A 43,877-nucleotide genomic window follows, 5' to 3' on the forward strand; every position below is an offset into this window, starting at 1 on the left:
TTATGAGTTTTTATTGTGCACTTATATTGTTTATCCAAGATCTTAATTACAAAAATAAACCAATAGGCAATGATATGGGGTCAGAAAAATTTTTCCTTTTCTGATGTTCAGTATTAACTCTTACAACATACTTAGACAATGGGGAAAATCAAAACACTCAGATTGTTATTTATTTGTAAAAATTTCACTTTAACCATTTGCTATATTTCTTTCATTGACATTTAGCCCATAAATTTGAAAATCATGATAGGATCCATTATAGAACTCGAATTGGGAAATTTCTCTTTCCTTTTTAAAACCTAAACTTATTGGTATAAACTTACTTTTAACATTATCAACATCTATATAAATCAATAGCTTATCAATTTTAAATTTGGATGGAATGATTTTTATTAATTCTTTTAATCCCTGCTTTACAAAACCTTGATTTTCATATTTTTCTGATATCCAATATCCAATTTCGGCTTGATATTTTTGTAAATCAATATTATGTATATCTATCATCCCTACTGGTTTTTGATTGATGCAAATTGTTAACATAAATAACTCATTGCGCTCCATTTTTTCTCGTGCATACTTTATAAACGCTTTTTCATTTTTAACACTTTTCATTTCATCCACCCAAGGAAGCCACATAGCAAGACGTTCTCGTTCAGTAGAAACAATCTCATATAACCCTTCACTATGGCTATCGGATATATATAAAAGTTGGCATCGTTTCCCACGTGATTTAAACTCTATGAATAGTTTCGAGTCCAAGTCGGTAGAATCCATTTCATACTCCTTGTTATAAATGATAATATTCTTTAACTCTTTATTTACGAAATCATTATATAACTTTTTTACTACTTTTCAAATGAATAAAATTTTGTCTATCTTTTTGAGGACAGTACATATTACAACAACAAACGAATTAAGGTAAAACTAAAAGGACCTAGTCCTATATAGTAGAGAACTAAATCCTTCACTTAAATTATTTGTCTAACTTTCTAGTATCAGTTCAAGTTTACACCACTCGACTCTTCACATAGTCAAAATAGCATAGATAGATGTTTGCTTACTTAGTGAAATCCAATACTTTACGTCCTTGAATTTCACCTTTTTCCATTTGATCAAAGACTTCTACTGCTGTATCAACAGGAACAGTTGCAACAACCGGTACTACCAATCCTTGTGCACCGAAGTCGAAGGCTTCTTCTAAGTCTTTACGTGTACCTACAAGAGATCCAACAACACGGATACCATCTAGAACTGTTTTGACAATTGAGAGCTCCATATATTCAGATGGGAGACCAACCGCAACGACTGTTCCACCAGCACGTACACTATCGATAGCCTGGTTGAAAGCAACCTTAGAAACCGCTGTTACAACAGCACTGTGTGTACTACCAGTTTTTCTTGGATATAGCCTGCTACATCTTCAACTTCTTTACCGTTCACCACTAAATCAGCACCAGATTCCTTAGCCAAAGCAAGTTTATCTTGGTTGATATCAACAGCCACTACTCAAGCATTGAAAACTTTCTTAGCATATTGAATAGCCAAGTTACCTAGTCCTCCAGCACCATAAATAGCTACCCATTGACCTGGTTCAACTTTAGCTTTTTTAATAGTCTTATATGTTGTCACTCCCGCACAAGTAATAGATGAAGCTTGAGCTGGATTAAGTCCTTATGGAACTTTCACAGCATAGTCAGCAGTAACCAAAGCATAGTCACTCATACCACCATCAACACTATAACCAGCATTTTCACAGAACGACAGAGTGTTTCAACGACCAGTTGTACAATATTCACAATGACCACATCCTTCGAGAACCAAGCGATTGATAGGCGGTCACCTTTTTTAAGTGTCTCAACACCTTCACCAACTTCTTCGACAATACCAATACCTTCTCGTGGCCTAGTATACGACCTGGTTACTTGACTAAAGTCTCCATGAGCTACGTGAAGGTCAGTATGGCAAACGCCACAGTATTCAACTTTAACCAAAGCTTGACTATGACCAACTACTGCTGGTTTTTCATGATCAACAACTTCAACACCTGTACTTGCTTGATTAACAACAACTGCTCTCATCTTAATTACCTCCATATGATAACTTTTAACACCTTCATTATAGCACTTACAAAGACAATGTTAACGCTTACATAAAGCTTTTCTTAGCTTGCGAAAACTTTCTTGAAAACTCTCTATACAAGTGGAATTGTTACTATTTCTGCTGCTGATATTGCTTTGTTTCAATCATTTCCAAGATACCTATACTGTCTCACAAGCGTCCTGGAATCAACTAGGCTGACTTCAAAATGGAAATAATGATTGCGTCCATCTCTGGCATTCTCTTTATTTAATAAAAAATAATTCTTTTGACTGATAGCTAGCTCCCTCATAATATCATCCGTCAAAAAGGTTAAGGGAATATCCATGGCAGAATAGCGATAAAAGTCTTCTTCAAATTTTAAATAGCTATCAGAAAAATAATCAATTTGAAATTTATCATCATAAATTTTTCTCTTCCTCATCTATGTTTTCAACCCCCAAACTAATTTCTAATATATCCTTTGTTCGAATACATTTATGTCGCTTGCAAGATTTTATGGTAACTTGATTAAAATCCAAGTCGACCACATAGCCACTACATCTACAGCGCCTACCTTGATCCTTTATCTGGAAATTTCCCAATAATTGACCTGAATAAAGCTGGTTTAATAAAGTAAACTTCTCTAAATCATCCAAATGACTCCTAAAATTTTCTTTAGTCTTATCTTCATGTAGGGAACTTGTATGTTCTGATAAGAAAAAGCCCATCCACTTCATCATTCCCCTATCTTGATGTTCCCTAGCTGATTGAAAGGGAAGGTAACTACGGTCTATCATTTTAAGCCATCTAATCCTCCAGCAGAGTGTCCACCAATAAGCTTACTTCGAGCAAGACTTCTAGATGCCTCCTGTAAAGCAGTTGCTTTTTGAATTGTCGTAAAGCCAAATTCCTGTCGAATACTATCTATAGCTGCCTGAAGTCTTTCTTCTTTATCAATGTCATCTGGATTATCAAATAAAGAAATAATTTGAAGCCTTTCATCTACAAAATTTGCATAAGAGACACTGACACTTCGAACAGCCCCTCCTTGATATTTCTTCCTAAAGAGTTCAATGACATGGCTTATTAGTACTCTTGTATTATTAGCAGGTTCAATCTTCATCTGTGCTTGTAGCGAACGCTTGCCCTCTAACTTTGAAAACCCAATACTAATGGAAACTTGACAAGCTTTCTTATGGGCTCGTCTTAACCTAATAGCTACCTGTTCTGCCATCTCTCTTAGAATCAATTCAATATCAGCTTGACGCTCATAGTCTCGTGGCAAGATTTGGGAATTTCCTAAGCCATGTGACTTTGGTTTATAAGGTTTATGAATATTACTCTCATCAATACCGTTGGCATGAAAAAAGAGGTCTAAGCCCACAATACCTAACTCCTTTTTAAGAGTATCAGGATTGCTATTAGCAAGTTCTCGAATAGAGAAAATCCCCAACTTGTTTAAACGCTTCTCCATCCGCTTTCCAATCCCCCAGAAATCGGTCATATGGGGAATATTCCAAACCTTAGTCTCAACATCTTCATAGGACCAGTTGGCTCTCATAGTAGCCGTATGTTTGGCCTCATTATCAAGAGCTAACTTGGCCAATAAGGGATTGCTGTTAGACATCCCAACTGTCGAGTAAATACCTGTCTCCCTCCAAATATCTCTTTGAATACGCCCTGAAATCATATCTAACTTATCTTTTCTTGTAACTGTTCTATCGGGAATAAAGTAATTCAGTGACGACGTGAGATCAATGAAACCCTCATCAATGGAATAAGGAAGAATATCTTCAACACTGGCATAATTCTGGAAAATGTGTTGAATCTGGATATTCTTTTTTATATAGAGATCCATTCTAGGAGGAACGATAAAGGTAACCTTAGCCCAAGATTCGATGTAATCTACAAAATCTCTATCCGTTGGAAGTCCCTGCTTTTTGGCATTATAATAGTGAAACTTACGAGAATGAATGTCAAAAGGTAAGTCATAAGAACGACTAACATTTGACTTGCCAAAAACCTTCTTAAATATGGGCGAGGAGGCTAGTATCAAGCCATTAGCATTTTCAGCCCTACTCATCACACATAGAGAAGTCTTAAGAGGGTGTAACCCACGTTCAACACACTCTACACTCGCATAGAAAGATTTCATATCTACAAAAGCAATATCACTTTGCGGTTCTCTTGAATAATCAAAATATCCCATGCTCACCCTTTCGTTAGTTTATAAACTAACATTAGTATAAAATATAACTTGTTTTATTTCAAGTATTTTCCACAAAAAAATAACAACATCCCTTCTAGAATGTTGTTATCCTTCTATTTTTTCCCTTTAACTTGGTCGGTGGCAACATCTTCACCAAACCATTTGTCAGAAATCTTTTGGAATTCTCCATTTTTATAAAGGGTTCTAAATCCTTGATTGATTTTTTTAATCAGTGTCTTATCTGCCTTACGAGCACCTACAGCAAAGCTTTCACCCTCATAACCAGCAGGCATGACATTATACTGATCCAGAACTCCTGATTTTTCTAAGTAGTAATTAGCATATACACGGTCAATCAATAGGCCGTCAATACGTCCACTATCAAGGTCAATCAAGGCCTGAGTAAAGGTCGAATATTGGACTGCTTTTTGGTTAGCGACGATATCCTTCAAAATCTTCGGAGAAGCATTGAAAGCATCATAACCGGAAGACCCTGCTTGGGCACCTAAGGTCTTACCTGCCATTCCTGCAACAGAATCAATTCCCGAAGACTTTTTGGTTACCAGTACTTGTTCATTGACCATATAAGGCTCTGTAAAGCCTGCAGACTGCTTACGCTCATCCGTGACCGAGTAACCATTCCAAATGAGATCAATTGTCCCATTCTTCAGTTCTGTTTCTTTCATATCCCAGTCAATAGCCTGCCATTCGACATCAATACCATACAATTTAAAAACTGCAGTGGCAAGATCAATATCAAAACCAACATAGCTACCATCCTTTTCCTCATACCCCATAGGAACAAAGGTCGCATCAAAACCAATTTTGATTTTCTTTTCTTTGGTATAGGTTTGCCACTGGTCTTTCTGAGTTGCAAAATGTGAACGCGAGCTACAAGCTGATAGCACAAACAAAGGCAAAATGACAAGACAGCCTAACAAAATCGTTTTTACTATTTTTTTCATGGAAAATCCTCACTATTTTGGATTGATAGTGACAATCTCATCGGCGATGTGCTGTGCAAACTGCATATCGTGAGTGATAACGATTTGTGTAATCCCAGTCTCACGATTCTGCAAAATCAATTTCTCTACTTCTTGACGTAACTCAGGGTCAAGAGCTGATGTTGGTTCATCATAACCGACAATTTTCGGATCAATCATCATAGCACGCGCAAATGCAACACGTTGTTTTTGTCCCCCAGAAAGAGAGTAAGGATAAGCATTTCCGTGAGCTCCCAGACCTAAACGGTCAAGTAGGGCTTGAGCTTTTTTCTGGGCATCTTCCTTAGACATTCCCATCGTCTTAATTGGCGAAAGCGTTAGGTTGTCTAAGACTGTCAAGTGTGGAAACAGTTGGAAATCTTGGAAGACAAAACCTAACAAGTTACGACTTTCCATCTGATCCAAAGGAATCTCTTCATTTTCATAAATAATTTGTCCTGAATCAATGCTTTCAAGTCCTGCTAGCATACGCAAGAGAGTCGTTTTACCACCACCGGATGGTCCGACAATAGCCAAGATTTTCCCTTCTTCGACAGTTAGGTTATAGTTATCAAAGATTTTGTGTTGACCAAATTGCTTGGAAATATTTTTTAATTCTAACATAAGGTCTCCTATTTATAATAGTTAAATTTCTTTTCGATGTGTTTCGAAGCCACAGTCACCACACCCACAAGGATAAGATAGATAGCTCCAGCCACAAACATCGGTGCTAGGGTCGCATCACGGTTCGCAGCGGTACGACTTTCCAAAAGAAGGTCTCCAACCCCAAGCACATAAACCAATGATGAATCCTTAACCAAGTTAATAATCTCGTTAAAAATACTTGGCAAGACAATCTTAACCACCTGAGGAAGGATAATGTAGCGGATAGTTTGGAAAGGACTAAGTTTAAGCATTTTTGCTGCTTCGTATTGCCCTTTCGGAATAGCCAAGATTCCACCACGGAAAATCTCTGCGAAATAAGCTGCATAATTAAGCGTAAAAGCAAGAATAGCAGCTGGCAGACGATCAAAGACAATCCCAACACTCGGAAGAACGTAATAAACGAAGATCAATTGTAAAAGGAGGGGTGTTCCACGCATAATCCAAACGTAAAGGGTGAGTAACCAATTTAAAGGTTTGAATTTAATCTGCATTAAGAAAGCAAGTACAATCCCTAATGGAATCGACAGTACGATAACAATGAAGAATACTTGAAGTGTGACTACCGCACCGTTCAAAAGGGCTGGTAATACTTCCAAAACGTATGACATATAAACTCCTATAATTATTTAGTATTGTTGAATATTATACCAAATTTTTAAAAAAAATGATATAAGATTTTGAAAATAGTAAAAAGGAGTGCGACTAGACCCATTTTTCAAAATGAGTTCATAGTCACACTCCTGAGAGACATAAATAGTCTGTCCTGAGAAACAAACAATACTTAAGTCTTGCATCTCTAAAGCTTATTTAGATTTTCTTAACAAATTCAGATTTAAGTTTCATAGCACCGAAACCATCAATCTTACAATCAATGTTGTGGTCACCTTCAACCAAACGAATATTTTTAACACGTGTGCCTTGTTTAATATCTTTTGGCGCACCTTTAACTTTCAAATCTTTGATAACTGTAACAGTGTCACCGTCAGCAAGACGTGTGCCATTGCTATCAAGAACCACAAGTCCTTCTTCTTCTGCAACTTCGTTTGGATCCCACTCATAGGCACATTCAGGACATACAAGCAAGATTCCATCTTCATAAACATACTCTGAGTTACATTTTGGACAATTTGGTAATGACATAATTCTCTCCTAAGATTGTGATATAAATACTATTCTACTTTAGATTTCCTAATTAAGCAAGGGTGAAAACGATAAAAACAAACAACATCCCTTACACTGTAAGAGATGTTGGTATTTTTATTCAACAGTAACTGATTTAGCCAAGTTACGTGGTTTATCGACGTCGAGTCCACGATGGAGTGTTGCAAAATAAGCAATCAATTGTGTTGGTACGACCATAGAAATTGGTGACAAGTAAGGGTGAACGTTATTAAGAACGATGTCATCACCTTCTTTAGCAACATTTTCCTCAGCAATAGTCAACACTTTAGCACCACGTGCTGCCACCTCTTGGATGTTACCACGAGTATGGCTAGCAAGAACAGCGTCAGACAAGAGCGCAATAACAGGTGTACCATCTTCGATCAAAGCAATCGTTCCGTGTTTCAACTCACCTGCTGCAAAACCTTCACATTGGATATATGAGATTTCTTTCAATTTAAGACTAGCTTCCATCGCAACGTAGTAATCTTGACCACGACCAATGTAGAAAGCATTACGTGTTTCTGCAAGAAGAGCTGCCACTTTCTCGTCAATGACTTCTTTTTCAGAGAGTGTTGATTCGATAGATTGTGCTACAAGTGACAATTCATGTACCAAGTCGAAAGCTTTAGCTTTTTCATTACCATTAGCCTCACCGACTGCTTTAGCCAAGAAGGCAAGAGCCGCAATCTGAGCAGTGTAAGCTTTAGTAGAAGCTACGGCAATTTCTGGGCCAGCATGAAGAAGCATTGTATGGTCAGCTTCACGAGAAAGAGTAGATCCCGGAACGTTTGTCACTGTCAAACTTGGAATCCCCAACTCGTTAGCTTTAACAAGAACCTGACGGCTATCTGCTGTTTCACCTGATTGGCTAATAAAGACAAAGAGAGGTTTCTTGCTAAGGAGTGGCATACCATAACCCCACTCAGAAGAAATACCAAGCTCAACTGGTGTATCTGTCAACTCTTCAAGCATCTTCTTAGAAGCAAAACCAGCATGATATGATGTTCCTGCCGCAAGAATATAGATACGATCAGCCTCTTGAACAGCCTTGATAATATCAGCATCGACAGTCACTTGCCCCTTATCATCTGTGTAGGCTTGGATAAGCTTACGCATCACTGTTGGTTGCTCATCGATTTCTTTGAGCATGTAGTAAGGGTATGTGCCTTTACCAATATCAGATAGGTCAAGTTCAGCTGTATAGCTATCACGTTCTTTTACATTGCCATCATAATCTTGAACTTCAACACTATCAGCTTTCACGATAACTAACTCTTGATCGTGAATTTCCATGTATTGATTAGTTTCGCGAATCATAGCCATGGCATCTGAGCAGACCATGTTATAGCCATCACCAAGACCAATCAAAAGTGGAGATTTGTTTTTTGCCACGTAAATTGTTGAGGCATCTTCAGAATCCATGAGGGCAAAGGCATATGATCCACGGATAATGTGAAGAGCTTTCTTGAATGCTTCAAGAGTTGACAAACCATCTTCTTCAACAAATTTTCCAATCAAGTGAACTGCAATTTCAGTATCGGTTTGACCTTTGAAATGGTGACCAGAAAGGTATTCTTCTTTAATTTCAAGATAGTTTTCAATAACACCATTGTGAACCAAAACGAAACGTTCTGTTTCTGAGCGGTGTGGGTGAGCATTGTCCTCTGTTGGTTTACCATGAGTTGCCCAACGAGTATGTCCAATACCGGCTGTACCTTCTACTCCTTCAGTTTTAGCAGCAAGTTCCGCAATACGGCCAACAGCCTTAACTAATTGACTAGATGCATCGCCAGCTACAAAGATACCAGCTGAATCATAACCACGGTATTCTAGCTTTTCAAGTCCTTGAGTCAAGATATCAGTTGCATTTGTGTTACCTACAACACCAACAATTCCACACATATTTTTAATAATAACCTCAAATCAAAGAGGTCATGTCTCCTTTATTTAAAATTGGTATAGTCAATAAGCTCTTTAAAAAGCTTGACGAGGACAGTATATTCCATATATTTGACATTGTCAAGTATAAAAATTGGTATAGTCCTAAAAAGACCTTTTACTCGCCTCTTATCCTAAGGAATAATCCTTAAAATATGCTATAATAAGGCTATGCGAATTCAACAATTACATTATATTATCAAAATCGTCGAAACCGGCTCAATGAATGAAGCCGCAAAACAACTTTTCATCACACAACCAAGTCTTTCAAATGCTGTTCGTGACTTGGAAAGAGAAATGGGAATTGATATCTTTATCCGTAACCCTAAAGGAATCACTTTAACCAAGGATGGCGTTGAATTTCTCTCTTATGCCCGTCAGGTAGTGGAACAAACGAATCTCTTGGAAGAACGTTACAAGAGTCACACAGAAACACGTGAATTGTTTAGTGTTTCCTCTCAACACTACGCTTTTGTTGTCAATGCTTTCGTCTCACTTCTCAAAAGAGCTGATATGACACGTTACGAACTCTTCTTACGTGAAACACGTACTTACGAAATTATTGAGGACGTTAAGAACTTCCGTTCAGAAATTGGTGTTCTCTTCCTTAACAGCTATAACCGAGATGTCTTGACTAAGATGTTTGACGACAACCGTCTCACATATACCAGTCTCTTCAAAGCTAGACCACATATCTTTGTCAGCAAGTCAAATCCCTTGGCTAAGCATGAAGTTGTTTCTTTAGAAGATTTAGAAGACTTCCCATACCTTAGTTACGACCAAGGGATTCATAATTCCTTCTACTATTCTGAAGAAATCCTCTCTCAGATTCCCCATAAAAAATCCATCGTGGTTTCAGACCGCGCGACACTCTTCAACCTATTAATTGGTTTGGATGGTTACACCATTGCTACAGGTATTTTAAATAGTAATTTGAATGGAGATAACATTGTCTCTATCCCGCTTGATATTGATGATGAAATTGATATTGTTTACTTGAAGCATGAAAAGGCAACCCTCTCTAAAATGGGAGAAAAATTCCTAGATAACCTCGTTAAAGAAGTCACTTTTGACAACTAATAGATGTTAGTCCCCAGCACAGAATGTTGGGGACTTTTTATCACCCAAACTGTCCAATTTAGTGCACAAAAAAAGAGCCTTTCGACTCTCATTGTTATTTATAATTTTTATAGCTTGCCCAAGCCTCATCTATAGATAAGGTCTCAGCATCTGTATATGAGCCCCTATAGCTGTTCCAAACAAGACCACTTGTTGAACCAGTTGCTTGGGTAACTGGAGCTTGATCATAGGCAGTCAAACCATAGTATGCAATAATGCTATTTAATTTAGAAGCGTAAAGACTGTCAGTTGCATAAGTTCCTGTCAATGCTTGAGTGGCATCTGCATAACTACTTGTATTTGATTTCCATGTGCCAGCATAAGTTGATGACGTCATCAAAGCAGCATAATCGGCTAAAGAATCGCTTAGACTTCCATAAGAACGGAAAGGTTCATCAATCTCATAAGTCTTCCCTGTACCATCGTCTTCCCATGTACGCATGGTCACAGAATTCCCATTATAAGTGCCTTTAATCCCGAAGAAGTTGTAATAAGGAGCTTGACTCAGACCTGACTGACCTGAATTTGATTCCAGAATGGCTTGAGCAATTAGAACAGAAGCATAGATATTGTAATCTTGACCAATCTGTCTAGCAGTCTCTCCGATATTATCAATAAAAGCCGTCGTAGTTTGATTGTAAGCAGCTTCAGCTTTAGCATTAACACTGTTATCATTTTTTCTATCTGTTGTAAAAGCTAGAACCAAAAAAAGTGAACACATAAAAGCTCCCACGGTAAAAATCATATACTTCTTTAAATGACGATACATACAACCCTTCCTTCATAAGATTTTTGATTATAATATTTTAATACTATTCTATCAGAAAAACTGACAAGTCGCAACTTTCAGACCTATTTTCCTTGATAAATAAAGCAAACATCACCTTTACATCATATTTATAATAAGCTATAATATAGTCAAATTTTAAGGAGATAGATGAATGAAAATAAAAGAATTCTTACCCGGATTAAGTATTGCAATACTTATATCTCTCCTAGCATGGTTCCTTGGAAACTTATTCCCTATTATTGGTGGGCCTGTCCTTGGTTTATTTATAGGTCTTCTGCTAGGAATTATTCTAAGAGATTCTCAGAAACTTAAAACAGGAATGCAATTCACTTCTAAAAAAGTATTACAATACGCTGTTGTTCTTCTTGGATTTGGACTAAATCTTTCCCAAGTCTTTAAGGTTGGCGTAACATCACTTCCCATTATTCTAGTGACTATTACTACGGCACTGCTTACTGCTTATGTCGTCCATCGCGTGTTCAAGCTAGATAGTGAAATTGCTACTTTAGTAGGTGTTGGTTCCTCTATTTGTGGGGGATCTGCTATCGCTGCAACCGCTCCTGTAATCAAGGCTAAAGATGAATCTATTGCAACAGCAATCTCTGTAATTTTCTTTTTTAACATCTTAGCGGCTTTACTCTTCCCTCACTTGGGATCCTGGTTGGGACTTAGTAATCAAGGCTTTGCCATATTTGCTGGAACAGCAGTCAACGATACTTCTTCTGTAACTGCTACAGCTAGTTCCTGGGATAGCTTACATGGAACATCCATTCTGGAGCAGGCGACAATTGTTAAGTTGACTCGAACACTTGCTATCATCCCTATAACTCTTGGGCTTTCTGTATGGCAGTCGCGAAAGAACAATACAAAGGAAGCATTCTCGCTAACCAAAGCAGTGCCTAACTTTATCCTTTGGTTCCTTTTGGCCTCACTGATTACAACTGTTTCAATGTCACTCGGTGTAACACCTGCCGTCTTTTCACCTTTAAAAGACCTTTCGAAATTTATGATTATTATGGCAATGACAGCTATTGGTTTCCAAACAAATCTCAAAAAACTAATCACTAAAGGAGGCTCAGCACTTCTAGTGGGAGGAGTCTGTTGGTTATTAATCAGTCTTGCTTCTCTTCTCATGCAAAAGGTATTAGGACTTTGGTAAAAGACATCTAAAAAACTCACAATCTTGCTAAGTTTGTGAGTTTTTATTATAGAATCATTTTTTATACTCAAAGACATAGGTTTGAATAACCTTGTCCCCATCGTTTGTTACTTTCAAATCAACTTGATAACTTTTAGTTTCACCGCTAATATCCTGAACCCTATAAACACCGTCTTTTTTTACTGATGTAGGTGCCTGTCCAGAATAATGTTTCACATCAATATGTGAAGAACCATCTAAAGACAAAGGCATAAGCCCGTTTAGAGAATAGAGTCCATAAAAAATAAGGCACAAAACACTAAGTGAACTAAGGCTCACCAAATAATATTTCAAAAAATCCCCTGATTTCAACCCCTGATTACTCACTTCTTCATTATTTTCCTTTAATTTAAGAATCTTTTTATTAGAGCGTTATCAAATTTATTCTACATATATTTGGAGATTTTGTCAAATTATTTGATGTTTATAATCTAAATTGTAAATCCATTACAAACTAAAAACCGTTAAGGACTAACGGCAATTTTTTATTTCTGAAATAACGTATTCAAGACGGCTATAGAGACCAAGTAATAAGTCGTAACTTCGATTTTCATTTTCTTTCAAAACAGTAAAAACTGTTGTACTATAGGTAAATTCAAAGAAGTCATCTAATTCCTTGAGCCAGTCATCAATAACCCCTAAATTTTGATCAATGATTGCAAACAAACTTGGTTGATACCAGATTGTACCTTCGATATAAAGGTTTTTGTCAGATAATTTAGATAGGGATACTTTCAAGTCAGCAAGCTCTCGTTTAGCAAGATTCGGTTCAATCTTTAAATCAAAAAGCAAGCGTGCATCATGATTTAGAATATCGAGTTCTGCTTGAAGCAGTTGAATATAATGTATCGCTACTAAATACTGGTTCATGGGTCTCTCCTGGTCATCTGAAAATCGTACTATTATTGTACCACTAAAGAATGAAAAAATGTAGTAATTATTTAATTTTTTACAGGATTTTTTTAGAAAAAATACCATGCTTTAAATTTCTGTTTAAAAATAATGACACTAGCAATTTTCTAAGAGTTTAAGAAATGAAAGATTTTTTAAAAAAAGAAAAACACTCACGAATGAGTGCAATTCTAGTATTAATGACTAACCATTTCTTGGGCAATTTCCAAACCACTAAGTTTTCCAGGATAGTAAGTTGGCCAATTATCCATCTCTTTTAGAATCTCATCTTGGCTACTATTACCAAAGAAAATATGGAAATGTGCTGAAGTTGTTGGATCTATTTGATGATCTGAAAATTGGACATATTGGTAAGGATTGTCAGCAGCTTGACTGTCAGTTGCTGTGAAGAGATAACGGACACCTTTTTTACCAGAAGCATAAGTCAAAATCTTATAACCATCATAACGATAAGTGTGTGTCACGCTACTTCCATCATTCTTTGTGAAAGTCATGGTCATCTTTTTACCATCAATAGCAATTTTAGAAACATCTGTTTGATAGCCCTTAGTGTAGTATTCTTTGTACTCTTGTGCGGTTTTATCCTTATTCAATAGAGATTTGTATTCAAATACTTGATCTAAAGTACCATCTTGGAGGTAAGGATAGACCGATTGCCACTCACCAGACCAATCAGAAAGTTCTCTATCTTTAACATCTTTATCATCAAAGTAACCATTTTGGACTGTTTTCTTATCATCACTTCCTGTTTCAGGTTGGATAGCTTTCCCTTCAACATCTGTTGTTAAACGAAGATTCTTTAGGTTCTCAGTCATAACACTGACATAATCTTCACCTTTTTTCAACTGTTCCTTAGTTAGTGATTCAATTGGATTTAAAACTGCTGTCTTAACTCCTACTTCATTAGCTAAGGTTTTGGCAACGCTACTTGAAGCATTTTCCTCAAAGTAGATATAGTTAATGTCATATTCTTTGACATACTTAGAAAGGCTAGCGATACGTTTTGCAGATGGATCAGATTCAGCTGAAACACCTGAAATTGGTACTTGTGTCAAACCGTAATCTAAAGCAAGGTAGGCAAAAGCTGAGTGCTGGGTAACAAAACTTTTCTGTTTCGCTTGACTTAAGGCTTCAGTATACTCCTTATCCAAAGTCTTTAATTTTTTAAGGTATTTCTCAGCATTGGTTGTAAAGACTGCTTTTTTATCTGGGTGTTGAGCAATCAAACCGTCCCTAATAGTTTCAACTAATTTTTGAGAACGTTTAGGTGAGAGCCAAACATGAGGATCATATTCGTGGTGATGCTCTTCTCCACCGTGATCATGATCTTCTTCCTCTATTCCAGGTAAGAGAACCATGCCTTGACTTGCCTTAATGATTTTTGTATTTTTAGTGTTGATAGACTTTTCAACTTTTGGAACCCAGGTTTCCATATTTTCATTTAGGTAGACGAAAGTATCTGCTTTTTCAATGTCAGCGACATTCTTAGTAGATGGTTGAAAATCGTGGGCTTCACTACCAGCGGGAATAAGATAAGACACCTCTCCCTCATCGCCAACAACCTGCTTTGTAAATTCATAAACAGGGTAAAAGCTGGTCACAACCTTCAAGTCGCTATTTCCTTTTGAACCGTGGTGACTAGTCGTATAATAAATACCTGCACCAGCAGCTAAAACAACTGCTGCTATTCCTGCTAGGCCAAAAATGCGTTTCTTTTTCATGATATTCCTTTCAAAATACTTAACCAGTTAATAGTTTACTGGTTAAGTATATCACACTTCATTTATTTTGCAAGTACTAAAATAAAAAAATTGAAATATTTCGATGAAAAAGAATTATTTGATATACTGGAAATATCATTTGGAAAGTAGGTTATACATGTTTCGTAAATTAACCCTATATCTTTTTTTATTGCTTGCATCCATTGGCCTGACTTATGATACACAATCATACACCTCAGGTGCCTTGTCTGGTTCAGCATACGGTATTATTGGACTATCAACACTAATTGCCTTATGTTATATCCTACCAGGAATATTTCTGGTTCGATACTTAGGTAAGAGATGGCAGGTGAAACCACTTGTTCTCATATTTGCTCTAATTGGTGGAGTCTTTATTACAGGATGGATAGCTGGTTATGCCAATACCATTTCTCACGACTGGGTGACTGCTCATCTTTCTTCAAAGAGTTTCTTCTACCGCTTTGAGGATGCCCTTATGGCCCCCCTAGTTGAAGAACCCCTCAAACTAGCTGCTTTTCTCTTTGCTATCTATATGGTGCCAACAAAAAGTTACAAGGGGCTCTTGCTTGTCGCTATTACGGCAGGTCTTGGCTTCCAGATTAGTGAAGATTTCTCCTATATCCTTTCAGATTTGCCTGATGGTTTTTCTTATACGATTTCAGGGATTCTTGGTCGAACTATTGGTGCTGTATCGTCTCACTGGCTTTACACGTCCTTCCTTGCTATGGGGCTAGTCCTTATATGGCGTTCACGTCAAAAACTCATTAATTCCAAGTACAGTCTTATTGGTATTCTTTATGCTTGCGGTGCTTTTGCGGCACACTTTGCCTGGAATTCACCTCTTCGAAATTTAGAAAGCGATTTGCCATGGGCATCAGGCCTTCTCATTTCAGTCAATCTTTTCTTTTTCATTACACTTTATCAGATTCTCTCGAAACTAGATGAAGAAAACAAGTAATGTTTAGAATACTAAAAAACCTTTCCAATTTTATGGAAAGGCTTTTTTGATGACTTTAATCACTCATAGAAAAACGATTGGTCATCAAATTACTTGCATCATCTAAGACTTTTGCCAATAGTTTATCTGTTTCTGACTGAATCTTATCACTAATTTTTTGATTTTCTGCTTCAAAATCAATACTTTCATCATTAGCCAAAGCGGTATCAACATGATTAATCATGGCATGGCCAAGAGCCATAGTTGTTTCTACATAGGCATCTAAATCAGCTTCATGCTGTTGGAAATGAGGATCACAGATAGCAGCAATCAAGCGATTACTCCAGTAGAAATTACCTGTATCTACTTTATCAGTTGTTTGACGGAAATAAGCAGGTGTTGTTCCGACCTGAGTCCAGAATGGCACCATTGTACCAAATGGCATTGATCCATAGGCTAACCACTGAATACCAGTTGTTTCTGATGGTTTGTTAGGACGCATTTGCAAGAGAGCTGTTTGACTAGTACGGTTAATACCGATTGGACGGAATTGGCGTTGACTTACCGCATCTCCTTGAGGTCCATAAGGGTCATAAGGTGTATCTTGGTAATGAAGACTCAAAACGTATTTAACATCTTCAACTGTAATTTTACGGTATGGTTTTTGGCACCATGGAATAAAGAATGATTTTGGATCATAGTCTTTTTCTGGGTTCAAAAATTTCTGCATAGCCCAGGCACGTGGTGTATTATAATGACGATCCTTATCTCGTTGGCTACCAAAAGCATAACGTGGATTAAAGTGTTCATTAGAATAAGTCAAATCTAGGTGATGTTTATTAATGAAGTTTCGAATGTCTGGTGAGGCAAGATAGTCGTCTGGATTTTCAAACTCATAGTGATCGATACCAAGTTGGTTTGGGTTAGTTACATAGGCATCGTCTGGAACACGTCTTGCAATCCAATGGTGACCACCAATTGTTTCCAACCACCAAATTTCTTCAGTGTCTGAAAAAGCAATCCCATTAGACTCGTAAGTTCCGTAAGTTTCAAGGAGTTGTCCCAAACGAAGGACACCTTCACGCGCCGTCTTGATATATGGCAAGACCAAAGTCAACATATCCTCTTCTCCAAAACCACCTTTAACAAGAGGATCAGCGCCGAGAACACGCGCATTGGTCGTGATTGTTTCTGTTGCACTCATAGCAACATTAGCTGAGTTAATACCAGCTTCACCCCAAATACCGTCTTTCCCAAGCGCATCTGGGACAGAGGTATAACGTAGAGGATTATCTGGCAAATCAATTGAAAAATTGCTAAGCACAGACTGGTAATGACGCGGTTGGTCTTCAGGGGTCACGACGAGAAATTCTTTGGGCGTAAAAACGCCTGATTGAGAATCCTCAGTACGTGCAATCATGGTAGAGCCGTCATATGAGGCTTTCTTACCTACTAAAATCGTTGTACAAGCCATAAAAGCTTCCTTTCTACTTACAAATCGTCCGCAATCTTATTGATTTTTCTGAGACGATGGTTAACACCACTCTTGGTCAGAGGAGGTTCTATACTATCTGCGATCTGCTGGATAGAGTAATCTGGGTTGGCAATACGGAGTTGGGCAATTTGGCGCAGCTCCACCGGTAAAATCTCCAAGCCAACCGTATCCATAATCTTGATAATATTATTAATTGTTTTCATGCTAGCACTAATCGTTCTAGCAATATTGGCTGTCTCCGCATTATTGGCACGATTCAGATCATTTCTGGTTTCTCGCATAATTTTGACCTCTTCGAAGACATCCTTAGAGTTCATTGCGCCAATAACAAGGAGGAAATCCATAATATCCTCAGCTTTTTGAAGATAGGTCACAAAACCATTTTTATGACTCAAAACCTTAGCATCGAGCATAAATTTTTTCATGAGAGAAGCTAAATCCTCTGCGTGGTCTTGGTAAACGGAAAAAATTTCTAATTGATAACGTCCCTTTTCAGGATCACGTACCGTTCCGGTTGCCAAAAAAGCGCCTCGTAAATAGGATCTTCCAGCTTCGTCATCTTCCATTACTGATGTTTCAATGCCTGTTTCAAAGCCAAAGAAAGAATCCGCCAATTGTAAATCGGACAAAATATCATTGACATGGTCAGCGACAAAAACCGTGTAAACACGATTTTTCTTGAGATTGGTCTTGTTGTGATGTCTCAATTCAGGATTACTCTGATAACGACTTTCCATTAATTGGTAGATATGTCGTGCAATCTTTGCATTTTCTGTTGAGATGGAAAGAGTCAAACCTTGATTGGTCAATCCAACTGAACCAGACATCTTAATCAATGCTGACAATTCAGCCTTGTCTTTGCTTGAAGCAGCAATTATCTCTTCCTTAACCTTAATCGTGAAACTCATGACTTGTTCCTCACTAGATGCATGAGCTCATCCACTACCAAGTCACCATGGTGGAAGGCACCACCATTTTCAAGTCGCAGAAAATTAGAAGACACAACTGTTTTTGCTTCACGACGTAAGCCCTCAAAATCATGCTCAACCTGAACAAGGTATTCATCAAATTTATTACTAGCCATGTATTCCTTAGGCACTTTCTTGATGTTAACTAAGACATTGTCAATCACATCAGAGCCAAGATGACGATTAAGAACAGCCACATGGTCGGCATCTGAGAATTGTTCAGTTTCTCCGTACTGAGTCATAATATTACAAATGTAAGTGACATCAGCCTTGGTCTCGATAAGAGCCTGACGAATCTCTGGTATAACTAGGTTGGGCAAAATCGATGTATAAAGAGATCCAGGACCTAAAACAATCATATCACTATTCATAATAGCATCAACAACCTTACGACTGGCCTTAGGCTCTTCATCATTATAGGTATTGGTCACATAAACGCGTTCAATCATGCCATCGTACTGGGCAATACTACTCTCACCTGCTACTTCATGGCCATCTTGAAAAACGGCATGAAGCGTCAAGGCTGTCTCACTAGCAGGATAAATTTTGCCTGTAACGTGGAAAAACTTCGTCAGAAGCTGCATGGCATTATAGGTAGAGCCCTGCATCTCTGAAATTCCAGCGATGATTAGGTTTCCGAGTGGATGACCAGCCAAAGCACCATCGGTTTTATCAAAACGATATTGAAAAACTCTTTCATAAAGTTTAGGCATATCACTCATAGCTACCAAAACATTACGCAAATCGCCTGGAGGTGTCAGTTGCATGATATCACGCAAATCTCCTGAAGAACCTCCATCATCAGCTACAGTTACCACAGCAGTGATATCAACATCCTTATAACGCAAACTACGAAGAATGACTGGGATACCAGTTCCCCCACCTATTACTGTAATTCTTGGTTTTCTCATGAACGATTCACTGTCTCCTTACGTCGATCCTTATCACGATGTGTTTCATTGACTGTCCAATCATTTTTTAAATCTTGGGCCAGACGATGTGCAAAAGCTACACTACGGTGCTGACCACCTGTACACCCAACAGCAATAGTGAGAACAGACTTACCTTCTTTTTTGTAGCCAGGCAAGATTGGTTTAATAAGCTGTGTCAAATGATTGTAAAACTCTTCTGATTCCTTATGGTTCATGACATAATCAAAAACCTCTTTATCCAAACCTGTGAGGTTACGAAGTGCAGGATCATAATAAGGATTTGGCAAGAAACGAACATCAAAAACCAAATCTGCATCCAATGGCAATCCATATTTAAAACCAAAACTCACAACTTCAATACGGAAAGAAGATTGGTCTTGTTCAGATGAGAACTGTTCAGAAATAGCCTTACGCAGCTGGCGTGGAGTTAATTCTGTCGTATCAACCACGTTCTGACTCAAACTCTTAAGCGGTGACAAAAGCTCACGCTCTAGCTTGATGCCATCCAAAACACGGCCATCTGCCGCCAGTGGGTGACTACGACGTGTCTCTTTATAACGAGAAACCAATTCACCATCCGTGGCATCCAAGAATAGAATCTTGAAATTAAGTTCCTCATTGCTTTCCAATTTATCCAGAATATCGTTGATCTCATCGAAGAACAAGCGACTGCGCATATCAATGACAAGAGCAATCTTATCTGTCTCTTCACTATGTTTTACCAATTCGATAACCTTAGGTACCAAAGAAGGTGGCATATTATCAATGGTGAAGTATCCAATATCCTCAAAGGATTGAATGGCCACAGTCTTACCTGCACCACTCATCCCTGTTACAACAACTAAATTAATTTTTTTCGTTCCCATGAGACTCCCTTTCTAGTCTTTCTTCTTTCAAGGCACGAATATCGTCTGACATCTTCTCAACTTGTTGGCTAACCCCCATAATCATTTCTGTCTGCAATTTTTGAATTGTCAGAAGATCTGATTGGTCTTGTTGAACCAAGTGGTCAATTTTTTCATGAAGAAGTCGAATTTCTTCCTTAGACTGGGTATTGACGTGATAGTCGTTACGCGCTTGTAAACGGTCGTAATCCGATGCTCGATTCTGACTCATCATAATCAATGGTGCCTGAACGGCCGCTAAAGTGGACAAGGCCAGATTCAACAGAATAAATGGATACTTATCAAAGGCAATCCCAAAAGGTTGAACAACATTAAGCCCCATCCAAATAGCCATAAAAGCAACGAATGACAAGATAAAAGTCCAAGATCCACCAAATCGGGCCACTTCATCCGCTACTTTTTGACCAAAAGTGATCCTACTATCCAATTGTTCTTGGATGTCTTGATCCTCGTACAATAAACTCTTGGTCACATCGTGAACGGTTTCCCGAACATGTTCGTTTTTCTCATTAGCATTAGCAATAACTTCATCAAGAAAAACTAACCTATAATCCAAAAGACTGATATTACTAATAAAATCATGTCCTCTTAAATCAGGGTAATCTTTTTTCAAAAGCACCTGCAAACGACTATTTAGACGTTCGAAATAGGAACCATCGGTTTCATCGAACCACTCTTTAGAGATATAATCCTGAACTCTCTTAACCTGCATATTTTCGCCTTCTTTCTAGGCTCTATTATACCATATTGAAAGCTTAAACGTTCAATAGATAAAGGAAAAGAGTCCAAGACTAACCTCAGACTCCTCCATTATTGGGACAATTAATTTAAACTCTTCTTATTGGTAATTTAAAGTCCAGTAGTAAGTACCGTCACCAGCGACAACACAAGCTACTGCTGCTTGAGTAGCATCTGGACTCATGAGAAGTTCACGAATACCACTACTCAACCATTTATTGGCTACAACTGAACCATCAGATTCACGACGGTAAACAATACCATCACTGTTGTAAGTGTGTGAAATATCTTTGGCATGTGGAAGAGTTGTGCTATTGTATAAATCATCAGACCATGTAAGTGCTGGTAAACCAGCAGCTGTACGTTGAGCATTGATTTCATTAAAAGCAGCCTTAGCTGAGTCCACTTCAACATAATCAGAGTTTTCAGTTGGTTCTACATGATAAACAAATTTAACATAACCAAATTCAACGTCTTTATAATCTTTGTCATCAACACCACTCTTAAGGTTGGCTGTAATCACATAATCACGTGCCCAAGCACTGCCTTTAGAAGCATTGAAGTTATCAACATCTTCAATTTCCCAAGTGACATTACAATCCCAACCAGAATTATCTAAGAATTTTGGAGCAAGATTCTTGATAACATAATCTTTGAATTCATCCACATTTTGGAATGGCAAAGCTTCACCTGCTTTACCAGTACCAACGACATTTTCAGAATACAATTTAACACTTGAAGCGTTATCATCGTACATGTATTCGTCGTTTCCTGCTGGTTTATGGAATTCTGGATCAAGCTCAGGGTCATCATTGGCAGTAGCATTGTAGAGTTTCCACTTTCCATCAACCCATTTGTAGTAACCATCGATACCACGCGCATTTTCTTCATCAGTCATAGCCACACGGTAATAATATGTACCGTTGTCATCTACAAATCGTGGATCTGAGTACATACGATAATCTGTTGGTGGCAATGTTGGTTTTGGCAACTTATCATAGTCAATGTTTGTTTCAGGCGCATATGGTGGTTTTTCAAGTTCAGGAGCTTCAGAACTTGTTTCTGATGTTGAACCTGTCTCTGAAGTTGCTGCTGAAGAAGATTCAGACGTTACAGCAGAGCTTGAGTTACCAGTCGATACTGCTTCTGAAGTTGAATCTACTGTTGAAGCCCCTTCTGAGCTGCCCGCTGAAGTTGAATCTACTGTTGAAGCTCCTTCTGAGCTACCCACTGAAGTTGAATCTACTGTTGAGGCTCCTTCTGAGCTACCCACTGAGGTTGAATCTACTGTTGAGGCTCCTTCTGAGCTACCCGCTGAAGTTGAATCTACTGTTGAGGCTCCTTCTGAGCTACCCACTGAGGTTGAATCTACTGTTGAGGCCCCTTCTGAACTTGCAGATGAAGTTGAGGCAACGGTTGAGGCCGCTTCTGAACTTGCAGATGAAGTTGAACCTACGGTTGATGGTGCTTCTGAGCTTGCTAATGACGTTGAATCTACTGTTGAAGTTGTTGGAGCTTCAGAATCTGTGCTTGAAGCCTTAACAAGTACCCACTTACCATTTGAATAATAGTAATAATCGCCATTATCTTTCAAATAATAGTGAGTACCATTTTCATAACGGTAGTGAGGGTCATTTCTCAAAACCTCATAACCTGTCGTTGGTGTATTGTTAGAACCACTATTGTTGTTATTATAGTCACCACCACGAACCCAACGACCGTTATAGTTAACATAGTAGCTACCATCACTCAAGATGTAGTACAAATAGCCATTGCTATAGCGGTAAGTACCTGATTCGTTGTAGTTGTTGTAACCAGGATTATAGTTGTTATAGCCATAATTATAGTTATAATTATAGCCATAGTTATAGTTTGGATAGTAATTATTGTAACCGTAGTTATAGCCATAATTGTAATTATAGCCTGGATAATAGCCATTGTAGCCGTAGTTATAACCATAGTTTGGATAATAGTTGTTATAGTAACCTCGGCCATAATAACTATCGGCCTGTGCATGATTGTTGCCAACTACCGTTGGTGCTAAAATAGCTGCCCCTAGGACAGCACATGAAAATAATCGTAAACTCTTTCTCATTGTCTTTTCCCCTTTTAAAAAAATATACCTTTTATAAGCAATCGCTTACATTTCCATTTACACTTTAATTGTAAGAAATAAAACTTCTATTGTCAAATTATTTTAATAATAGAAGTTTCTCAGACTAAACCAATAGAAGACTAACAAAGACCTAACTTTCTTTGTGAAACACGGTTAGGCGGACCTCTTTTAGGGCTTAAAGGCAAGTGTTTAAACAAAAAAAGCCCTCTATTTGTATAAGGACTTTTAGCGTAACATTAACGATTATCAATATTTTCTGGGTAAAGATCGTGATTAAAGAGACGTTGCTCGGCCATCTTTTCATACTTAGTTTCTGGACGACCGTAATTATAATAAGGGTCAATCGAAATACCACCACGAGGTGTAAATTTACCCCAAACTTCCAAGTAACGAGGGTTCAAAAGCTCCACCAAATCTTTACCAATGGTATTAATACAGTTTTCATGGAAGTCTCCGTGATTACGGTAACTAAATAGGTAAAGCTTTAGAGATTTCGACTCAACGCAGAGCTGGTCTGGAATATAAGAAATATAGATGCTAGCAAAATCAGGTTGCCCAGTAATAGGACAAAGTGATGTAAATTCTGGACAGTTGAATTTGATAAAGTAATCATTATCAGTATGACGATTATCAAAAGACTCCAAGACTTGTGGAGAGTATTCAAAAATATAAGGTGTCTCCTTATTACCAAGGAGAGTGAGGTTTTTCATTTCTTCTTGTTGTGACATTTTTCTTCCTTTGTTGTTAATTTTTCTAGACCTTTATATGGTCAATTTTTAATCTAAATTTCTAATGTTAATCATTAAAAAAGTAAAAATACTATCAATTCTAAGCTTATAGAATGTGAAGATTAGACTCCGCGCTCATTATCATAGAGTAGGGTATGCAGCTGAGGGAGAACACGCACATTGCCCCACGAGTCGTCAGCAGCTACTGTCTCCCAGAGCTCTTTGAGGCGATCTAACTGATGTTGGACGATATTACCTTCTGCTTTCGGTTCAGGATTACCAGCCGAAAGAAACATAACATCTGGTTGATAACGTTCCTGAATCATTTTAGCAAAGGCTAAATCATCATCGTCAAAAACAGGAACCTTGAAGGTAACTTTATCAGGATCAAGTTGTGAAACAATAAAGTCAAGGGTTTCCATATTGACTTCCATCTTGGATGATGGTGGTTTAGGACTTAAGGTTACTTGATCTATATCCTTGAGCCACTCCTGCCAGCGAGAACCCTGAGTTTCAACGGCCAAAGTCACTCCTCTAGCCTTGAGTTTTGAAACGAGTTCAGCCATATTTGCCGCTAAAAGAGCTGGGTTCCCTCCAGAAAGAGTAACATAGTCGTAAGTTCCTAGCGCATCCAAAGCTTCAATAACTTCATCAGATGTCATACGTGTTGGCTTCTCTGACCCATCCCAAGTGAAGGCAGAATCACACCAATCACAATGGTAATCACATCCTGCTGTCCTTACAAACATTGTCTTTTGACCGATAGCTCGACCTTCTCCTTGAAAAGTCGGTCCAAAAATTTCAAGCACTGGTAGTTTGAGTACACGTTCTCTAGTCATCCAACCACTCCCGTCTAAACTCTGCAAAGGCTGTTGGCGTCTCATAAAGACGCACATATTCCAAACGAAGTCCTCTCTCCTCAGGCAGATGTTGACTCGTCATCTGGAAAATCCAGAAAACCATATTTTCCGCAGTTGTATTCATATAAGGCAATGTCTCATTGAGATAACGGTGATCTAAGTGAGGTTCCAAATGGTCCTTATAAATGCTCTTTAGATCACCAAAATCGAAGGTCATGCCACGCTCATCCAAGTAGCCACTTACTGCAATCTGAAGATGGTAGGTATGACCATGAAGCGATTTGCATTTGCCTTCATAATTAAAGAGATGGTGGGCAGCATCAAAAGTAAATTCTTTAGAAACCATTGTACGATGAGGATTGTAAACCAAGGACTCACCTGTTTCTTTTTTGATTTCTTTCGGTGCAAAGAACATTAAGCTTCTCCTCTTTCTGCTAGATATTTTTCAAGCCCTTTTTGACGCAAGTGGCAGGCAGGGCATTCCCCACAACCAGTTCCAATAATACCGTTATAGCAAGTCAGCGTTTTCTCACGAACATAGTCAAAAGCTCCAAGTTGGTCAGCCAAAGCCCAAGTCTCAGACTTATCTAACCACATGAGTGGGGTTTGGATAACAAAATCATAGGCCATGGCTAGATTAAGTGTGACATTAAGCGATTTGACAAAAACATCACGACAGTCTGGATAACCAGAAAAGTCTGTCTCACAAACACCCGTAACAATATCAGTAATACCACGTTGCTTGGCTAGAACAGCTGCAAAAGAAAGGAAAAGATGATTACGCCCGTCCACAAAGGTATTAGGAACTTCACCTTCTTCTGCCTCAATCTCAATATCAGATGTTAAGGCATTTTCAGTGATTTGACCAAGCAAAGACATGTCCAAAACATGGTGGTTAAGCCCTTGTTCTTGCGCAATCTCTTTAGCTACTTCAATTTCTAAGCTATGACGTTGACCATAAGCAAAAGTAACTAATTCAACTGTTTCATAATGTTTTAGAGCCCAAAATAGGCAAGTAGTAGAATCTTGACCGCCACTAAAGACGACCAAAGCTGATTGACGTTTCATAATATTCCTCTTTATTCGTGATGTCTGAGACACATAAAAAGGCCCCTTGGGGGAGCCAAAAAAACGCCAGTAATGGTTTTTTTTAGCGATGGTGTCTCCCAAACATCGAAAATGATTTATCTTTAATAGTCTATCATAGTTGAGAAAAAAAGAAAAGAGCCAAGGCTCTCTTCATTAATCAATCTCAGCAATAACTTCGATTTCGATTTTAACATCTTTTGGCAAGCGTGCCACTTCTACCGCAGAACGTGCTGGGAAATCAGATGTAAAGGCAGTTGCATACACTTCGTTAAATGGAACGAAATCGTTAATGTCACTTAGGAAGCAAGTTGTTTTAACAACGTGATCAAAGTCAGTTCCTGCTTCTGCCAAAATAGCACCAACATTTTTAAGAACTTGTTCTGTCTGTTCTTGAATTGTTTCACCAATGATTTCACCTGTTTCTGGTGACAATGGTACTTGACCAGAAGCAAACAAAAGGTTGCCTACGATTTTACCTTGAACATAAGGTCCGATTGCTGCTGGTGCTTTATCAGTATGAATAGTTTTTGCCATGATAGTTCTCCTTTGACTAATATGTTGCTATTATAACAAAATATTCTGAAAATTGAAACATATAATTCCAAAAAGAAAAGAATCAGCGCTAGGCTAATCCTTCTCCTACTATTTCAGATACTTTTTAACATAGCTATAGTAGTCTGGTTTTTCTTTTTTATTAAGTGCAAAGAGCATTTGGCCTAAAGATTTCACACGACTCGATTCTTATTGTAAAGGATGTGCCTACTTTACCACAATTTATCAGATAAAAAAACTCTCCCTGCACAGCAGAGAGAGTTCGTTCGGATTTTGTTAAGCAAGATGCTATTATCCAATTTAAACTTATGTAGACTAATAAAAGTCTGGAATATTAATCCATCTTTGTCCCTTTATTTATTATCTTGCCCATTTTCCACAATCCAATCAGTAAGAGAGGGAAAGAGAATAGCGTTACAAGGCCCAGGATGATAAAGACTACTACAAATCCATAACTATCGATGAACCAACCCGTCAGTGGGAAGATGACAATCATGGATAGACTAAACATCATCGAATTGATGCTCAGCATGGTTGCCCGTACACTGGATGGTAAATAGCCTTGTAAATCATTGTAGTAAATGGGTTGATAAACCGCATAAAGTGCATTGGTCAAGAGATAAACACTTAGATAGGCGAATGGAGTTCTCAACCATACCAACAGCAAGGCCAACCCTGTCAGCGCAACCAGAATTGGAAAGACTTGATTGCTATTCCATTTTTTCCCGATTTGACTAGCTAGATAAACAGCTAGAAGATTTAAGAGACTACCAACAAGCATGATGAGCGATACTTGCCAACTGGCTAGGTCACTGATTTTCTGTTGGTAGTAAAAATAAAACATACACATGATGGTTCCTAGCAGTTGATAGGTGAGCATCCAGTAAAATAAGACCGGTTTCTCCTGCCATTCTTGTTTCACCACCACCAATATCCGTTTTAAGGTTAAGCGATCTCTTTCATCACTCTTAGTTTCTGGCTCCTTCATCAGAAAAATCAAGAGAATGGAAACTAATGAAAGGCCAATCGCAATATGATAGGTCCAGGCCAAGGCTCCGTGAACAAAGAAACCAGCAACAACTGTACCTAGAGTTCGGGTGACTTCTGCCACACCAGACAAAAAGCTAGAAATCTGAAGATAGCGGTCCTTTTGACCTGCTTCAACTGCTGAATCATATAAGAAAGCCGTACTGCTCCCCGAGTCAAAATTGTAAGACCAAGCATTGACCATCATGGCAATCGCATAGATCCAAAAATTTCCCTGACCAAGTAAGATCAAGACAGAGGATCCAGTACTGGCCAAGCGAGCCAAATAGAGATTGGTCTTGTAGCTAAACCGATCGGCCAACATACCTGATGGAATCTCACACAAGAGACTTGTCCCATGAAAGATACTTTCTAGTAAACCGATTTGAAGTAAGGAAAGACCATTCTGAATGAAAAATAAAATCCAAAAACTGGTGATTCCAAAATAAGATGTGAATTCCAGTCCTGCTAGAAGTGGAATATTGCCTTTGTAAGTTCTTTTAAACATCGTTTTCTCACTTTCAATATGTAATTTGATTGTTTCTAAAAGACTTACTTAGAGTTGCCTACATTTTCCTCACCTCCTTAATTTAAAGTAAAAACGCCAGTTGGCGTTTTTATTTCATATACTTTTTAACATAGCTATAGTAGTCTGGTTTCTCTTTTTTATTAAGTGCAAAGAGCATTTGACCCTTAAGGGGCTCTTTCTCATCATTTGGTTCTAAAAAGAGAGCAACCTCTTTGGATTTAGTTGGGAAAAATACTGTATAAGACGTTTCTTTTCCCTGATCTTTTACTTTAAGCGAATAATAGGTAAAGTCATCTTTAGACTTGGGACCATCCACTGTATAGTTATAATCCTGCTCACCAATCTTGACCTTATCTTTCTTGAAAACAATCGCATAATCCTTCTTTAAGGCATCTTGTGCATGCCATTCACCCTCTAGTGAGGGAGCAGACTTGATGCAAGCTACCATTGAAACCATACAAAGTAAGGCCAAAAGACCAAGTAACCATCTTTTCATACTTTTGCACTCCTAAAGAATTTTACTTATGGTTTGATACGGTGCAACATACGTGGGAATGGAATAGCTTCACGGATGTGTTTTGTTCCAGCTACGAAAGTAACCATACGTTCAATACCGATACCAAAACCACCGTGTGGTACTGAACCATATTTACGTAGGTCAAGGTAGAATTCGTATTCTGAACGGTCCATTCCGAGTTCATCCATTTTAGCTACAAGAGCATCGTAGTCATCTTCACGCATTGAACCACCGATGATTTCACCATAACCTTCTGGAGCCAAAAGGTCTGCACAAAGAACGCGCTCAGGATTACCAGGAACTGGTTTCATGTAGAAGGCCTTGAAGCTTGCTGGATAATTAACAACGAATGTTGGAACACCAAAATAGTTAGAAATCCAAGTTTCGTGTGGTGAACCAAAGTCATCTCCATGTTCAAGGTGCTCGTAATCAGTATCTTCATCATTTTCATGTGCTTGAAGAAGATCGATAGCTTCATCATATGACACGCGCTTGAATGGCTCAGCAATGTATTTCTTAAGAAGATCTACATCACGTTCAAGGATTTCAAGAGCTTGTGGCGCACGATCAATAACACCTTGAATAAGAGCTTTAACATAAGCTTCTTGCAAATCAAGTGACTCATCATGTGACAAGAATGAATACTCAGCATCCATCATCCAGAACTCAGTCAAGTGACGGCGTGTTTTAGATTTTTCGGCACGGAAAACAGGACCGAAGTCAAAGACACGACCAAGAGCCATGGCACCAGCTTCAAGGTAAAGCTGACCAGATTGGCTTAGGTAAGCAGGTGTACCAAAGTAATCCGTTTCAAACAATTCTGTTGAATCTTCAGCTGCATTTCCTGACAAAATTGGACTATCAAATTTGATGAAACCATTTTTATCAAAGAATTCGTAAGTTGCGTAAATAATCGCATTACGAATTTGTTGGACAGCCATTTGTTTACGTGAACGCAACCAAAGGTGACGATTATCCATCAAGAAGTCAGTTCCGTGTTCTTTTGGTGTGATTGGGTAATCATGTGACTCACCGATGACTTCTACTGCTGTCACATCCAACTCGTAACCAAATTTTGAACGTTCATCTTCTTTGACCACACCAGTCACATAAACTGATGTTTCTTGGCTAAGACGTTTAACAGTATCAAATTTTTCAGTACCTTCTTCTTCACCGTATTTTTCGATGAAGTTAGGTTTGAAAGCTACCGCTTGGAAGAAGGCAGTTCCATCACGCAATTGAAGAAAGGCCAATTTCCCTTTACCTGATTTGTTAGCTACCCATGCACCGATAGTGATTTCTTCGCCCACGTGTTTAGGCACATCAATAATTGAAACTAATTGTTTAGACATGTAATTACTTCTCTTTTCTTTCGATCTATATTAATTCTATTTTTCCATAAAGGCTTTGATTCGGCGGACTGCTTCTTTCAAAGTATCCAAGTCTGTTGCATAGCTAAGACGAATATTTTCAGGTGCGCCGAATCCTGCACCTGTTACCAAAGCGACTTCAGCCTCTTCAAGGATAGCATTTGTAAAATCATTAACATTTGTGTAGCCTTTGATTTCCATCGCTTTTTTAACATTAGGGAAGAGGTAAAAGGCACCTTGAGGTTTGATAACTTCAAAGCCAGGCACTTCAGCTAGGAGTGGATAAATCGTATTCAAACGTTCCTCAAAGGCCTGACGCATTTCTTCAATAGAAGACTGATCACCTGTTAAGGCTTCAATCGCAGCATATTGAGAAACTGCTGTAAGATTTGATGTCGTTTGACTGATAATCTTAGCCATACCTGAAATAATTTCTGGATCTCCGACAGCAAAACCAACACGCCAACCTGTCATAGCATAAGTCTTTGAAACACCATTAATCACAATTGTTTGCTTACGAATGGCATCTGAAAGACTAGAAATTGGAGTAAAGGTGTTGCCATTATAGACCAAACGGCCATAGATATCATCTGCTAAAATCAAGATATCGTGCTCAACCGCCCAGTCACCAATTGCTTGCAATTCTTCCTTACTATAAATCATTCCTGTTGGATTTGATGGAGAATTAAGCAAGACAACTTTAGTTTTTTCAGTACGAGCCGCTTCAAGTTGTTCAACCGTTGCTTTAAATTGATTAGCTTCAGTCGTTTGGAAAGTGACCGGAACACCTTCAACCATTTTAACTTGGTCTACGTAAGAAACCCAGCAAGGTGTTGGAATAATGACTTCATCACCAGGATTGATGACCGTAGCAAAGAAAGCATATAAGATAAACTTCGCACCAGTGCCGACAACAACCTCATTTGGTTTTACAGCATAACCATAGAAATTTTCCATGTAAGTGCTAATCGCATCCTTAAGTTCTGGAAGTCCAGAAGCCACGGTATAAAAACTTGCTTTACCATTTGCAATAGAGGCAATGGCAGCATCTTGAATGTTCTTAGGTGTCACAAAATCTGGTTCACCAAGTGTCAAACTCAAGATATCACGCCCTTGAGCTTTAAGAGCTTTAGCACGCGCACTGGCAGCTAAAGTAACACTTTCTTCCATTTGTAATACACGATTTGATAATTTTGTCATTTCATTATAGTCCTTCCACTTTAATAACCTGACCTGAGATAAAATCAACCAGATAATACTGGGTTCCTGACTTCACTTCCCAAATAGGAGTTTTGCCATATTTTCCTAGGTGGACATAGGATATCTCCTTAGCACCATAGGCTTTAGCAGCTTTCTTAGCCACTGACTTACTTATACCATCAGATTGCTTGTAGATATCAACCTCACCTGAATCATGACTCACGATAACAGCCAGTTTCTCACCTTGACCAGACTTTCCAAGAAGCCCGTAATAGGTAGCCTCACCATGGTAGATATCAAATTCAGTAACAGTCTTAATATCTGCTTTGCTCTCTGCTATGGCAATAACCTTCTTTTCGGCGTCTACATAAGGCTTAGTCGCTACAATAAGAATAGCAGTCAAAGAGGCAATTAAGGTCACAACGATTACAATTATTCCAAAAATGAACTGTTGCTTTTTGGTCCAGGGTGAACGTTGTTTACGCATAATGCCTCCTAAAAAAGTTTCTGAATTTATTATATCAGAAAATGATAAATCTTTACATAGCAATATAGCTAGTATTGAGCAATTAAGTCTATCTTTTTTATAAGTCAGTAAAATTCATAAAGCCTGAGTAATCATAGAAAAGGTTAGTTTGAAAAAGTTAACTTTCTTTTTCTAAGAAATCCTGAATATCCTCTTTGACTTCCTCGAACTTAGCGTGCTTAAGCGCCACTTCTTGTGTGACTTCTTTTAGAAATAGTTTTCCATAACTCTTAACGAGCGGGCGATTATCCATAAGAAGAATAGCCGAGCGCTGTTCTGGACGTCTTTGAGCACGTCCAATAGCTTGTTTAAAACGTAAAACCGTCATGGGAAGACTGTAACTATCAAAGGTGCTCTTTCCTTGCTTAGAAAACCAAGATTCAATCTTTTGATAGAAAGGATCCTTAGGATTGTCAAACGGCAGACGTGCAATAACCTCAATTACCCTATCTTGTTGGGCAAAGTCAACACCTTCCCAGAACGACCCCATACCCAGAAGGAGATTGGTCTCACCTCTGTCAAAACGTTTTTTGACATTAAAAGCAGTCCCATTTTTCTCTTGAGTTAGGTGACGAACTTCCCTATGATCCAATAAATCTGAAACAGCCATCATACTCTTTCGAGATGTAAATAGTACTAAAATTGGATAGTCCATTTCAGATAGCTTCTGGAGACGCTTTGCAAGAGCAACTTCATACTCTTCCTCAGAAGTAATACCAATAATAGGCATGCTTTGATCAATCCAAATAGCTTGATTGGGTAAAGTATCCATTGGGAGGCTAACCTTGCGTACTTGATCTAAGCCCAACAAATCAGCCACATCTACATCAGGTCCCACATCAATAGTTGCTGAAACAATTATCACTTTTTGGGCACTTGGTAGATAAGCAGAAAGCTCTAAGAGCTCTTGGCGTGACGCCTTTAAATAAGTCACACGATGTTCCTGATAATAATCTGTTTCAAGCCAGAAATGGCTGTAAAGCGGTGTCTTCAGTGGAGACAACATCTCCATCAAATCACTTTCACCTTCCAGTTCAGAAATGGTTTGTAGCAAACGATCTAATTGCTGGCGATTATACTGCTTCTGAGGAAATTGTTGATGTTCTTGGATTAGATGAGAAACTTCAAACTGCAGATTTTCGAGCAAGCGTTGTTGAAGCAAGCTTTGACTACCACTATCAAGAATTCGATGAATATGTTGCAAAAGGACCGTAAGATTGACTTGATGACGTGAAAATTGTTCCAAAGCCAGAACCATCTTTTGCCCCTCATCAATCACAAGAGTCTTTCCTCGAACAAAATCATGATCATCTTCCATACGAGTCAACAGATAAGCATGGTTGGTTACAACTACCCTAGCTTCCTGAGCTTTTTGGTAGGACTGTTGCCAAAAATCATATTCAGCAAAAAGACTGTCAGCTTTTAACTTACCATCGTGCTTAATCTCATCGAAATAAGCCATATAGCGCTGTTTCTGTCTGATTTCGTCAAGATCCCCTGTCTCTGTTTCAGTCAACCAAACCAAAAGTTGCATTTTGTAACGATTAACCAAACGGTTACTATCCTGACGAAGTAAAGTTTGGTAGAAGGCATCTAACTTGATATAATTCTGAGGTCCTTTGAGACTATGAAAGTTAATATTAAAGACAGCAGACAAGGCTTTAGCTTCCTGATTCATAATCTGATTTTGAAGGAGCTTGGTCGGAACAGCCACCACCACTTTATCTACATCAGATTGCGCCAACAAGGGAAGCAAATAGCCATAGGTTTTCCCAATTCCAGTCTGAGCCTGAATCATGGAAATATCAGTATTATCAAGCTCCCTTCTTACTGCCTCAGCAAACTCTTTTTGTTTAGGCCGTGACTCCAAATCTAAGAGAGCAATATTGGTATCAAAATCTTGAGACAGTTTTCGTTCAGACTTATAAGTCAAAGGTCTACGAAGAACAATTCCAGATTCTTCAAGCATGACATATTCTTTTGAAAGGCCTAAATTTTGACCTCTTATAGCTTCACGAATAACCAATTCAGTCTCAAAAAGAAGATTATCTGAAAAGGTCAACAGCATCTCAATGGTCTGTCTAGGTAAGCTGGCAATCTTATCCATCAAATGAAACAAAAGCTGTCCGGTCGCTCTCGCATCTTCAATAGCGGTATGGGCCTGAGCTAGGTCAAGATTAAGAACCTTGGATAAATGAGATAGCTTATATTGTTCTAACGTCGGATAAAAGACTTGAGCCAATTCGACAGTATCCACACGAGGAGTTCTTAGTTCGAAGCCCTCCATGAAAAGAGCCTCTGCAAGCAAATTGGCATCAAATTTAACATTATGGGCAACAAAAATACAGTCCTCAATCAGTTCAAAAATGATTCTAGCAATTTCTGAGAAATCTGGGGCTTGAGCCAACTGCTGATCGGTAATCCCTGTTAAATGAATAATGTGATCATCGAGTTCTTGGTGTGGGTTAACATCACTCGCAAATTCGTCAATCACCTGACCATTTTGCATGATGACAATTCCCACCTGTATAATACTAGCCGTTGAAGAAGCGGAGGTTGCTTCCAAGTCAACAATGGCATATTTATTCGTGTTTTTTTCACTCATAGTGACCTTATTATAGCATATCCAAAGCACCAAAAAAAGACAAAGCCATCATTCTGATATTGGAAAAAGCCTGAAATTCGTGCTACACTAGAGCTATGAAAATAAGACGAATTTTAAATCCTGTTGCCCAGGAAAACACCTATATTTTAGAAAACGATACAGCCTGTCTAGTCATTGATCCAGGAAGCGATACTTCTAGCATCTTAGCTGAACTTAAAACAATCGACAAACCAGTTGCTGCTATCCTTTTAACACATACACACTACGACCACATTATGAGTGTTGAGGCAGTCCGCCTAGCCTTCAATCATCCTCCTGTTTACGTTGCCGAAGCTGAAAAAGACTGGTTGCTGAATCCTATTCATAATTTATCTGGACTACCACGTCATGACGATATGGAAGACGTTATTGTCAATCCGGCAGAATACTACTTCGATTTCACTCAGGACTATAATATCGAGGATTTCCAGTTTAAAGTTGTTCCAACCCCAGGACACTCTATTGGAGGTGTTTCTTTTATCTTTGATAAAGAAGAAACTGTATTTTCTGGTGATGCCCTCTTTAAAGAAACAATTGGACGCTGGGACCTTCCAACAGGGAACCACGAACAATTACTCACTAGTATTAAAGAACAACTCTTTACACTTCCTAACCACTACAGAGTTTTCCCAGGTCATGGATGGGACACCACTATTGGTCATGAAAAGGTCTTTAACCCACATTTTTCATAAAAACAAAAGCTTGTCTACACCTACTTTAGTAAGTACTGACAAGCTTTTTTTCTCGAATAAAAAAGAAGGCCGATAGACCTTCTTATCCGAAACACTGTAGTGTGTTTATTTAGATTTGATATAGTTAACACCATCTGCTTTAGGTGCAACGGCTTTACCGAAGAAAGCAGCCAAGACAATAATTGTCAAGATATATGGTGCTATTTGCAAATACACATTTGGTACATGTGAAATGAGTGGAAGCTGTTTTCCAATGATTGCCAATGATTGTGACAATCCAAAGAACAAACTTGAGAGCATAGCTCCGATTGGACTCCAACGACCAAAAATCATAGCAGCCAAGGCGATGAAACCAGGACCTGCAATTGTTGTAACAGCAAAGTTGTTAGAGATGGATTGAGCATATACCGCACCACCAACACCACCAAGGAAACCTGAAATCATAACGCCATAGTAGCGCATACGATAAACGTTAATACCAAGTGTATCCGCTGCCTGTGGGTGCTCACCAACTGAACGAAGTCGCAAACCAAAGCGTGTCTTGAAGATAAGCCACCATGATGCTACTGAAACCAAGATAGCAACATACGCTACCAAAGAAACATTAGTGAAGAAAACTTTACCCAAGAAAGGGATATGATCCAAGATTGGGAATGATACAGTCTTAAAGTTATGACTGATAGCAGGTGTTTGACCAGCACCATAGATAACACGTGTCAAGAATACTGCCAAAGATGGTGCGATAAGGTTCAAAACTGTACCAGAGACAACATGGTCAGCACGGAAGTTAATTGTCGCAACCGCATGGAGCAATGAATAGAGAACACCAATCAGACCTGCTACAATCGCAGCAATCCAAGGTGTCGCATTTCCAAAACTTTCTGCAAAAGTCAAGTTAAAGAGAACACCTGCGAAAGCACCAATTACCATAATTCCTTCAAGGCCGACATTTACGATACCGCCTCGTTCAGAGAAAGTTCCACCGATACTTGTAAAAATCAATGGTGCTGAGTATTTCAACATAGAGGCAACGATCAAGGCTATAATTGTAATAAAGTCCATATTAGTTTTGTCCTCCTTTAGCTTTCACTGATTTATGACGAGGGCGAACCCAATATCTAATGATGTAGTTAGCACCAACAAAGAAGATAATCAAGGCTGAAACAACATCAATGATTTCAGGTGGCACGCCAATCATACCACTCTTACCAATAGACAAGACACCATAAAGGAGGGCGGCAAATGGAATACCGATAGGTGAGTTAGACGCTAAAAGCGCAACCGCCATACCGTTCCAACCGATAGCCAATGAAGCGTTTTGAACGAAGACATTTTGGAATGTACCAAGTCCTTCTACTGTTCCTCCAAGACCACATAGAGCACCTGAGATAATCATTGACATGATAATAACACGTTTAGATGACATCCCTGCATACTCTGATGCATGAGGATTAAGACCTACAGATGTAATTTCAAAACCAGTTGTTGTTTTCTTAAGCAAGAACCAAACTAAGAAGGCAGCAGCAAGAGCAAGGAAGAAACCAATATTGAAACGCGAACCACCAGTTATTTGAGATAAGAACTCTGTTTGATAACTAGCTGAGGCTACAACCTTGTTAGATGCTTCTGAAGAACGCAACATATCAGCTGTAAACCCAAAGCGAATAATATTGTTTGCCACATACAAAATGATGTAGTTCATCATGATGGTTACAATGACCTCACTTGTTCCCAAGTAAGCACGAAGAATACCCGGAATTGCACCAGCGATACCACCAGCTACTAGACCGATGATTACTGTACAGAAAACTGAAACTACTTTTGGTAATTCTGGAAATGATAATGCAAACCATACAGCCGAAGTCCAACCTGCTAAAGCCTGACCAGGCAAACCAACGTTAAAGAAACCAGCTTTAGATGCTACAGAAAATCCGAGTGCGATAAGAATCAAGGGACTCATGGCACGAAGAATTTCACCAATATTTTTCAAAGAACCGAAGGCTGTACTGAAGAGATCATAGTAAGCCCAGAATGGATCGTAACCAAAGATTAACATCAATACAGCCCCGATCAACATTCCCAAGAGGACAGCAATCAAAGGAACTGCCCAATTTTGTGTTTTCTTAGACATTTGCTTCCTCCTTATTCAATTGTCCACCAGCCATTAGGATACCAAGATCTTGCTTATTCGTTTCAGCAGGATTTAGGATACCTTGAATTGCACCATCGTAGATAACTGCAATTCTGTCTGACATATCAAGAATCTCATCCAATTCAAAGCTGACTACAATAACAGCCTTACCTTTATCACGCTCAGCGATAATACGTTTACGAATGTATTCAATGGCACCTACGTCAAGACCACGAGTTGGTTGACTGACAATAAGAAGCTCTGGGTCACGGTCAATTTCACGGGCGATAACAGCTTTTTGTTGGTTACCACCAGACAAGTCACCACCAGCAATCAACTCTCCAGCACCACGAACGTCAAATTCTTCCATCAATTCTCGAGCTTTAGCATTGATAACATTATAGTTCAAGATACCATTTTTCGAATTTGGCTCCTTGTAGTAGGTTTGAAGGGCAATATTTTCAGCTACTGTCATTTCAAGAACCATACCGTCACGGTGACGATCTTCAGGAATATGACCAACACTCATTTCAGTAATCTGACGAGTTGTCTTATGAATAATCGATTCACCCTTGATAGTAATATCACCTGACTTAACTTTACGAAGCCCTGTAATCGCTTGGACAAGTTCTGTCTGACCATTGCCATCGATACCGGCAATACCGATGATTTCACCAGCACGAACATCCAATGACAGGTTTTTAACAGCAGGAACTCCACGGTTCTCGTTAACCACCAAATCTTTAATAGAAAGAACAACTTCTTTTGGATTTGAAGGAATTTTATCTGTTTTGAAGGAAACCTGATGGCCAACCATCATTTCAGCCAAGTCAGCATTTGTTGACCCTTCAATCGTTACTGTATCAATTGATTTACCACGTCTAATGACAGTGACACGATCAGATACTGCACGGATTTCATCCAACTTATGGGTAATAAGGATAATTGACTTACCTTCCTTAACCAAGGTCTTCATAATGTTTAGAAGTTCAGTAATTTCAGACGGAGTCAATACCGCAGTCGGTTCATCGAAGATCAAGATATCAGCCCCACGATAGAGAGTCTTAAGGATTTCAACACGTTGTTGAGCACCAACAGAGATATCTGCTACTTTGGCAGTTGGATCTACTGCAAGACCATATCTTTCAGAGAGTTCAGTAATTTCCTTGATAGCCTTCTTCATATCAAGTACTCCACCAGCTTTGGTTACCTCACTACCCAAAATGATATTCTCAGCAACTGTAAAAGCTTCAACCAACATAAAGTGTTGGTGAACCATCCCAATCCCCAGTTTCGTTGCTTTAGATGGTGAATCAATGGTCACCTCTTGTCCTTTAACCTTAATGGTTCCGCTCGTAGGTTGCAAAAGACCTGAAAGCATATTCATTAAAGTCGACTTACCTGCACCATTTTCACCGAGGAGGGCGTGGATTTCTCCTTGTCTCACATCAAGATTGATATGATCATTTGCCACGAATTCACCAAATTTTTTGGTAATATCGTGCATCTCAATGACATTTGGCTTCGTCATACAATCTCCTTTCAGAATAATTTTAATTTCAGCAAAGGGGATCATTAACTGCTTCCCTTTGCTGAGACAAAAATTGTCTCAGTTTAAGCTCTATAAAGACTTATGCTTAACTATTATTTGCTAAGACCATCAGTTGGTTTCAATTCACCATTCTTGATTTGTTCTTTAGCTTTTTCTACTGCATCCTTGATATCTGAAGGAAGATTAGACGTTACAATGTCAACACCACCGTCTTTGATACCGTAAGTCTTAGTTTTACCACCTTCGAATTTATCGCCTTTGACTTGTCCGTTAGCAATATCTTTAACAACTGTACCAACTTGTTTGATTGTTGAAGTCAAAACAAAGTTAGATTTTTTCTTGTCTGAAGATGTGTAATTACCTTCTGCTGTTTGGTCACGGTCAACACCGATTACCCATACTTTCTTATCGCTGTCAGCATCAAGTTTTTCGTTAACTTCTTTAGCAGCTGTGAAGACACCAGTACCAGTACCACCAGCAGCTTGATAGATTACGTCAACGCCTGAAGCGTACATTGTTGAAGCGATTGTTGTACCTTTAGCTGCATCAGAGAATGATTCAGCATATTGAACTTGTACATCGATATCAGGTTTTACTGACTTAGCACCCGCTGTGAAACCAGCTTCAAAACGTGTAATTGTGTCTGATGTTTGACCACCGATGAAACCAACTTTATTTGTTTTTGTCTGCATAGCTGCTGCGATACCTGCAAGGTAAGCACCTTCGTTATCGGCAAACAAAACGCTCTCAACGTTCTTTTGATCTTTAATAACATCGTCAATGATTACATAGTTCACATCTTCATGTTCTTTGGCTGCATCTGCAACTGCATCATGAAGAGCGAAACCAACACCAAAGATGAGGTTGTAGCCTTGACTTTGTGCTGAAGACATGTTTGTTGCAAAGTCAGACTCTGAACCAGATTGGAAGTACGTGAAGCCAGAATCTTTTTTAAGTTTGTTAGCTTTACCCCACGCTTGAAGTCCTTCCCACGCTGATTGGTTAAATGATTTATCATCTACCCCACCAGTATCTGTAACGATAGCAGCTTTAACTTTTGAATCAGCTGATGATCCGCCACGTCCGCCACGTGCACATGCTGCAAGACCAAGTGCCGCAACAGCAACAAGGCCAAGCCCGATAATTTTCTTGTTCAATTTCATCTTGAACACTCCTCCTATAACTTGCAAGAAAACTTGCTTAATAAAGAATAAAACAACTAGACTATTGTAAGTCCGTAAAAGAGTATGGTAACAACTCTCCGACTGTCATCTCGACTGTCGATTTATCTTCAGCGATAAGAATCACTTTAGAATCTGATTTAAAAAATTCGACCATAACTTGGCGACAAGCACCACACGGTGAAATAGGTTCTTTGGTATCTCCGTATACTGCGAGACATTCAAAGTCTCTATATCCTTCAGATACCGCCTTAAAAATAGCTGTTCTTTCTGCACAATTGGTCAGTCCGAATGAGGCATTTTCAATGTTACATCCTTGAAAAATGTCCCCATTCTTTGTAATCAATGCTGCTCCAACTCTAAAACGAGAATAGGGAACATAGGCATTTTCAGCTACTTCTTGTGCTGCTTTTATTACTTGCTCTTTTTTAGTAGCTATCATGACTTTCTTGCCCTTTCATAATGGCCACTCCTGACGAAGTACCAATACGGGTTGCACCAGCTTTGATAAAGGCTTTAGCCGCCTCAAGTGTACGTGCTCCACCAGATGCCTTGACTCCCATAATAGGACCAACAGCTTCTCGCATAAGTTCAATATCTTCAATGGTAGCACCACCAGTAGAAAACCCTGTAGATGTCTTCACAAAATCTGCACCTGCCAGTTTTGCTAATTGGCAAGCTTCTACCTTTTCTTCATCAGTCAATAGACAAGTTTCAATAATAACCTTTACAAGTTTACTTCCACTAGCTTCAACAACAGATTTAATATCGTCTTCAACTAATTTAAGATTTCTAGATTTAAGAGCACCGATATTGATTACCATATCAATTTCATCTGCCCCATTGGCAATAGCATCCTTGGCTTCAAAAGCCTTAACTGCGGAGGTCGATGCTCCCAAAGGAAAACCAATAACTGTACAAACTTTAACAGAACTATCTTTTAGCAATTCAGCTGCCGTTTTGACCCAAGTTGGATTAACACAGACACTGGCAAACTCATACTTCTTAGCCTCATCAATTAGGGCAAGAATCTGTTCTTTATTAGCATCAGCTTTTAGTAAGGTATGGTCAATATAGCTATTAACAGACATAAACAAACTCCTTGATTAGAATTAAATTAAGGGTTAGCGAATTATCTTTAATATTTCTGTCGTTTCTTTACATTCACTACCCATAATAACATTTTTTTCGAATTCAGTCAGCATTTTTTCAGATAAAATTTCTTGGCTATAGACCTTGGCAATAAGGTCTCCTTGAGTTACAGAATCGCCAACTTTCTTTTCAAATACAATTCCTGTTTCATAATTAAGACTATCTGACTTCGTAGCTCGACCTGCTCCTAATTGCATGGCAAATTTTCCAAATGCCATAGCAGGTAACTCTTTAATGTAACCTGTTTCATGAGCATGAATATCTGTTACGACAGGAGCACTGCTATGACGATAAAGATCGGTCAAATCACCACCTTGAGCTTGAATGAGTTCTTCAAACTTAGCAAGGGCTTTTCCACCCACTAAGTGCTGACGAATTTCTTCCTGGCTAGCTTCAACCAGAGCCAAATCTAATAGAATCTCAGCCAACTCACAGATAAAGTCAGTGATATCTTCACGTCCCTTACCTTGCATAATTTCAATAGCCTCAGTGATTTCTAAACGGTTACCAATAGCCTTACCTAGTGGCTGACTCATATCTGTAATAACTGCAATCGTTTCACGATTGACCTCATGGCCTAATGCAACCATGGTCTCTGACAATTTTTCAGCATCAGACATATTTTTCATGAAAGCGCCTTGACCAACAGTAACATCTAGTAAAATCTTATCAGCGCCTGCTGCAATCTTTTTGGACATAACAGAGCTTGCGATTAGAGGAATGGAATCTACTGTTGCAGTGACATCACGCAAGGCATAAAGAAGTTTATCAGCCTTAACCAAATGCTCAGACTGACCAATGAGGGAAATCCCAATGTCTTTAACTTGCTGAATGAACTCTTCCTTGCTGCGCTCAACCTGATAGCCTTTGATAGACTCTAATTTGTCAATCGTTCCACCTGTGTGTCCGAGACCACGACCACTCATCTTAGCCACTGGGACACCAAAGCTAGCTACAAGCGGCATCAGAATAATGGTTACCTTATCACCAACGCCTCCGGTCGAATGTTTATCTACCTTAACACCTGGAATTTCTGACAAATCATATTGTTCGCCTGAAGCAACCATATCAGTGGTCAAATCATGGATTTCACGAATAGACATACCTTGATAATAAATCGCCATCGCCAGGGCCGCTATCTGATAGTCTGGGATGTCCCCAGACACATAGCCATTAATGAGATATGAAATTTCCTCTGTGCTTAACTCGCCACCATCTCTTTTCTTTTCAATTAAATCAACTGTTCTCATATTTTCTCACTTCTAAGGATATAATATCCTTTATCCTTTTTAACGACTTCAGCATTACCAAACACATCCTCCATCTTAGCCTTAGCTGACGGAGCACCTTGTTTTTTCTGAATAACAATAGTTAGGTTACCACCTTGATTGAGATAATCATATGCCTCCTCGATAACTTGATGAACCACCTTCTTACCCGCACGGATAGGTGGATTAGAAATAATATAGTCAAAACTTCCAGTGACATTTTCATAGATATTTGATTGGAAGATAGTAGCTTCAACCTTATTTCGTTGAGCATTTTGTCTAGCTAAATCAATCGCCCTACTATTGATGTCGATCATAGTGACTTTAACTCCTTGGACCTTGGCTAAACTGATACCGAGAGGACCATAGCCACAACCCACATCTAAAAGCGTTTTGCCAGCTTCCAAATCTAATGCACTCAAAAGCACTTTACTTCCAAAATCAATCATTTTTTTAGAGAAAACCCCAGCATCTGTATAAAACTGAAAACTTTCTCCTAATAAATTAACCTTTAAATCATGAATATCATGAGCCGCATCTGGCGTCTCAGCATAATACATTTTTGACATTATTTTTTCCTTCTAGATAGTACTTTTTCTTTATCGTATCATAAATACTAAAGTAAGGCTAGTGAAATGACAAGGCTTACATTCGACCTTTTTTTCTGCTATAATGTTATTTATGTTAAATGAATTTATCAATTTCGAAACGATATCACGTAAGGAATGGCAGCGCCTTCATAAAGAGGACAATGCCCCATTGACTGCAGAAGAACTGGATTCCATTCGAAGCCTTAATGATAAGATCGATGTGCAAGAAGTTAGTGACATTTATCTACCTCTTATCAACCTCATTCGAATCTATCAGAAAACTGCCAACGACCTGACCTTCTCTAAGAGTATCTTTTTACAAAAATCACAGACTAACCGTCCATTTATTATCGGGGTATCTGGTTCAGTTGCTGTTGGCAAATCCACTACCAGTCGTTTGCTCCAACTCTTGTTGCAACGTACCTTCCCCCAATCTAAAGTTGAACTTGTGACAACTGATGGTTTTCTCTATCCTAACCAAGTCTTGAAAGAAAAAGACATCCTTAACCGTAAGGGGTTCCCTGAGTCCTACGATATGCCACTTCTTCTCAATTTTTTAGATACTATAAAAAATGGTGGTGATGTCAATATTCCTGTTTACTCTCATGAAATTTATGATATTGTACCAGGACTTACCCAAGAAATCAGACAGCCCAATTTTCTAATTATCGAAGGGATTAATGTTTTCCAAAACCCTATTAACCAACGACTTTACATGAGTGACTATTTTGATTTTTCTCTCTACATTGACGCTGAAGTTAATAATATCGAATCCTGGTATCTCGAACGTTTTCAAACCCTTCTTGAGCTCGCCAAAAAAGATGAAAACAACTACTACCATCGTTTCACTAAATTTAGCAAGGATGAAGCTTTATCTTTAGCACAAAAAACCTGGCGTGATATCAATTTGGTTAACCTGGAAAATTATATCGAACCTACACGAAGTCGAGCTGAACTCATTCTTCACAAGGGAGACAATCATAAAATCGACTTCATCCACTTAAAAAAATAGAAAAAGCTTGCCAAGGGGCCTAAAATAACGTATAATGACATAGTTAGATAAATTTTGGAGGTGAAAACATTGGCAAATATTAAATCAGCTATCAAACGCGCTGAACTTAACGTTAAACAAAACGAAAAAAACTCAGCACAAAAATCAGCTTTGCGTACTGCTATTAAAGCATTCAACGCTAACCCAACTGAAGAAGCTTACCGTGCTGCATCAGCTAGCATCGATAAAGCCGCTTCTAAAGGTTTGATTCATAAAAACAAAGCAAGCCGCGATAAATCACGTCTTGCAGCTAAATTGGCTAACTAATTGAAAGCTCCATTTAGGAGTTTTTTTATTACCCTTGAATTGTCAAATTAAGTGCATACTT

48 protein-coding genes and 1 pseudogene are annotated in these 43,877 nt (G+C 38.6%); 7 read left to right on the forward strand and 42 right to left on the reverse strand.

The window, feature by feature from the left end:
• Window positions 1-189: 189 nt before the first annotated feature.
• Entirely contained in the window at window positions 190-774 is a 585-nt protein-coding gene (locus HMPREF2571_RS05530) for a GNAT family N-acetyltransferase (RefSeq protein WP_014633056.1), read from the reverse strand.
• A gap of 117 nt (window positions 775-891) precedes the next feature.
• On the opposite strand from HMPREF2571_RS05530, the pseudogene HMPREF2571_RS10980 reads away from it, so the two are divergent.
• A pseudogene (locus tag HMPREF2571_RS10980) lies at window positions 892-948 on the forward strand (IS3 family transposase); the annotation flags it as partial.
• Between the two features lie 109 nt (window positions 949-1,057).
• Here HMPREF2571_RS10980 and HMPREF2571_RS10985 read toward each other — a convergent pair.
• The 12 genes from HMPREF2571_RS10985 to glmS form a co-directional block, all read right to left on the reverse strand.
• Complete coding sequence (locus HMPREF2571_RS10985; protein WP_371106574.1) at window positions 1,058-1,333, reverse strand: zinc-dependent alcohol dehydrogenase family protein; 276 nt, start codon at window positions 1,331-1,333, stop codon at window positions 1,058-1,060.
• A gap of 32 nt (window positions 1,334-1,365) precedes the next feature.
• Entirely contained in the window at window positions 1,366-1,503 is a 138-nt protein-coding gene (locus tag HMPREF2571_RS10990) for a hypothetical protein (RefSeq protein WP_371106573.1), read from the reverse strand.
• Between the two features lie 3 nt (window positions 1,504-1,506).
• Window positions 1,507-1,629: a hypothetical protein gene (locus HMPREF2571_RS10995; protein ID WP_013990500.1), complete on the reverse strand. Its 123-nt coding sequence runs from the start codon at window positions 1,627-1,629 to the stop codon at window positions 1,507-1,509.
• Between the two features lie 89 nt (window positions 1,630-1,718).
• Complete coding sequence (locus HMPREF2571_RS11000) at window positions 1,719-2,078, reverse strand: alcohol dehydrogenase catalytic domain-containing protein (protein ID WP_013990499.1); 360 nt, start codon at window positions 2,076-2,078, stop codon at window positions 1,719-1,721.
• Window positions 2,079-2,239: 161 nt separating this feature from the next.
• Window positions 2,240-2,521, reverse strand: coding sequence for a DUF5960 family protein (locus HMPREF2571_RS05550; RefSeq protein ID WP_013990498.1), 282 nt, complete (start codon window positions 2,519-2,521; stop codon window positions 2,240-2,242).
• The gene (locus tag HMPREF2571_RS05555) at window positions 2,499-2,876 is read right to left on the reverse strand and encodes a hypothetical protein (protein ID WP_013990497.1); all 378 of its coding nucleotides are present in this window, start codon (window positions 2,874-2,876) and stop codon (window positions 2,499-2,501) included. The genes HMPREF2571_RS05550 and HMPREF2571_RS05555 overlap by 23 nt, the downstream gene beginning before the upstream one ends.
• Complete coding sequence (locus HMPREF2571_RS05560; protein WP_013990496.1) at window positions 2,873-4,288, reverse strand: Y-family DNA polymerase; 1,416 nt, start codon at window positions 4,286-4,288, stop codon at window positions 2,873-2,875. The genes HMPREF2571_RS05555 and HMPREF2571_RS05560 overlap by 4 nt, the downstream gene beginning before the upstream one ends.
• 113 nt (window positions 4,289-4,401) lie before the next feature.
• Entirely contained in the window at window positions 4,402-5,253 is an 852-nt protein-coding gene (locus tag HMPREF2571_RS05565) for an amino acid ABC transporter substrate-binding protein (protein WP_013990495.1), read from the reverse strand.
• A gap of 12 nt (window positions 5,254-5,265) precedes the next feature.
• A complete protein-coding gene (locus HMPREF2571_RS05570) occupies window positions 5,266-5,895 on the reverse strand; it encodes an amino acid ABC transporter ATP-binding protein (protein ID WP_013990494.1) in 630 nt (209 codons plus the stop codon).
• An 8-nt stretch (window positions 5,896-5,903) separates the two neighbouring features.
• Window positions 5,904-6,545, reverse strand: coding sequence for an amino acid ABC transporter permease (locus tag HMPREF2571_RS05575; protein ID WP_002891087.1), 642 nt, complete (start codon window positions 6,543-6,545; stop codon window positions 5,904-5,906).
• 199 nt (window positions 6,546-6,744) lie between these two features.
• Window positions 6,745-7,077, reverse strand: coding sequence for a zinc ribbon domain-containing protein YjdM (locus tag HMPREF2571_RS05580; RefSeq protein ID WP_002891088.1), 333 nt, complete (start codon window positions 7,075-7,077; stop codon window positions 6,745-6,747).
• 117 nt (window positions 7,078-7,194) lie between these two features.
• Window positions 7,195-9,003 carry a glutamine--fructose-6-phosphate transaminase (isomerizing) gene (glmS, locus tag HMPREF2571_RS05585; RefSeq protein WP_013990493.1) on the reverse strand — a complete coding sequence of 603 codons (1,809 nt, stop codon included), beginning with the start codon at window positions 9,001-9,003 and terminating at the stop codon, window positions 7,195-7,197.
• Between the two features lie 207 nt (window positions 9,004-9,210).
• On the opposite strand from glmS, the gene HMPREF2571_RS05590 reads away from it, so the two are divergent.
• On the forward strand, window positions 9,211-10,119 hold the full coding sequence (locus tag HMPREF2571_RS05590; protein WP_002891090.1) for a LysR family transcriptional regulator: 909 nt from the start codon (window positions 9,211-9,213) through the stop codon (window positions 10,117-10,119).
• 94 nt (window positions 10,120-10,213) lie between these two features.
• Here HMPREF2571_RS05590 and HMPREF2571_RS05595 read toward each other — a convergent pair whose 3' ends face one another.
• Window positions 10,214-10,927, reverse strand: a complete 714-nt coding sequence (locus tag HMPREF2571_RS05595; RefSeq protein WP_013990492.1) for a glycoside hydrolase family 73 protein — start codon at window positions 10,925-10,927, stop codon at window positions 10,214-10,216.
• Window positions 10,928-11,099: 172 nt separating this feature from the next.
• On the opposite strand from HMPREF2571_RS05595, the gene HMPREF2571_RS05600 reads away from it, so the two are divergent.
• Window positions 11,100-12,107, forward strand: a complete 1,008-nt coding sequence (locus tag HMPREF2571_RS05600) for a YeiH family protein (RefSeq protein ID WP_013990491.1) — start codon at window positions 11,100-11,102, stop codon at window positions 12,105-12,107.
• 54 nt (window positions 12,108-12,161) lie between these two features.
• On the opposite strand, the gene HMPREF2571_RS05605 is transcribed toward HMPREF2571_RS05600, so the two are convergent.
• The 3 genes from HMPREF2571_RS05605 to HMPREF2571_RS05615 all read right to left on the reverse strand — a co-directional run bounded on the left by HMPREF2571_RS05605 (window position 12,162) and on the right by HMPREF2571_RS05615 (window position 14,779).
• Window positions 12,162-12,473, reverse strand: a complete 312-nt coding sequence (locus HMPREF2571_RS05605; RefSeq protein ID WP_013990490.1) for a hypothetical protein — start codon at window positions 12,471-12,473, stop codon at window positions 12,162-12,164.
• Window positions 12,474-12,617: 144 nt separating this feature from the next.
• Entirely contained in the window at window positions 12,618-13,016 is a 399-nt protein-coding gene (locus HMPREF2571_RS05610) for a hypothetical protein (protein WP_004182418.1), read from the reverse strand.
• A 218-nt stretch (window positions 13,017-13,234) separates the two neighbouring features.
• The gene (locus HMPREF2571_RS05615) at window positions 13,235-14,779 is read right to left on the reverse strand and encodes a metal ABC transporter solute-binding protein, Zn/Mn family (protein WP_004182417.1); all 1,545 of its coding nucleotides are present in this window, start codon (window positions 14,777-14,779) and stop codon (window positions 13,235-13,237) included.
• A gap of 157 nt (window positions 14,780-14,936) precedes the next feature.
• Here HMPREF2571_RS05615 and HMPREF2571_RS05620 point away from each other — a divergent pair, with 157 nt between their 5' ends.
• Window positions 14,937-15,758 (forward strand): PrsW family glutamic-type intramembrane protease, encoded by an 822-nt coding sequence (locus tag HMPREF2571_RS05620; RefSeq protein WP_013990488.1) that lies wholly within the window; start codon window positions 14,937-14,939, stop codon window positions 15,756-15,758.
• A 55-nt stretch (window positions 15,759-15,813) separates the two neighbouring features.
• On the opposite strand, the gene HMPREF2571_RS05625 is transcribed toward HMPREF2571_RS05620, so the two are convergent.
• From HMPREF2571_RS05625 to HMPREF2571_RS05705, 17 genes are all read right to left on the reverse strand, one after another.
• Window positions 15,814-17,211 (reverse strand): C69 family dipeptidase, encoded by a 1,398-nt coding sequence (locus HMPREF2571_RS05625; RefSeq protein ID WP_013990487.1) that lies wholly within the window; start codon window positions 17,209-17,211, stop codon window positions 15,814-15,816.
• Window positions 17,212-17,228: 17 nt separating this feature from the next.
• On the reverse strand, window positions 17,229-18,140 hold the full coding sequence (whiA, locus tag HMPREF2571_RS05630) for a DNA-binding protein WhiA (RefSeq protein WP_002891101.1): 912 nt from the start codon (window positions 18,138-18,140) through the stop codon (window positions 17,229-17,231).
• On the reverse strand, window positions 18,137-19,111 hold the full coding sequence (locus HMPREF2571_RS05635; protein WP_004182414.1) for a YvcK family protein: 975 nt from the start codon (window positions 19,109-19,111) through the stop codon (window positions 18,137-18,139). Before HMPREF2571_RS05635 ends, whiA begins: the two co-directional genes overlap by 4 nt.
• Window positions 19,108-19,998 carry an RNase adapter RapZ gene (rapZ, locus tag HMPREF2571_RS05640; protein WP_013990486.1) on the reverse strand — a complete coding sequence of 297 codons (891 nt, stop codon included), beginning with the start codon at window positions 19,996-19,998 and terminating at the stop codon, window positions 19,108-19,110. Before rapZ ends, HMPREF2571_RS05635 begins: the two co-directional genes overlap by 4 nt.
• Window positions 19,979-20,749, reverse strand: coding sequence for a DUF1003 domain-containing protein (locus HMPREF2571_RS05645; protein WP_070847398.1), 771 nt, complete (start codon window positions 20,747-20,749; stop codon window positions 19,979-19,981). The genes rapZ and HMPREF2571_RS05645 overlap by 20 nt, the downstream gene beginning before the upstream one ends.
• Window positions 20,750-20,875: 126 nt before the next feature.
• Window positions 20,876-22,870, reverse strand: coding sequence for a CAP domain-containing protein (locus HMPREF2571_RS05650; RefSeq protein WP_070847401.1), 1,995 nt, complete (start codon window positions 22,868-22,870; stop codon window positions 20,876-20,878).
• Between the two features lie 257 nt (window positions 22,871-23,127).
• Window positions 23,128-23,619 (reverse strand): preQ(1) synthase, encoded by a 492-nt coding sequence (gene queF / locus HMPREF2571_RS05655; protein WP_003097375.1) that lies wholly within the window; start codon window positions 23,617-23,619, stop codon window positions 23,128-23,130.
• Between the two features lie 122 nt (window positions 23,620-23,741).
• Window positions 23,742-24,458, reverse strand: coding sequence for a 7-carboxy-7-deazaguanine synthase QueE (gene queE / locus HMPREF2571_RS05660; protein ID WP_013990483.1), 717 nt, complete (start codon window positions 24,456-24,458; stop codon window positions 23,742-23,744).
• Window positions 24,451-24,894 (reverse strand): 6-carboxytetrahydropterin synthase QueD, encoded by a 444-nt coding sequence (queD, locus tag HMPREF2571_RS05665; protein ID WP_013990482.1) that lies wholly within the window; start codon window positions 24,892-24,894, stop codon window positions 24,451-24,453. The genes queE and queD overlap by 8 nt, the downstream gene beginning before the upstream one ends.
• Window positions 24,894-25,547, reverse strand: a complete 654-nt coding sequence (gene queC, locus HMPREF2571_RS05670) for a 7-cyano-7-deazaguanine synthase QueC (protein ID WP_070847403.1) — start codon at window positions 25,545-25,547, stop codon at window positions 24,894-24,896. Before queC ends, queD begins: the two co-directional genes overlap by 1 nt.
• Before the next feature lie 174 nt (window positions 25,548-25,721).
• Window positions 25,722-26,102 carry a RidA family protein gene (locus HMPREF2571_RS05675; RefSeq protein ID WP_002891112.1) on the reverse strand — a complete coding sequence of 127 codons (381 nt, stop codon included), beginning with the start codon at window positions 26,100-26,102 and terminating at the stop codon, window positions 25,722-25,724.
• A gap of 352 nt (window positions 26,103-26,454) precedes the next feature.
• Complete coding sequence (locus HMPREF2571_RS05680) at window positions 26,455-27,654, reverse strand: MFS transporter (protein ID WP_070847406.1); 1,200 nt, start codon at window positions 27,652-27,654, stop codon at window positions 26,455-26,457.
• A gap of 109 nt (window positions 27,655-27,763) precedes the next feature.
• A complete protein-coding gene (locus HMPREF2571_RS05685; protein ID WP_013990480.1) occupies window positions 27,764-28,171 on the reverse strand; it encodes a hypothetical protein in 408 nt (135 codons plus the stop codon).
• 26 nt (window positions 28,172-28,197) lie between these two features.
• Window positions 28,198-29,544 carry an asparagine--tRNA ligase gene (asnS, locus tag HMPREF2571_RS05690; RefSeq protein ID WP_002891115.1) on the reverse strand — a complete coding sequence of 449 codons (1,347 nt, stop codon included), beginning with the start codon at window positions 29,542-29,544 and terminating at the stop codon, window positions 28,198-28,200.
• A 36-nt stretch (window positions 29,545-29,580) separates the two neighbouring features.
• The gene (locus HMPREF2571_RS05695) at window positions 29,581-30,762 is read right to left on the reverse strand and encodes a pyridoxal phosphate-dependent aminotransferase (protein WP_045768641.1); all 1,182 of its coding nucleotides are present in this window, start codon (window positions 30,760-30,762) and stop codon (window positions 29,581-29,583) included.
• 4 nt (window positions 30,763-30,766) lie between these two features.
• Window positions 30,767-31,249: a cell wall elongation regulator TseB-like domain-containing protein gene (locus tag HMPREF2571_RS05700; protein WP_070847407.1), complete on the reverse strand. Its 483-nt coding sequence runs from the start codon at window positions 31,247-31,249 to the stop codon at window positions 30,767-30,769.
• 157 nt (window positions 31,250-31,406) lie between these two features.
• Window positions 31,407-33,893 carry a bifunctional DnaQ family exonuclease/ATP-dependent helicase gene (locus tag HMPREF2571_RS05705; protein WP_070847409.1) on the reverse strand — a complete coding sequence of 829 codons (2,487 nt, stop codon included), beginning with the start codon at window positions 33,891-33,893 and terminating at the stop codon, window positions 31,407-31,409.
• 95 nt (window positions 33,894-33,988) lie between these two features.
• Here HMPREF2571_RS05705 and HMPREF2571_RS05710 point away from each other — a divergent pair, with 95 nt between their 5' ends.
• Window positions 33,989-34,624, forward strand: coding sequence for an MBL fold metallo-hydrolase (locus HMPREF2571_RS05710; protein ID WP_004182402.1), 636 nt, complete (start codon window positions 33,989-33,991; stop codon window positions 34,622-34,624).
• Between the two features lie 105 nt (window positions 34,625-34,729).
• Here the strand turns inward: HMPREF2571_RS05710 and HMPREF2571_RS05715 are convergent, their stop codons facing one another.
• The 8 genes from HMPREF2571_RS05715 to HMPREF2571_RS05750 all read right to left on the reverse strand — a co-directional run bounded on the left by HMPREF2571_RS05715 (window position 34,730) and on the right by HMPREF2571_RS05750 (window position 42,477).
• Entirely contained in the window at window positions 34,730-35,686 is a 957-nt protein-coding gene (locus HMPREF2571_RS05715) for an ABC transporter permease (RefSeq protein WP_004182401.1), read from the reverse strand.
• Between the two features lies 1 nt (window position 35,687).
• Window positions 35,688-36,755 carry an ABC transporter permease gene (locus tag HMPREF2571_RS05720; RefSeq protein ID WP_045772387.1) on the reverse strand — a complete coding sequence of 356 codons (1,068 nt, stop codon included), beginning with the start codon at window positions 36,753-36,755 and terminating at the stop codon, window positions 35,688-35,690.
• Window positions 36,748-38,286, reverse strand: coding sequence for an ABC transporter ATP-binding protein (locus tag HMPREF2571_RS05725; protein WP_070847412.1), 1,539 nt, complete (start codon window positions 38,284-38,286; stop codon window positions 36,748-36,750). Before HMPREF2571_RS05725 ends, HMPREF2571_RS05720 begins: the two co-directional genes overlap by 8 nt.
• Before the next feature lie 113 nt (window positions 38,287-38,399).
• Window positions 38,400-39,464 (reverse strand): BMP family lipoprotein, encoded by a 1,065-nt coding sequence (locus tag HMPREF2571_RS05730; RefSeq protein ID WP_284443953.1) that lies wholly within the window; start codon window positions 39,462-39,464, stop codon window positions 38,400-38,402.
• A gap of 67 nt (window positions 39,465-39,531) precedes the next feature.
• The gene (locus tag HMPREF2571_RS05735) at window positions 39,532-39,930 is read right to left on the reverse strand and encodes a cytidine deaminase (RefSeq protein ID WP_070847415.1); all 399 of its coding nucleotides are present in this window, start codon (window positions 39,928-39,930) and stop codon (window positions 39,532-39,534) included.
• Window positions 39,917-40,579, reverse strand: coding sequence for a deoxyribose-phosphate aldolase (gene deoC / locus HMPREF2571_RS05740; protein ID WP_070847418.1), 663 nt, complete (start codon window positions 40,577-40,579; stop codon window positions 39,917-39,919). Before deoC ends, HMPREF2571_RS05735 begins: the two co-directional genes overlap by 14 nt.
• A 33-nt stretch (window positions 40,580-40,612) precedes the next feature.
• Window positions 40,613-41,890 (reverse strand): pyrimidine-nucleoside phosphorylase, encoded by a 1,278-nt coding sequence (locus HMPREF2571_RS05745; protein ID WP_070847420.1) that lies wholly within the window; start codon window positions 41,888-41,890, stop codon window positions 40,613-40,615.
• Window positions 41,887-42,477, reverse strand: a complete 591-nt coding sequence (locus HMPREF2571_RS05750; protein WP_070847422.1) for a class I SAM-dependent methyltransferase — start codon at window positions 42,475-42,477, stop codon at window positions 41,887-41,889. Before HMPREF2571_RS05750 ends, HMPREF2571_RS05745 begins: the two co-directional genes overlap by 4 nt.
• Before the next feature lie 112 nt (window positions 42,478-42,589).
• On the opposite strand from HMPREF2571_RS05750, the gene coaA reads away from it, so the two are divergent.
• Both coaA and rpsT read left to right on the forward strand, forming a co-directional pair.
• On the forward strand, window positions 42,590-43,510 hold the full coding sequence (gene coaA / locus HMPREF2571_RS05755; RefSeq protein WP_070847425.1) for a type I pantothenate kinase: 921 nt from the start codon (window positions 42,590-42,592) through the stop codon (window positions 43,508-43,510).
• 69 nt (window positions 43,511-43,579) lie between these two features.
• Window positions 43,580-43,816, forward strand: a complete 237-nt coding sequence (rpsT, locus tag HMPREF2571_RS05760) for a 30S ribosomal protein S20 (RefSeq protein WP_004182129.1) — start codon at window positions 43,580-43,582, stop codon at window positions 43,814-43,816.
• Window positions 43,817-43,877 lie beyond the last annotated feature (61 nt).

The organism is Streptococcus sp. HMSC068F04 (genome assembly GCF_001837455.1).
GTDB lineage: Bacteria > Bacillota > Bacilli > Lactobacillales > Streptococcaceae > Streptococcus > Streptococcus salivarius_D.

What these genes read in the sequence shown, in the direction of transcription:
- HMPREF2571_RS05530 (WP_014633056.1), bottom strand. Translation starts at nt 774, where the DNA reads ATGGATTCTACCGACTTGGACTCGAAACTATTCATAGAGTTTAAATCA.
- HMPREF2571_RS11000 (WP_013990499.1), bottom strand. Translation starts at nt 2,078, where the DNA reads ATGAGAGCAGTTGTTGTTAATCAAGCAAGTACAGGTGTTGAAGTTGTT.
- HMPREF2571_RS05550 (WP_013990498.1), bottom strand. Translation starts at nt 2,521, where the DNA reads ATGAGGAAGAGAAAAATTTATGATGATAAATTTCAAATTGATTATTTT.
- HMPREF2571_RS05555 (WP_013990497.1), bottom strand. Translation starts at nt 2,876, where the DNA reads ATGATAGACCGTAGTTACCTTCCCTTTCAATCAGCTAGGGAACATCAA.
- HMPREF2571_RS05560 (WP_013990496.1), bottom strand. Translation starts at nt 4,288, where the DNA reads ATGGGATATTTTGATTATTCAAGAGAACCGCAAAGTGATATTGCTTTT.
- HMPREF2571_RS05565 (WP_013990495.1), bottom strand. Translation starts at nt 5,253, where the DNA reads ATGAAAAAAATAGTAAAAACGATTTTGTTAGGCTGTCTTGTCATTTTG.
- HMPREF2571_RS05570 (WP_013990494.1), bottom strand. Translation starts at nt 5,895, where the DNA reads ATGTTAGAATTAAAAAATATTTCCAAGCAATTTGGTCAACACAAAATC.
- HMPREF2571_RS05575 (WP_002891087.1), bottom strand. Translation starts at nt 6,545, where the DNA reads ATGTCATACGTTTTGGAAGTATTACCAGCCCTTTTGAACGGTGCGGTA.
- HMPREF2571_RS05580 (WP_002891088.1), bottom strand. Translation starts at nt 7,077, where the DNA reads ATGTCATTACCAAATTGTCCAAAATGTAACTCAGAGTATGTTTATGAA.
- glmS (WP_013990493.1), bottom strand. Translation starts at nt 9,003, where the DNA reads ATGTGTGGAATTGTTGGTGTTGTAGGTAACACAAATGCAACTGATATC.
- HMPREF2571_RS05590 (WP_002891090.1), top strand. Translation starts at nt 9,211, where the DNA reads ATGCGAATTCAACAATTACATTATATTATCAAAATCGTCGAAACCGGC.
- HMPREF2571_RS05595 (WP_013990492.1), bottom strand. Translation starts at nt 10,927, where the DNA reads ATGTATCGTCATTTAAAGAAGTATATGATTTTTACCGTGGGAGCTTTT.
- HMPREF2571_RS05600 (WP_013990491.1), top strand. Translation starts at nt 11,100, where the DNA reads ATGAAAATAAAAGAATTCTTACCCGGATTAAGTATTGCAATACTTATA.
- HMPREF2571_RS05610 (WP_004182418.1), bottom strand. Translation starts at nt 13,016, where the DNA reads ATGAACCAGTATTTAGTAGCGATACATTATATTCAACTGCTTCAAGCA.
- HMPREF2571_RS05615 (WP_004182417.1), bottom strand. Translation starts at nt 14,779, where the DNA reads ATGAAAAAGAAACGCATTTTTGGCCTAGCAGGAATAGCAGCAGTTGTT.
- HMPREF2571_RS05620 (WP_013990488.1), top strand. Translation starts at nt 14,937, where the DNA reads ATGTTTCGTAAATTAACCCTATATCTTTTTTTATTGCTTGCATCCATT.
- HMPREF2571_RS05625 (WP_013990487.1), bottom strand. Translation starts at nt 17,211, where the DNA reads ATGGCTTGTACAACGATTTTAGTAGGTAAGAAAGCCTCATATGACGGC.
- whiA (WP_002891101.1), bottom strand. Translation starts at nt 18,140, where the DNA reads ATGAGTTTCACGATTAAGGTTAAGGAAGAGATAATTGCTGCTTCAAGC.
- HMPREF2571_RS05635 (WP_004182414.1), bottom strand. Translation starts at nt 19,111, where the DNA reads ATGAGAAAACCAAGAATTACAGTAATAGGTGGGGGAACTGGTATCCCA.
- rapZ (WP_013990486.1), bottom strand. Translation starts at nt 19,998, where the DNA reads ATGGGAACGAAAAAAATTAATTTAGTTGTTGTAACAGGGATGAGTGGT.
- HMPREF2571_RS05645 (WP_070847398.1), bottom strand. Translation starts at nt 20,749, where the DNA reads ATGCAGGTTAAGAGAGTTCAGGATTATATCTCTAAAGAGTGGTTCGAT.
- HMPREF2571_RS05650 (WP_070847401.1), bottom strand. Translation starts at nt 22,870, where the DNA reads ATGAGAAAGAGTTTACGATTATTTTCATGTGCTGTCCTAGGGGCAGCT.
- queF (WP_003097375.1), bottom strand. Translation starts at nt 23,619, where the DNA reads ATGTCACAACAAGAAGAAATGAAAAACCTCACTCTCCTTGGTAATAAG.
- queE (WP_013990483.1), bottom strand. Translation starts at nt 24,458, where the DNA reads ATGACTAGAGAACGTGTACTCAAACTACCAGTGCTTGAAATTTTTGGA.
- queD (WP_013990482.1), bottom strand. Translation starts at nt 24,894, where the DNA reads ATGTTCTTTGCACCGAAAGAAATCAAAAAAGAAACAGGTGAGTCCTTG.
- queC (WP_070847403.1), bottom strand. Translation starts at nt 25,547, where the DNA reads ATGAAACGTCAATCAGCTTTGGTCGTCTTTAGTGGCGGTCAAGATTCT.
- HMPREF2571_RS05675 (WP_002891112.1), bottom strand. Translation starts at nt 26,102, where the DNA reads ATGGCAAAAACTATTCATACTGATAAAGCACCAGCAGCAATCGGACCT.
- HMPREF2571_RS05680 (WP_070847406.1), bottom strand. Translation starts at nt 27,654, where the DNA reads ATGTTTAAAAGAACTTACAAAGGCAATATTCCACTTCTAGCAGGACTG.
- HMPREF2571_RS05685 (WP_013990480.1), bottom strand. Translation starts at nt 28,171, where the DNA reads ATGAAAAGATGGTTACTTGGTCTTTTGGCCTTACTTTGTATGGTTTCA.
- asnS (WP_002891115.1), bottom strand. Translation starts at nt 29,544, where the DNA reads ATGTCTAAACAATTAGTTTCAATTATTGATGTGCCTAAACACGTGGGC.
- HMPREF2571_RS05695 (WP_045768641.1), bottom strand. Translation starts at nt 30,762, where the DNA reads ATGACAAAATTATCAAATCGTGTATTACAAATGGAAGAAAGTGTTACT.
- HMPREF2571_RS05700 (WP_070847407.1), bottom strand. Translation starts at nt 31,249, where the DNA reads ATGCGTAAACAACGTTCACCCTGGACCAAAAAGCAACAGTTCATTTTT.
- HMPREF2571_RS05705 (WP_070847409.1), bottom strand. Translation starts at nt 33,893, where the DNA reads ATGAGTGAAAAAAACACGAATAAATATGCCATTGTTGACTTGGAAGCA.
- HMPREF2571_RS05710 (WP_004182402.1), top strand. Translation starts at nt 33,989, where the DNA reads ATGAAAATAAGACGAATTTTAAATCCTGTTGCCCAGGAAAACACCTAT.
- HMPREF2571_RS05715 (WP_004182401.1), bottom strand. Translation starts at nt 35,686, where the DNA reads ATGGACTTTATTACAATTATAGCCTTGATCGTTGCCTCTATGTTGAAA.
- HMPREF2571_RS05720 (WP_045772387.1), bottom strand. Translation starts at nt 36,755, where the DNA reads ATGTCTAAGAAAACACAAAATTGGGCAGTTCCTTTGATTGCTGTCCTC.
- HMPREF2571_RS05725 (WP_070847412.1), bottom strand. Translation starts at nt 38,286, where the DNA reads ATGACGAAGCCAAATGTCATTGAGATGCACGATATTACCAAAAAATTT.
- HMPREF2571_RS05735 (WP_070847415.1), bottom strand. Translation starts at nt 39,930, where the DNA reads ATGATAGCTACTAAAAAAGAGCAAGTAATAAAAGCAGCACAAGAAGTA.
- deoC (WP_070847418.1), bottom strand. Translation starts at nt 40,579, where the DNA reads ATGTCTGTTAATAGCTATATTGACCATACCTTACTAAAAGCTGATGCT.
- HMPREF2571_RS05745 (WP_070847420.1), bottom strand. Translation starts at nt 41,890, where the DNA reads ATGAGAACAGTTGATTTAATTGAAAAGAAAAGAGATGGTGGCGAGTTA.
- HMPREF2571_RS05750 (WP_070847422.1), bottom strand. Translation starts at nt 42,477, where the DNA reads ATGTCAAAAATGTATTATGCTGAGACGCCAGATGCGGCTCATGATATT.
- coaA (WP_070847425.1), top strand. Translation starts at nt 42,590, where the DNA reads ATGTTAAATGAATTTATCAATTTCGAAACGATATCACGTAAGGAATGG.